The sequence below is a fragment of the Marinobacter sp. DUT-1 genome, from assembly GCF_050379415.1.
Lineage (GTDB): Bacteria > Pseudomonadota > Gammaproteobacteria > Pseudomonadales > Oleiphilaceae > Marinobacter.
In genome coordinates this window covers 455,300-510,839 of sequence record NZ_JBNRLS010000004.1, presented here as the reverse complement: position 1 = coordinate 510,839, position 55,540 = coordinate 455,300, and the positions used below count along the sequence as shown (strand labels likewise).

The window sequence follows — 55,540 nt, the reverse complement described above, 5'->3', positions numbered from 1 at the left end:
ATTTGGTGGAGGAGATGGCCGGAATCTCGCTGCCAAAGGTGTTCTTCACCGCGCCCATTTCTGCGACATCGCCCACCGGGGTGCTGGTACCGTGGGCATTGATGTACTGAACCTTGCCACGGATGGTGGCCATGGCCTGTTCCATGCAGCGCTGGGCGCCTTCACCGGAGGGGGCAACCATGTCGTAACCGTCGGAGGTGGCTCCGTACCCGGTCAGCTCAGCAAGGATATTGGCACCGCGTTTTTTCGCGTGCTCGTATTCCTCAAGCACCACCATGCCACCGCCACCGGCGATGACAAAACCGTCACGGCCGCTGTCGAACGGGCGCGAAGCGGTCTCCGGAGCGTCATTGTACTTGGTGGAGAGCGCACCCATGGCATCGAACATCATGGTGAGGCTCCAGTCCTCCTCTTCACCGCCGCCGGCGAACACGATGTCCTGCTTGCCGGACTGGATCTGCTCCATGCCGTGACCGATACAGTGGGCGCTCGTGGCGCAGGCTGAGGACATGGAGTAGTTCACACCACGGATCTTGTAGGCGGTGGCCAGGCAGGCAGAGACGGTGCTGGTCATGATGCGGGGCACCATGTATGGCCCGATGCGCTTCACACCGCGCTCACGCATCGTATCTGTGGCTTCCACCTGACTGGAGCAGGAGGCGCCGCCGGATCCTGCGATCAGGCCGGTGCGGTCATTGGAGATCTGGTCCCCGCTCAGACCGGCCTGGGCAATGGCCTGCTCCATCGCCAGATAGCTGTACATGGCGGCAGGCCCCATGAACCGGCGCACCTTGCGATCGATCACCGAGGTGTCTACGTCAACAGAGCCGGAAACCTGGCTGCGGAAACCCTTGTCTTTGTAGGTTTCATTGAAACGAATCCCGGATTTGCCGTTTTTCAGGCTGTCCAGGACCTCTTCCAGGGAATTTCCCAGGCAGGAAACGATACCCATACCAGTGACGACGACGCGTCTCATGCTCTTCCTCCTTCAGCGGCCGCCGATCAGCGAGCCAGCAAAACATTGACAATATTTGACAGTGTAGGCCCTTTGTCGCCCGGGTTATATTTGACCTTGGTACGGGGGAGCTCAAATTTTCATTTTTTCTCTGCCTTGCGGGCCTCTTCCTCGGCAGCAATCCGGGCTTCCTGTTCAACCATTTCCGGCGTTTCCAGGGAAATCCGCCCCAGGGTGCCGGAGCGGAATTCATTGAGTAACACCTCGGCCACCTTGTGCAGGTCCGGTATGCCGCCGCGGGCAAAAAACCTTCGTTTTTCGGCAATTGCGTCCATCAGGCCGATACCGTCCGCTGGTAATTCGTCGAGACCATAGCGGGTCCGGACGAGTTCCGGATAGGACTCAAGCAGGTAATCCGCCTCGAAAAGAGCAACGTCCTCGAAATCCAGTACGGCACTCCGAATGGCGCCGGTGATGGCCAGGCGATAGCCACAGGCCTCCGGCGACAGCTTGGGCCACAGAAAGCCCGGGGTGTCATACAGCAGGATGTTACCCGGCAACTTGATGGCCTGCTGGGCCCGGGTCACTGCCGGCTCGTTGCCTGTTTTCGCCACCGGTCGACCCGCCAGGGTATTGATGATGGTGGATTTGCCGACATTGGGGATGCCCAGGATCATCACTCTCAGGGCACTTTTCTGGCGATCGTGGTCCGGGGTCATTTCCTCCGCCAGCTTGAGGATGTCCAGGGCCTCGCCACGCTGGTTGTGAGTCAGGGTGATGGCACGGACGCCGCGCTCCTTCTCCAGCCACGCCTGCCAGCGCTCGGTGATCACCGGGTCTGCCAGATCCCGTTTGTTCAGGACCTTGATCAGAGGAGTATCGCCGCGCAGGGACGGAACCAGCGGGTTTTCGCTGCTGAAAGGGATGCGCGCATCCAGGACCTCGATAATGAGGTCCATCTGGGGCATGACCTTCTTGATCTCCTTGCGGGCCTTGTGCATGTGCCCTGGAAACCAGTTAATTGCCATCTTTTGTACTCCGGCCGTGTTCAATCGGCGCCATTATGAAGGGGAATGGATAAAGTTTCACATTTCATTGAGTCCGCGTGTGTGGCGGGCTGAGGGGAAGTCGGATGAGACGTGTGTATAAAAAGGGGGGATATCGGGATGAAATCCTCGGTCCGGATGTTTTAGGGTGTAACACCTGAATCGTGAAATTTACGACTGTTGGTGGTTTTCTGGTAGTGGCCACCCCAATAACGGAGATGTTTATGAAGCTTGTAAAGTTCCTGGGAACTGCCCTCGTGGCACTGACTCTCTCTGCCCCGACCTTCGCCCAGCAGGCGGCTGGTGGACAGCCGGACCAGGTAGATCAGCTGGCACAGATGGTCGGTCTGTCCGATGATCAGCAGACCGAGATCCGCGCCATTCTCGAAGATATGCAGGGTAAGATCGGTGAGTTGCGCCAGGAAGCCCAACAGATCCAGCAGCAGATGCAGGCAGAGATCAAGGCTGACTATGACGAATCAGCGATCCGTGAAAACGCCGAGGAACTGGGTGACCTGACCGGTGAGATCGCCGCACTCTCCACCCTGATGCAGGCCAAGGTGGACAGCGTGTTTACCCAGGAGCAGCGTGACGAGCTGGACAAGCGCATGCGCCAGATGCAGCAGCAGATGCAACAGCAGCGTCAGATGCAACAGCAGATGCAGCAGCAACAGCAAGGCCAGTAATCCCGGCCCAAAACCCTGGCCAGGGAGTATCCCGGCCGGGGTTAGCATAAAAAATCCCCCGTCGGAGCCGTCCGCACGGGGGATTTTTTCGTAAGGGGCGGCCGTCAGTCGACAGCTTTTACCGGAATCTGCATGGCATTGTCTGGCTTCGGGACTTCCGGTACGGCCAGGCCAAGGTTGTTCTTGTCGAAGACCTTGTCGGCGCGATAGCTGGAGCGCACCATCGGGCCGGACGGAACTTCCATGAAACCTTTTTCCAGACCGATTTCACGGTAGCGGTTGAACTCCTCGGGGGTGACGTAACGCTCCACCGGCAGATGGTTCGGGGTGGGGCGCAGGTACTGGCCGAGGGTGAGGATGTCGACACCGATCGCACGCAGGTCATCCATGGTCTCGAGAATTTCCTCTTCGGTCTCGCCCAGGCCCAGCATCAGGCTGGTCTTGGTGAGAACATCGGGCCGGTGCTTCTTGGCGTGGGCCAGCACGCTCAGGGTTTTCTCATAGCCGGCCCGCGGGTCACGCACATGGCTGGTCAGGCGTTTGACCGTTTCCACGTTCTGGGCGAATACGTCCAGCCCGGAATCCACGACCCTTTCCACGTCGCTCATCACCGCGTCGAAATCAGGGGTCAGGGCTTCCACGGCCACTTCCGGGGTGCGCTGTTTGATTGCGGCCACGCAGGCGGCGTAGTGGGCAGCACCGCCATCGTCCAGGTCATCCCGGTCGACGGAGGTCAGCACGATATAGCGCAGGCCCATCAGTTCCACCGACTTGGCGGTGTTCTCGGGTTCGTCCGGGTCCAGCCAACCTTTGGGATTGCCGGTATCCACCGCGCAGAACTTGCAGGCCCGGGTGCACACCGAGCCCATCACCATGATGGTGGCAGTACCATTGGTCCAGCATTCGCCGATGTTCGGGCAATGGGATTCCTGGCACACAGTGCTCAGCCGATGTTCGCTGACATTGCGGCGCACCGCATCATAGCGCTCGCCGCCGGGCATACGTGCCCGCAACCACTTGGGCTTGCGCTCCACCGGCTTTTCTTCCGTGCTTGCGGAGGAGGTGCGTTTGACGCCGTCCTTGATGGCGGAGAATCCATGCTCGCTGCGGAATTTGGTACCACTGGTGACGCGGGGCTTTGCGCTTTCGCTCATTGACCGGAAACTCTCATATGAAAGGTATGGAGAACTCTAAAGATTAAAGCGAGGAGGGCGCAGTTACAAGGCGGGTACGGGCAATCACGGGGTGTCCGGGCACGACATTGGTCGTACCCGGATGAGATAGATCAAGCCTGGGATTTCTCCAGGGCCTGGGTGATGTCGGCAATGATGTCATCGGCGTGTTCAATGCCAATGGACAGGCGTACCAGGTCCTCGCTGACACCCGCGCTCTTCAGCTCCTCGGGGTTCAGCTGACGGTGCGTGGTGGTGGCCGGATGACAGGCCAGGGACTTGGCATCGCCGATGTTCACCAGGCGCAGGATCATGTCCAGGGCGTCGATGAATTTCGCGCCGGCGTCACGGCCACCCTTGATGCCGAAGCTAAGGATACCGGAAGCCTTGCCCCCGCAAATCTTGTCACAAGTGGCCTTGTAGGGGCTGTTGGCCAGGCCGGCATAGTTCACCCATTCCACGGCGGGATGATCCTGCAGGAACTGTGCAACCTTCTCGGCATTCTCGCAGTGGCGTTCCATGCGCAGCGCCAGGGTCTCCAGGCCCTGCATGATCAGGAAGGCATTGAAAGGCGACAGCGCCGAACCGGTGTTGCGCAGCGGCACCACCCGGCAGCGACCGATAAAGGCAGCCTCGCCCAGCGCTTCGGTGTAGACCACGCCGTGGTAGGAAGGATCCGGTTCGTTCATCATGGGGAACTTGTCGGCACTGGCTTTCCAGTCAAACTTGCCGGAATCCACCACCACACCGGCAACCGTGGTGCCGTGGCCGCCGATGTACTTGGTCAGGGAGTGGATCACGATGTCGGCGCCGTGCTCGAACGGGCGGCACAGGAATGGGGTCGCTACGGTGTTATCCACGATCAGCGGAATACCGTGTTTGTGGGCAATCTCGGCCCACTTCTGGATGTCCACCACGTTGCCCGCCGGGTTGCCGATGGATTCGCAGAACAGGGCCCGGGTCTGGACGTCGATGGCATTCTCGACGGCCTCGAAATCGTCATGGGGCACCATCTTGCACTCGATGCCCTGGTTGGGCAGGGAGTGGGCGAACAGGTTGTAGGTGCCGCCATAGAGCTGGCTGGTGCTGACGATGTTGTTGCCGACTTTGCAGATGGTTTGCAGGGCGTAAGTGATTGCCGCCATGCCGGAGGCCACGGCGAGGGCGCCAATACCGCCTTCCAGGGCTGCCATCCGCTCTTCGAGCACCGCATTGGTGGGATTCATGATGCGGGTGTAGATGTTGCCCTGGACCTTCAGGTCAAACAGGTCGGCACCGTGCTGGGTGTCGTCGAAGGTGTAGGAGGTGGTCTGGTAGATCGGAGTGGTGGCCGCCTTGGTGGTCGGGTCGCTCTTGAAGCCTGCGTGAAGGGCGAGAGTTTCCGGTTTCATCGCAACATTCCTTGCTGGTGGATTATTCTTGATTGGATCGGGACACCGAGTATGCCATAGGTAGTGGAACCGGAGCACAGTTCCAAACCTCATATGGTTATAAGGCGAATGTGTTCGTAGGTGACAGCTGACCTCCCGGCCGATGACACCCGGAAGCTCGCGTCGATATCCGGCCTTTCTATACCAGTGCTCCATGTACCATGGCCCGGAGTTCCTGTCGGACCGAGTAGGACGACGAGGGCATCAGCTGGGTCATGAAGATCATCACCATATCCTCACACGGGTCCACGAAGAAGTTGGTACTGGCCAGGCCGCCCCAGCCAAACTCACCTTCGGAGCCGTTGCTCAGGGACTTCGCCACATCCGTTTTCACGGAGAACCCGAGCCCGAACCCGCTGCCCTCGTAGGGCGTCTCGCTGAATCCACCAATGGACAGTGCTGGAAGGTCCTGGTTGCCGGGCAGATGGTTCCGGCGCATGAACTCCAGGGTCTTGCGGCCAATAATCCGCTGGCCGCGGTATTCGCCTCCCTGGCACAAGGCCTGGGCAAAACTGTGGTAATCGTCGATGGTGGAGACCAGACCGCCACCGCCGGACAGGAACCTGGGTGGTCTGGTGAACCTGGAGCGCTCCGGGTCGTCCTGGAGTTTCATGGTGTCACCCGGCTGGTGCAGGTAGCAGGCGGCAAAGCGGTCCAGCTGATCCGGCCGGACCTGGAAGCCGGTATCCACCATGCCCAGGGGTGAAAAAATATGCTCTCGGAAGTAGTCGTCCAGCGGTTTGTCGGCCAGCAGCTGGACCAGGTAGCCCACCACATCGGTTGAAACCGAGTAGTTCCATGCCGTGCCGGGCGAAAACTCCAGTGGTAGCTCGGCCAACCGGTCCAGCAGTTTGTCGAGGGTCAGAATGGAACTGCCGTCCAGCTTGAGCTGCCGGTAGGCGGCGTCGACATTGGTCCGCTCCAGAAAGCCATAGGTCAGGCCCGACATGTGGGTCAGCAGGTCCCGGATGGTCATGGTGGTTACCGCGGATTCGGTTTCGAACTCCGGATAGGTCCCACCTTTATAGACACGCAGGTCGCGCCAGGAGGGGATGTACTTGTGCACCGGGTCATCCAGCAGGAACCTTCCTTGTTCGTACAGCTGCATCATCGCAATGGACGTGACCGGCTTGGTCATGGAATAGATCCGGAACAGGGTGTCCCGCCGGGCTGGTCTGTTGCGCTCGACATCCATCAGACCCTGGGCGTTCACCCAGACAATCTGGCCATGGCGTGCGACCAGCGTCACGGCACATGGCAGTTTGCCGGGACGAATGTAATGGTCGTCAAGGTGTTGGCTGATTCGTTCCAGGCGCTCGAGCGACAGCCCAGCGACGACATCGGATTCCCGCATGGACAGATCCTGTGACTAAAAGGGGAAGCTTAATTTATTCCCGGGGATGGGAGAAGGGCTGGTATGGGTCAGGTGCGCCAGCGTCGGTCCCGGTGCCGTCCACCCAGGTTCATGGACACGAAAATGATGGTGTAGGCAACCAGGATCGAGGCGCAAATAAACAGCGCCTGGGACGGGCGTTCGGCAATAATCAGGACTGCCGGAAAGGTGATGGTCAGAACCACGGCAAGTTCCAGGAAGATCTTTTTCATGTCGCTACAGGGATACACTGGTGGAAAGGCAGGCGATTGTACCCGGAGGTCGGCCGCAGGCCATTGAGACTTTGGAATGAGAAGGTGTCAGTCCTCCTCCTCGTTGTCACGGAGCCTGGCCTGTTCCCGAAAGTAATCCTGTATGGAGCCAGAGAAGAAGATGGCCACATACGAAAGGAAGAGACCGACCGAGATTGCCAGCATTTTTAGATCAAAACCGGAAAACACCAGGGCGGAAACGAGGATCAGAATTGTGAGAAAGGCCACCTCTGTGGGAGATGTCTTCATGCGGGCTTGGTGCTCCCATCGGCATGTTGAACTTGCTCTGCCGATGATAGGGCAATTGGCCGGAGGGGATTGTCAAAGGTTGTTTAAGGGATGTGCAATAATGCAAAAAATGGTCGTACGGTAAGGATGGGTCCCCGGAGCAGGAGGGGGGGGGCAGCCACAAAAAAAGGGTTGCGATGGTGGTCGCAACCCTTTTCGGAATACTGGTAGCAAGGGGCGGAGTCGAACCGCCGACCCCAGCATTATGAGACCTGTGCGGGACAGGCAAAGAAGTACTGAAACGTTCAAACCCGGGAGTGTACGAGAATCGAGGACTCCTAAAAAGGACTCTATTCGGCATAGCGGTAGTCACTGGGTCAACTCTCGCTTGAGGTTGTGTCTTCTAGTTCTGGGTAGAGTTCGTCTATCAAGCCGATTTCCCTATCTGATTCATTTCTATATAAAAATAAAGGGCCGCGATAATGTAATGTATAAAGGACTAGTCTATAAAATAAACCAAGGCTTATAAATGTCCTCCGAATGTCTTTTTTTCTTAAGCTTTCTCCATTCTTAGATGTTTTTGGGTGAGCTGTGGCATTTCTAAGATCAATCCAATTCTTAACGTGAAAGGAGTCCACAATCTGATGTTCGGCAAGTATATTTAGGCATTTTTTAGGGTGTAAGTTTCCCCATCGTTCCACATATTTCATTATTGATTTCAGGTGATCTTTTTTTATGTCAATTTCTTGTATTTTTTCGATAATTAATTCTTTTTCCTCTTCTAGTTTTGGGTTTGAGTAATGCTTTGACATTTCTGGTATTAATATATCATTCAATAGTCCTTCTACTGCCACCCCTAGAGTTAGCATAGGCACGCTAAATTCGTCGGATAAAAAGGAATGCCAAATTCTTTTCCAATGCAAGTATAGGCTTGAGAAGTAACTTGGGTGTTGATGGCTTAACTCTATGGCGTTTATTAAAATAGAATAGTGAAAGTCGTCAAGCATTTTCCCGTCGGAGCCTGCCACACGACCGGATACGGGAGGTGGTATTGTGATGTTTGATTTTGATTTGATTGTAGATAGTATCGTCGATTTGACTTCTTTCTTGTATATTGTTTGTTCAAAATAGGGTTGAAGGTAAGATCCAGATGTGAAGCCTAGATAAAATAAAGTCGCATTTTTTAGTAAGGTTGCATGATTTTTTGGGCTTCTTATTGATAATTCGGTATGCGACTTATGGTCTATGATATTAATTTCATAATTTTTTTGAGTTATTCGCGTTTGATTCCATGAGAACTCCTTATGACCAAGAGTTGATTCGGTCGTATTGCTTACATTTTTTGGTATGTCGCATGGCTCTCTGAAGTGAAGTTCGATATGGTATTCTTCATCAGAGGACTCATACGGGTGTTGTATGTTGTTCTCAATATTTAGCAAATCTATATGGAGTATGTAAGGAACTTTGCCCACGGTAATCGCATGATGTAGTCCAGGAGTTATTTTGAAGCCAAAAGAGGTGAGAGTGTGTCCGTCTATGGTTTTGGCTTCCAAGAAAAGTGTTTGTTTTTCATCTAACGAATCTATGGGTATTGAAGTGCCTGATAAAATGAATTCGGCCAAGGTGTTGCAGATAAACTCTAAAAGCAAGCCACCGGATTCGTTTAATTTAATGATTCCGTAGCCTTCTAGCTCTACGCCGTCGTCCAGCTTTTTTTGTGTGATATTTACTTTATGACAATGGATTGTTAGCTTTGAATCTCTTATATCCTTTAGTAAATCGCGATCAATAAGCATGGTTTTCTTTTTAGTCGGTTGGATGCTTCAGTTATAGGCAACGGTGGTGCGCCTCTGGTCGAGTTAAAGCTCTCGGGTACTGTTCTCTAGTTTTTCAGAAAATATATTCGATGTTTACCTAGAGGTGGTTATTTTAGAAGTCTTTGATGCTGATTTTCTCGCACCAGGCAGTTCCTTAGCCAAGCTTTCACCTTTTTCTACGATTTGGTGCAAAATATTTGGGAAATATTCCGCATCTTCCGTGTTTATGTTTAGTTTTACAGCTGTTCCATTTACGGGGATTGGTCTTATTATTTCTTTGCTATTTTGCCGGTGAAGAATCTTAGTATTTGAGGTTATCGAGAAATCCCCAAATTGTTTGCCAAGCTCAGATATGACATAAAGTCCAAACCCGGAGTTTTGCCATTTATCTCTGTCATTTTCGGGGGCGGTTTCTTTTGATATTCCAGGCTTTAATGAAAGTTTTATTGCTTCAGCTGCATCTTCTACTTGATGTACTTTTGATATTGTCTCAAATATTCCTACACCTTGATCGGCGATGGCTATTTCAGAGTGGCCGTTTCTCCATTTTTGGGCCATTAAAATACACTCCTCAGCTTCGGAATGTTCAAAAACGTTTCTTATTACTTCTCTTATGCAATAAGAAAGCATCTCTGCTTTCATGATTTCGGATTCCTTTCCAAATATTATTCTTGCAAGTTGAAAGCTTTTTCTGGTTATGTTTTCTTGAATAATGTCATTTTCAGATCTTAGATCTTCTTCTTTAATTGTAGTTATTGGTATGTATCTAGAGTTTCCTTCTCCGGATCCAACTTTTCGTCCTTCGTTGATCCCTATGAAGTGAAAAAAACAAAAGTGTTTGAGGTATGTGATTGCGCTGTTTTTGCTCGCTGTTCCATAGGCTGTTGTTTTTAGTCCTTTATTATTTCTTTCATGGACGAATTCACGTATGCCTATCGCAGATAAAAGTGTTCCGTAAGGGTAAACAAATTTTATTGGGTTGAAGTCTATCGCAACATGATCTTTTTCAATTTTGCTAAACAGATCTTCAAGAAATGCTGCAACATTTGAGTCTGTGAATTGCGCAGGGCATCTAACAAAAGCTGATTTTCTTGCAGAATTAATCAAGTCCATTTTTCTTAGAGTCATATTTTGGCGCTATCCTTTTCTGCGTATGGTTAGCTAATGCATTTATCTTCTAGTTTTTGCAGAACTTTAAAACCTTCGATTTTTGACGTTCGCTTTCAGCTTGCTGTCTCCAAAAATCACACATCTGGTGACTCATTCGGCTTTCTTGCGCAGCTCGCCTCCCTTCTTCCTTGGCTACTTCGACTTGCATCCTGTACTTTTGCTGTAAGCGTACGCTTTCTTGTACCGCGATACGTTTCCAACGCTCACGCTCGATACCGCTCATTTCCCAAAGGGCAGTACCTTCATGGTTTACATAGCAATTAGGGTACAGTCTTAACGCGTCAGGTCGAGAACAACGATTATTCCACATCGTTTCTACGACATTCTTGGCATACGCCTTGGAGGCGTTCGTTATAGTTTTGGAAACTGGGTCTGCTTGTGCTGTTTCCAAAAGAGAGAGCGATATTAGAAAAATCCATAGTCCTTTCATTACAGCTTCCCTTAGTCTTGCCGATCTCGGAACCATCTCTCCATTGCTTTTCGCGTTAATGCTATCCCTCGGCGTGACTGTCTAACTTTGAGTTAACTTCGTCATATTCAGGACTTGTTTGCTCTATTTCCGGTGCGATCTCTCCACTTATCAACCAGAGCCTGTACTGGGGAAACACTCTCTGTATTACCTCTAATTCCTCTGTGCTCATTCGCACCTTTTTATAAGTCACACTCAGCCATCGGCTGTGAGGGATGTCGCTCTCTCGTGCGATCGAGTCCACTCCGGCCTTCTTGATCAATGTTCTGGCTCTTTCCTGTATCGATCCCATCGCTGCCTACGAAAATACTTGACTTCAAATATTGAAGTGCTAACTTGAGTATGTGACTTCAATAAATGAAGTGAAACTGTCCAGTAATGAACGGAAATGAACTATTGACCATGATAGACGAACAACTGGCTGAACGCATTAAAGACCTCAATTGGCCACCGCTGATGGAATGGCACGAGTTCGCCGATTGGGTCCGCGTTGATCCTGGAGTCGTAGAGGGCTGGATCAAGCGCGCCTACATCCCGACCCATAAGATCGGTCGTCACCGCATGGTCAATATTGTCCGTTTGCTCGAACACATGGAGCAGGAGGACTGGCAATGATCCGCAAAGTGTCGCGCAAGCCAGGGCAGGGCATGACCCTTCCGAACCTGAATACAGCCGCTTTTGCCTTCCAGGGCCCACGTCCGTCCTCTGCGCTCACCCCCGATGCCCTGGAAGGCCTTTTTGACACCCTGGCCCAGCGCCTTGGCCAGCTGTGCGACGTCCGCACCGACCACCCGTGCGACTACCTCGCCCGCTGCAAGGCCGGGTTCACCGACGCGCTTATCAACGAACTGGAAGCCAGGAACTACCACAGCCCGGCCTTTGATCGCCTCATCCAACTGAGGGACGCCTGGGACTGCGGCCAGCTGGATCTTCCCACCGTCACGGAGACGCAACCATGAGCTACATCCCCCCAAGACAGGACCAGGTGGAGGACAAGGAACGCCGCTTCTACGTGGTGGCCCCGAGTTCCTGCTACCTGCAACTCCAGCAGGAAGCCATCCAGCGTGGCACAGACCTGTGGACCCTCTGCGGTTCGGTCCTTCGCGCCTGGTTAGAGGCTGGCTGCCCGAACTTTGGCTTCCAGGGGGATGCCCCTGAAAAGTCTTCGAGTCCGCCCCCGTCATCGTCACCACTCGCGCACGACCAGGGGGCCGGGCAGTGAGCGCTGCAAGGCTGGCGCCCCGCGCCAGGGCCGAAGGCCCCCTGGCCTTGTGGCGGTCGCTGACTGGTCCACAGTGCGCATCCGGAGTGGTGAGGGTGATGGGGGAGGACGACCGCCCCTTGATTCCGAGCCAGGAGCACAAGCAGCAAGCGCAGCTTGCCAGAGATTGGAATTAACCCGCCCGGTACCGGGCCAACACCGAAAGCACCACCCAACACCAGAGGACAGATGCAATGGAAAACTACCTGAACCTGATGATCATCGGCGCCACCCGCTACGACATCGACGGCAACAAAGGCGGCTCCCTGTGGGCTTATTCCCCGGCTGAAGCCGACGATGACAACCGCGTCGGCAACGAAGTCATGAAGATCACCTGTGACTACAAGCACATCGACCAGCTGCGCAACCACGCCGACCGCCTGCCGGCCATGTTCACCGTCAAGGCCCAGATGAAAGCCGGTGCCGGCGGCAAGATCACCTTCAAGGCCCTGGAGCTCAAGCCCCAGGACACCGTGAAGAAACCCGCTGCCTGAGGTCCGGGGTAGCACCTTATGAACGTCATCACCTGCGAAGGTGAATGGATACAAGGGACCCAGGGCATTGAATGCACCGGGACCCTGCAAAGCATTCCTTACCAGGACGTCGACGTCCTGTTTCAGGAATACCTGGCACCGGATGTCGAGATCATCGGCCTGGTGTCAGGGATCGCCCTGACTCTCTTCGTCACCGGGGTCGGTGCCGGGCGAGTCGTTCAAATCATGAGAAAAGTCTGAGGTACACGCTATGAACGAAGTTATCGAAATGGAAAAGCAGGACAACGGCAAGACCTGGGGCATGGCCCGCGCTCGCTTCGGCAAAGGACTGGCTAAGGCCGGTGCTGTGGTTGCGGCGGCTGGTACATCCCTGAGCGCCTTCGCCGTGGATCACACCGCCACCATCACCGCGGCACAGACCGATGCCACCACCAACACCACTGCTGCTGTGGCTGCCGTTATCGGTGTCGCTGCCGTGGTCTTCGGTGTCGGCATCGTGCTGCGTCTGATTAACCGGTAATGCTGACCAGCATCTTAATAGCCTGTCTCTGGACAGGCTGTTTCGTTGCAGGGTATCGCACTGTCTAGGGCCGGTTTCGACCGGCCTTTTTTCATTGAGGTCTGGCATGACTAAGTATTTATCGGTTTTTCTTTTGCTGATCCTGTCTGAGTTCGCGCAGGCGTCTCCTTTTTATGCGCCCGCCAGTGCCAATGCCTGTCCGAAGCTCCAAGACGCTTGGTTTGCGGACCTTTCTCAGCTTCAGGCGCTGACCTATTACTGCTCCTCCAGTCTTCAGAATGCTGACACTTTCGGCTCCATTGGTACGCCCCAGGCGGACGGGACTTACACCGTTACCATCGACGGCACTCAATATACGCTTCCCAGGTACAGGGTGACGGTCTATTACAACGGAGCCTCCAATCCTGGCGTCACCTATCTGGATTTTGCCGGCGTCGAAGATCCTCCGATGCCCTGCGACCCGCCCAATTGGAAAGATCCGGAAACGGGCCAATGTCTTGCCCCTAAAACGGTGGAGCAGTGCGAGGAACTGGGGCAGTTGTATAACCCGGATAATTCCCAATGCGTCACCACCTGTCCTTCGGGTGGGTCCCTGGGTAGCTATTGCCTGACCCAGCCCGATCCGGCCTGTTCGCCGTCCTCCCCGGATTATCAGGGCACGGCCGGCTGGGGCGACGATCATCGCTACGTCTGCTCCGGCGAAACCTCCTGTGGGTCCGGGCAATCCTATGCCTTCCGGGAAATGGACGACGGCTCCTGGAGTGGCGTCTGTGTCTCCGATGAATCCAACCCGCCGGTGTGCCCCGGTGGCTTTGACAGTGTTCTGGAAATTTACGACGACGGTTTTGCCTGCGGAAACCTGAACGAAGAGAAAGAAGACCCCACCCGCAACGATTCCTCCAACGGGGACAGCGACGGTGATGGTGTCGCCGATGACACCGGCATGGCCGGCCAGCTGGAGGATATTAAGGGCCTGCTCAAAGACGGCAACAACGAGCGCTCCAACATCGGCCAATCCATCAAGAAGGGCTTCGGGGATCTCAAGGACGCCATCAGCAACATTCCCGGTGGGGGAGGCGGTGACTCCGGTACCGGCAAAACCGAAATCGTCGGTGAAGACGGCAACGCGATCACCTGGAGCGGTAGCGCCATCACCATGGAAGTCCAGGACGGCCTGAACGAACTCAATGCCGTCCAGGGCGAATACGAAACCCTCATTGCCAACGTCCGTGCCGAGATGTCCGCCTTCTTCGGCTCCTTCACCGGGGCCGGGGGCCTTCAGGACAACAACATCACCCTGTTCGGCCAGACCTTCAACGCCGGCCTGTCCAAGTTCGGAGCGGATCTCTCCATGATCGGCTCGATCATCCTGTTCGCCGCCACCTTCGCCGCGCTTGGCATCATCATGGGAGCACGTGACTGATGGAATTCATCGCTGATTTCTTTACCGCCATCTGGGGCTTCTTCGAGTCCATCCCGGCCTTCCTGGATGACATCCTGGTCAAGCTCTCCGCCTGGTACGTCATCTGGGTGACCAAAGCCAAGATCTACTTCGTCGGCTTCTCCTGGCAAGTGGCCCAGGAGGTCCTCAACCAGCTGAACATCTCCGGCACCATCAATCAGTACTGGGGCACCATCGATTCTAAGGTCATGGGGGTGCTCACGTTCTTCCGGGTGCCGGATGCCCTGAACATCATCCTGAACGCCCACCTGACCCGCTACGTGATGGGAGTCTTCAAATGACCATCAACATCCACCACGGCCCGCCCGGCTCTTATAAGTCCGCCGGGGTGGTCCAGCGCTATGTGATCCCGGCCCTGATCGGGGAGGACAGCGACTATCCCGATGGCCGCTGCGTCGTCACCAACATAAGAGGCCTGGATTCCATCGAGCGAGTAGAGCAGGCCTTCGGCGTGACCTGCGGTCCGGAAGCCCGGATCATCAACCTGGAAACCGAAACCCGGGACGCCCTGGAATATGCGGCGAGATGGTTTCATTGGGCCCCCATCGGTGCCTTGATCGTCCTCGATGAAGCCCAGGCCGTTTATCCGGCAGCAAGACGCGACTTCAGGATCGAACAGCTCGATTACCCAGGGGGCAAAGAAGCGGCTCAGAGAGATAACCGGCCTGCCGACGTCCTCTTAGCCTTCGATATGCACCGCCACTACAACTGGGACTTGTTCCTGTGCACCCCGAACATCGGAAAGATCCACAGGGAAATCCGCCAAAGCGCCCAACAGGCCTTCCGGCATTGGCAGATGGGGCACATCGTGCCCTGGAAGAAAAACAAATGGAGGGAACTGGAACATGACCCTGAAAACAGCGGAAAAGCTACCTCCCATAGCATCGGTGTCCCAAAAGAGTACAAGGTCGATCTTCGGGTCTTCGAGTGCTACCAGTCCACGAAAACCGGCAAGGCCAAAGGGGTGGTCGGGGGGCATTCAATTCTTAAGGATCGCAAGTTGCAGATGGCAGTTGTGGTTGTCATCGGCAGCCTCGGCTACTTCTCATACGCTGCGGTCCAGATCATCGAGCGTGAGAAAGCGCGCCTCTCAGGTGAGCCGGTGGCTGTGCCTGAAGCTGCTCAGGCTGATGGTCGCCCTGACGCTGATGGTGCTGATGGGCGCGGCGTTCCGGCTGATAGCAAGACTGAGCGTCCTCTAAACAGCAACTCAAACAACCAGCAGCCACAGCAAGAGCATCCCTTCTCGGACGTTCACCTCCGCATCTCTGGCAGCATCAACCGCGCCTACCTGTTCAGCGGCAAGGATCAACAAGGCGAGTTTGCACTGACTCAACAGGATCTCGCCAGCTACGGCTATCGGGTCCTCTATTTGAGGGATTGCCACGGCCAGCTCTGGTGGAACGGGCAAGCCGTCCAGGATCTCTACTGCCATCGGATCCGATCGGAAGACCCAGGACCCCGGCCCATGATCGAGCCGAGCATGTATCCACCCTTATTAACCCAGGCCGACGACCCGGCGCCAGCGGAGCGCTAGCGACGATGCGCGAGGAGCAAGCGATCCGCTGGCGCCGGGGCGAAGCCCCAGAGACGTCCCTGTAACACGTCTCATAGGAACCGAAACATCGGTTCAAAAATGGACAAAAAGGAACACTACACATGATTAACGATTTTGAACGCTTCAATGTGCAGACCGGTGAGGTAGGGAAGGGCAATCTGTTCATCGGTCCGGATGGTCAGCAGGTTAACCTGGAGGACGTGAACGTGCTTTGGACCGGTGTTGATACCGTCAGGCAATTGTTCCAGGGGCGATTGAAGCCTGAAGTTCTCTCAGAGATTGCTGATGCCTACGAAAGCAGCTTTGAAGCGTCCGTCACCATCAGGGGCGTGGATTTCCGGGTGCAGACTGGTCGCCGTGGTGGCTTTAAATACCTGCTTCAAAATCGTGAGTACGGTCTGACCCTGCTCGTTCAGAACTTCTATGCCGAGCCCGATACCCTGGGAACGCACCTCAAGATTGAGACCTCCCCTCGTTGGCTCTATGAGCGTTCCAGTCAACAGATACACGATGAGCTGGCCGAGTGGGGAATGTTCTTTCTGAAGAACCTCAGCCCCGTTGGGATCGCGCTCCACCTCGCGGTCGACTTCCAGGGTTGGGAACCCCCGAAAGATTTTGCCCAACACTTCGTAACTCGCGCCAAAACCATCAGCGTGCATAACGGCCTGAGTGAACTGGTCTTCAAGGGGCTGGACGGTGCCACCATCAACGGTCGAGGGGAGACGTACACCTTCGGCAAGGCCAACAGCCTTCAGGTCTGCCTGTACGACAAATCCAAGGAAATCGACGTCTCGGACAAACGCGCCTTCATGGAATCCATCTGGGAATGCGCCACCAACGAAGAGTGCTTCCCGGATACTTGCTATGACCCTGAGAAGCCCGTTTGGCGCCTGGAAATCCGGTTCCATCATCGCATCGTGAACGAGATCTCCCAGGGCACGGCCAACATGAAGCCGATCTATACCTTCATGGATGCGGTACCGCATCTGACCGGTCTGTGGCAGTACGCCATGAAAGGCAACCGCTACGAAGTGAAGCGTGACTGGGTGCATCCCATCTGGACCAAGCTCCGGGATGACGTTGGCTTCGGTTACTCGGCCCCGGATCTGCTCTACAAACGCGCAAAAAAGGAGCCCGGTTGTGGTAACGAGAAGAACGTCTCCCTGGCCTTTGGCAACCTCCTGAGCATTTATGCCCGCAACCGGTTCAACACGCGACAAGCTTGGGATTGCCTTAAGAAGTCTGGTCTCTGGGAGGACCTCTGCAATTACTATCGAAGGCGTGAGATATACGAGAACGAGTTATACAAGCTTGTCGAGGATGGTCTGATCAAGCGTCGATTGCTGACTAAGGTAGCGGCATGATTTCGAAGACCGAGAACGGTTGGAAGGTCGATTTCTACCCGGATGGACGTGAGGGGCCAAGGGTTCGAAAGCAGGGCTTCAAGACTCGCCTCGATGCGCTCCAGTTCGTTCGCGATTATGGTCGGACGGAGAAGGCACCTGCAGAACGACTGAAAGACCTGGTGAAGAAGTGGTACGACTACCACGGCCATACGTTGAAGGATGCCAAGTACAGGCTTTCCAGGACAAACGCGATCTGTGACCGTTTGGGTAACCCGAGAGTTAAGGACTTCACGGCCACGGACTGGATGGAATATCGGGCTCAGAGAATGCAGGAAGTCACTGCTGGAACCTGCAACCATGAACAGCGGTACCTCTCTGCGGTCTTCGCTGAAATGGTCCGGCTTGGCCATCTGAAACACAACCCGATCGGGCCCGTGCGTCAGGTGAGAGTGAAGGAACGGGAGATGTCGTTCCTGACCATTGAGCAATGCCAACAGCTCCTGGACGAATGCAGGCAAAGCACGAACGAGTTTGTCTGGTCGGTGGCCATGATCTGTCTGGCGACCGGTGCCCGTTGGATTGAAGCGGAAACGCTGACCAACTCGGGGTTTGTTTCAGGCAAAGTGATCTTCCGGGACACAAAGAACGGCAAGAGCAGGGCGGTTCCCATTGATCCGAAGATCCAGGAACAGGTTCTTGAGCATGCCTTGCCGGGCCCAGGTCGTTTGTTTGGCCCTTGTCGATCTGCGTTCAGGTCGGCCTATCAGCGCTGTGGATTTTCAACCCCTCAGCAACTGACGCATATTCTCCGGCACACCTTCGCGAGTCATTACATGATGAATGGGGGAGACATTCTTACCCTTCAGCGCATTCTAGGTCACGGTAACATCACCATGACCATGAAGTATGCGCACCTTTCGCCTGATCACTTGGAGTCAGCTGTCCGGCTTTCTCCGGTTTCAGAGTTGATTTGGCCAAAGGGATCTTTATGAGTAAGGAAACAGGGCTTTTAGCAAGAATCTAGAGGGCGACTCTTGATAGAGGCATGGTTATCTCTAAGCAATCGGCTAGCCAGTAAAAAAAGAAAATGATTGAGGCAATGGTGAAGGTGGTTGCTGCCCTCCATTTGAGATTCCGTAAGCCTTGGCCATTTTCGATACGCTTGAGCTGGGTATGCTCATCAAAGTAGACCTTTTCTCTGTTTTCGTAGGCTTGAATTGTAGATGTCACGCGAATGTAGAGATTTTCCTTTTTTAATTCTTGCTTTACCTTTTCTTTCAACGCATCTCTGTCGCCCTCAACCCGAGGGTATTCTGAATGGGCTTGGGATATCACTCTATCGATCAGTGATTCGATATCCTTTGAGTGTGTGTTTGGAGTTTGTAGTCCAGGAGGGAATTTGTGTTTTTTGATTGAGTTGCAGACTTTCTCGAATATGCTCCGACTATCCTCTGCCATTGAGTACCTCAGCTACTTTGCTTCATGTTTGATTATCATACGCAGGGAGGTAAAAGGTCTCCAAATCTTCCAATTCAGAGCGGCGTGCATGGAGCAATTGAAGGCTTAATTAGTATCGGAGAAATGGCGCAACTTGAGGTGTAGGCAAGTTGTGGGCAACCAAAGAAAAAAGGGTTACGACGGAAATCGTAACCCTTTGAAATCTGGTAGCAAGGGGCGGAGTCGAACCGCCGACCCCAGCATTATGAGTGCTGTGCTCTAACCAACTGAGCTACCTTGCCATTGCTTCATCGATGGAAGCGGCGCGTATGATATGGGCGGGGGGTTAAGCTGTCAAGCATGAGTCATCCGATTCTGTCAGGTAATTTCAGGAACGTGACTCGTGAAATGCCAAAAGCGCTATAAAAACATGGTGATAGGTATTCTGAGGTGCTCAATAGCGGACTTTTTCATTGGCTTTGTATCTCGACATCGTAGAGTCCTGGAGGGCATTATGAAAACCCGTAACCGATGCCTCACTGAACATGCTTGAAGACCTTAAGCTCGCCGACATTGCAGTTATCAGAAGCTCCGACGATTTGGAGCCCGACTGTTCTGGCGAGATGATCAAGGGCATTATCCTCTCGGGGTTTCAGGCCCTGGAACACGGGGAAAGGTTCACCGGTAAGCCGGGCACGCTGATCTTCGAGCGGAACGACAGAATCGTAAAGATTCACGCCGGGGTGAATCTGGCGGAGCCTCAAGCCAGACAAAGGGGAGACTTCAGCGCCAAAAACGAGCGGAAGTTAGGGATATACCACCCATCCAAACTGTGGTTTGTCGCCAAACACAGAAATCGGTGCTGGATAGGCAATATAACGAAAACGCTCCACCCCCTTCATATGTCCCTGTTGCAGGCCGATTCATCGAGTGCGCTGCAGTTGCTGGATCAGTACTTCTCGATCTACATTCGGTTTATGAAGGAGCACGAGCGTGTGCTGGATCCGGGCCTTTCGAACTTCGGTGCCGATGAAACTGGCCACGTTTTTTACCTTGATGACGATATCTATGGTTGGGATGGGTTCTCCGGACTAACCCAGGCGGTTGGTGTCTGGTTTCGACAGTTCGTTGACTTTCCGGAAGCCTTGTTTTCCTCGCTGGGAGCAAGCCTTGGCAAATGGCTTCGATTCTATTATCCGGACTCCGAGTGGATTGACATTATTTCCGAGCAGATCCGGGGCGTCTTTACAGCTAACGACGAGCAGTCAGCACGGCGAGGTCATTTTCTGAAGGGATTTGCCCAGGCAGCCAGAGCTCAGGCCGGTATCGAGCAAGAGGCACCTTCGGTGTATGCTATCCCGGCAGATGCTCAGCACATACTGGATAGGGGAACAGGCCTCGTCGGGATCATTGCAGACATCCATGCCAATCTCCCCGCTCTGGAGCAAACACTGAAAGAGCTGCAACGAAGATCTGTTTCCCGGGTGCTGGTTCTGGGGGACCTCGTCGGATATGGGCCACATCCATCCGAATGCATTGAGCTTCTGAGTGCGGGCGACTTTCACATTATCCGGGGGAATCACGACCACGCCGCTGCCATCGGCAAAGCAGGGCAGGGCTTCTCGTCGGGTTCGCGTTGGGTAATTGACTGGACCGTAAGCCGGCTGTCACCGGCAGAGCGTCAATGGCTTGGTAGTCTGCCATTGTACCTTGACGGGGAAGGCTGGCTTGCGGTGCATGGCGCGCCTCAGGATCCCACGTTCATGAATGGCTATGTCTATCGTATGACCTATGAGGACAATTTGAAGAACATGAGGGAGCGCGGCATCCGCTACTGTTTCCACGGACACACCCACATTGCCGGTGTGTACTATGGGAGGAAGACGTTGACAGGGCATTCGGTGTCCAGCCGTTATTCCCTGGCATCGGTTGACCAGGGGTTGGTATGCCCGGGTTCTGTGGGTCAGCCGAGGGGCGGGCAGACCGGTCTGGAGTTTGCGATTCTCGATACTGGTACGTTCGGGATCGAATTCATCAACCTTGACTATGATGTTTCAAAGGTCATTGAGGACATGAACCGGCAGGAGTTTCCTGCCCAGCTGAGCAGTCGGTTGCTTCAGGGCAGATAGCAGATTCTGGCCCGGGCATAGGCCGGGCCAGGACGAGACAGCGTTGTTCAGGGGCAAAGAGGCGATACTTTCGGCAGGGCGCCACGGAGTGCCGCCCAACCCATGCCCAGGTTTGCCTTCTTGCCGGTAATCAGCACCATCAGCGCATTGGGCTTGCCCGGCACAATCGACATGAAGTGGTAAGTCTTCTCTGTTGTCATCTGGACTTCCTTCACCAACCGGTTCACCTCGGTTCCCCGTTGTGATGCGATCAATTTTTCGACCGTGTTAACGGTTTTACCCCTGAACATATCCACGGCTGCTGCGGCTACGGCATCCAGATAACTCTGGGTGAAGTAGGGGACATTGTGTGCAACGGTGAGAAGCAATCCGGATTCCAGATCCACAACTGCTGCACCCAGCGCATCACCCACTTCATGGACCATGTTTTGGCAGATTTCATTGAGGTTTGACATTAGTACCTTCTCGTCTTTAATGGTGGTTACCGTATATGCGCAGCCAGTTTCTCGGCTGCATTTCTGCTGACGCTGTGCAACATTCCAAGGTTGACCCGGGTTGTTGCGATGACACTCAGGACGAGTCTGTCCTTCAACTTCAGAGTAAGTATGTAGCCGTCGCTATTTTCGACGATGACATAACGACACTGCTGCTGTTGTGCCTCAACAGCAATGGTTTCTCCGAGGGCCAGGATAGAGCTCATCATGGCTGAGAGTTTGGAGGCGGGCATGTCTTTCCGGAAGTTCTTCGCTACGTCATGGCCGTCTACAGTGGAAATCAAAATCCCGTAAATGGCATCGGAGCTGCTCAACATCTGGGCGAATACTTCCTGACAGAATGCTTCACTTTTTTCTGAAAACTTGTACTGAGTCATGGTGTTGAATCTTTTTCTAGTGAGAAAACTCGAGTGTTGAAACCAGAGCGTCGATCAGGAGTGCAACGTCTTCCCGTTCTCTGATATCGACCTCAAACATCGGAAAGGTGCGGCCAGTGGACTCAAGACAATCATAAAAGGCGTCCAGTTCTGGCACGTTCCCTCCATCCGTCCTGGTGATACCCACCACGACGCCTGTCTTTTCAATGAAGTCTGAAAAGTTCTCCAGATACATTTTCAGGTCATCGAGAGGTTCCGGTCGGGAGCAGTCCACCAGGATGATCAAGCCAAGACCGCCTTCAACCAGAATTTTCCACATGAACTCGAATCGTTTCTGCCCAGGGGTTCCGTAAAGGAAGACTTTTTGACCGTCACCGAGTGTGATTTCTCCGAAATCCATAGCCACAGTCGTCTCCTCCTTGACGGAGGAAAGGTCATCAGTCGTTCGCGTGTCCGTGCGAACAGGCGGCGTTTCGCTGATAGCCGCAATCGCAGTTGTTTTACCTGCCCCCGGGGGACCGGTAATTATCAGTTTGACTTCAGACACAGGTTAAACCTCATTTCGGCTTTCTTTTTAGGCGGTCACGTATCTTGTCGAACAGGCCCCTGGAATGTGCGGTCTGGGCCGGAAGGTGATGCTCCCCCAGGTTGAAGGCCCGGACGGACAGAACCCCTGACAGATAGGCAGCATTGATGAATCCAACGGTCTCTTCCGGCGAAACATTGGTCTCTGACGACGCTTCCTCGATGGTCGCGCCTGACTTGCGGCTGAACAGTGCGCTGAGTGCCATGGCGCTGGGTAGCGCGCGCGGTATGTCAGAGGGGGGCCACCGCAGCAATTTAAATCGGCTTTTGCTATGCAGATTTTTGATCAGCGCTCCTTCCGAGAGGAAAATGCCCAGTTTCCATTTGATCGAGGGCGCGGTCCGCCAGTTGGTATCCAGGTCGTCCTGATGCCCCGGCGGTTCGTTCAAGGAAATTTTCTTCTCGGAATCCTGAAGCAGTTCCTCGAGGGAGAGGTCACCGGTGAGCTCATAGCGATTATTGACCAGGTCGATGAGGCATTGGCCCTGCGGTGTCTCTACTGTCAGGAACCGTAAATCGCTGTTGCCTAACAGGTCGGGTAGGCCTGAATCCCCCTTTGTTGCCGTTTTGGTTGGACTTTGGGTGTTTTGGACTTGGGCTGGCGTCGTCGCGTTCGTCGGAGTAAGGCCTGCCTCAACGGAATTGAAAACTGCAATCAGGTCCGCCGCGCGTAATGGCTTTTTTATCCGAAAGCGCGCGTTTCCGGCGTTCGCCCCCGTGGAATATTCAATCGCCACCGCATGACGAGACTCGATCTCGTCAATGACGGCTGTGGAGTTCTGCAGGTTATCGGTATCGATGATGACCGCGTCGCAGTTTTCGCTCTCAGCGTATTCCCACGTATCGTTCGTCCTGGACATCATCAGATCCACCAGGGACTTCAGAACCAACAGGTCTTTTTCTGTCAATCCTTTGCTGGAGAGTGTCTTCAAGGTGTTCCTCCAGAAGTACGTTGTCACGCGAGAGTAGTCGCAACAAAAATGCTCCGACTCTCTTTGCTACGCCCAGGAATCATGCCGATCCTGGGCGTTGTCGCTGAAGTCGCCTTGCGGGCCGTTCGTGATTTTTTGGAGACTCAGGCGCCGAGGGAGGAGAGGTCGAGCGTTTTCTCCACGTTCTTTGTGAGCATGCGAGCCATGCCAAGATTGCCGCTCGCTTTATCGAGCACGACGTAGAGGAACACCGCGTCATTGCTCTTGAGCAGCCGTATCAGGTGGTATTGGTCGTCGAGGGTGATGAGGATATCCTCAATGTTTCCCTGGATACCAAGCGCGGCCATGGTTTTCCGCTTGGCTCTGACGACTTCCGTGTTGCCGGCCGCTGCGGTGTCGAGATCAAAATTATTGCCGCCTTCCGTGCCGAGCACGAGGCCGGAATCACTGTCCACCAGGCATCCCCCAACGAAACCTTCGATCTCTCTAAGTCCTGAAATATCAGCCATTTTTTTCTCCCTGTTTTTAGGTAATAACGCTATGTCGTTATTGAATTAGAGATTAGGGTCGAACTTGATCTACATCAATGTTCTGGTCGTAAGAAAGTGTTGGCAAGCTGTAACTATAGGTTTTGTTGGAATTGAGACGTAGATCGCGAGTTTAAGGGGCTAAGGAGGTCGCTGGTTCGACAACGCAGACAGGAGGGGCTTGGGTAATTTTTTGATTTAAGGAAGGTTTCGAAGACCTGGCGGACGGGTGGCGTCAGGGGCTGGGGCAAAAAAGAAGGGGAGAGGACGTCGGGCCCTATCGCTGGATGACAGGGCCCGACTGTCGCAAGAAGTTACACGTTGAAACGAAAGTGGATAACATCGCCATCCTGAACGATGTAGTCCTTGCCTTCCAGGCGCCACTTTCCGGCATCCTTCGCGCCCTGTTCGCCGTTGTACTGGACGAAGTCGTCATAGCTCACCACCTCGGCACGGATAAAGCCGCGCTCGAAGTCGGTGTGGATCACGGCGGCGGCCTGCGGAGCGGTGGCGCCGATCTTGACGGTCCAGGCGCGCACTTCCTTCACGCCGGCAGTGAAGTAGGTCTGCAGGCCCAGGAGGTTGTAGCCCGCGCGGATGACACGGTCCAGGCCCGGCTCCTCCATGCCCATCTCCTCCAGGAACATCGCTTTCTCGTCATCTTCCAGTTCGGAAATCTCGGCTTCCAGCTTGTTGCAGATGGGGACCACGACGGCGTTTTCAGATTCGGCGATATTGCGCACGGTATCCAGATGCGGGTTGTTCTCGAAGCCGTCTTCATTCACGTTGGCAATGTACATGGTGGGCTTTACCGTGAGTAGGCACAGCTCCCGGATCAGGGCCATCTGGTCCTTGTCCAGGTTCATGCTGCGAACCGGTTTGCCCTCGTTCAGCACCGGCAGCAGCTTCTCGAACATCTCCAGCTGGGCTTTGGCTTCCTTGTCGCCACTCTTTGCGACGCGCTGCACCCGCTTGATGGCTTTCTCCACGGTTTCCAGATCGGCCAGAGCCAGTTCGGTATTGATCACTTCGATGTCGGAGGCTGGGTCTACCTTGTTGGCCACGTGAATGACATTGCCGTCTTCAAAACAGCGGACGACATGGGCGATGGCATCGGTCTGGCGGATATTGGCCAGGAACTGGTTGCCCAGGCCCTCACCCTTGGAGGCGCCTTCGACCAGACCGGCAATGTCGACGAATTCCATGGCAGTGGGTACGACGCGTTCGGGCTTCACAATCTCGGCCAGCTTGTTCAGGCGCGGGTCCGGCATGGGGACCACGCCGGCATTCGGCTCGATGGTGCAGAACGGGAAGTTTTCGGCGCCGATACCGGATTTGGTCAATGCGTTGAACAGGGTGGATTTGCCGACGTTGGGAAGGCCGACGATGCCGCAGTTAAATCCCATGGAATGCCTCTGCTGGTACTGAAAAATTTGTGGCGGATTATACCGGTGTATCGGTATGGGTGCGAGTAAGGGGTTGTGCCTTGATCAGGGCCCGGGTTTGAAGCTGTGCAGCCGGTTCATGGCTGCTGCCAGTTTGCCGTCAGCGGCGTCCGGGAGTACGCGCATGATCTCGTCAAACACGGCATTGAGCTGTTCGGTTTCCTGCTTGCCCAGCCGGCCGAGCACATAGCCGGTCACCTGGCGGCTGTCGCCGGGGTGGCCGATGCCGAGACGAAGGCGCTGGAAACTGTTGGTGCCCAGGTGGGCGATGGTGTCGCGCAGCCCGTTGTGACCACCGTGTCCGCCACCTTTCTTGAGTTTGGCGGTACCCGGGGGAAGGTCGAGCTCATCGTGGGCGACCAGGATCTTCTCGGGGGGGATCTTGAAAAAGTCCGCCAGTGCCTTGATGGCAAGGCCGCTACGGTTCATGAACGTGGAGGGATTCAGCAGATGGAGGTCGAGTCCCTGCCACTGAATGCGGGCGTAGAGCCCGTGGTACTTCTTTTCAGGGCGGAGCGTCTGGCCCGCAACGCGGGCCAGCGCTTGGACGAACAGGGCGCCGGCGTTGTGGCGGGTATTCTCGTAGTCAGGGCCGGGATTACCCAGTCCGACCACCATGACAATATCCTGTGCCATTTGCCGTTGCCCCCGGAGTGATTACTCCTCGCCGCCTTCTTCTTCGCCTTCTTCACCTTCTGCGGCTTCGTCAACCTTGGCACCGCGCGGCTTGTGGATAGCCACAACCGGCAGGTCGTGATCCTCGCCCTGGAGCAGAGCGGCGATCTTGACGCCTTCCGGCAGTTTGAGGTCGCTCAGGTGAACAACCTGATCCATGTCCACGGCAGCCATGTCGACTTCGATGAACTCAGGCAGATTCTGCGGCAGACAGATCACTTCCACTTCGTTGATCTGGTGGTTGGCAACACCGCCCTGCAGCTTGATAGCCGGGGCAGTCTCTTCGTTAACGAAGTGCAGCGGTACGTTGACATGGATCTCGTGGTCCTTGTCGACACGCAGGAAGTCGGCGTGGGTCAGGATAGGCTTGTACGGGTGGCGCTGCAGATCCTTCAGGATCACGCTCTCTTTCTTGCCGTTCAGTTCAACGGTCAGAACGTGGGAGAAGAACGCTTCGTTTTCCAGGGCCTTCTTCAGCTCGTTGTGCCAGATGGCAACCGGAGTGGCGTCTTTACCGCCACCATAGATGATGGCCGGGATTTTACGCTCCTCGCGACGCAGGCGGCGGCTCGCACCTTTCCCCTGGTCGTCACGAGGAAATGCTTCGATTACAAATTCCTGAGACATGGTTTTTACCTCACTCGTCATCTGAGCGGCCCGCGACCAGGCTCGGTACAGATGAGGTTTCTGATGAAGCCGGGGTTTTCCCCGACTGACGAAAAGAGTCGGGAGCCCAAAGGGACTCCCGACCCGAAAACTGCTTTTTTGGTCTGAGGTTACGGCGCCCGGCCGACTCAGACGTTCTCGAACATGGCGCTGATGGACTCTTCGTTGCTCACGCGACGAATAGACTCGGCGAGCAGCCCTGCCATGGGGAGGACGCGGATTCTATCACAATTCCGAGCTTTGTCATCCACCGGAATGGTGTCACAGACCACCAGTTCGTCCAGCGTGGAGGCGTTGATGTTGTCGATTGCCGGGCCGGAGAGAACAGGGTGGGTGATGTAGGCAATGACCTTCGCCGCGCCGTGTTCCTTCAGTGCGTTGGCTGCCTTGCAAAGGGTGCCCGCAGTATCGATGATGTCGTCCACCAGGATGCAGGTCTTGTCTTTAACGTCACCGATGATGTGCATGACCTGGGAGACGTTGGCTTTCGGCCGTCGCTTGTCGATGATTGCGAGGTCGGCGTCGTCCAGGCGCTTGGCCACGGCACGGGCGCGAACCACGCCGCCGACGTCCGGGGACACCACGACAAAATTCTCGAAACGTTGCTTCTCGATATCCTCGAGCATCACCGGGGTGGCGTAGATGTTGTCCACCGGGATGTCGAAGAAGCCCTGAATCTGGTCTGCGTGCAGGTCCACGGTCAGTACACGATCCACGCCGATGCTGGAGATCATGTCGGCAACAACCTTGGCGCTGATGGCAACCCGGCTGGAGCGAACGCGGCGATCCTGGCGGGCATAGCCGTAATAGGGAATAACCGCAGTGATGCGTGTGGCGGAGGCGCGACGCAGGGCGTCTGCCATCACGATCAGTTCCATCAGGTTATCGTTGGTGGGGTAGCAGGTGGGCTGGATGATGAAAACATCATGGCCCCGGACATTCTCATTGATCTCGACGGTGGTTTCCCCGTCGCTGAAGCGGCCGACGGTGGCCTGACCCATGGGAATGTGAAGTTTCTTGGCAATATCCTGGGCAAGGGCCGGGTTGGCATTGCCAGCGAAAATCATCAGTTTGGACACGACAGCATCCTTCTCAGTATCGGCGTTTGATTCAGAAGAAGCGGGAGAAAGGTGGCTGGGGTGGCAGGATTCGAACCTGCGCATGACGGGATCAAAACCCGTTGCCTTACCACTTGGCGACACCCCAGTATCGTGCTTTTTTGGCATCATTCCAGCTCTGTCAGCTTTTGGTGAAGAGGTGATGTGTTCACCCCTTTAGCTACGAACCCCGTGATGCCGGAGGGTTTGCTTTCCCAGATAATCCGGGCTGCGGATTCTGTCGGGAAACGTCCAAAAATGCAAGCCCCGGTTCCGGTTAATCTTGCAGGTCCGAATTGTGAAAGCCATTCCAGGCTCTGGTTAACCTCCGGATACAGTTTACGAACTACATCCTCACAGTCGTTTCGGTACCTCGAGGCGTCTCCCTCAAAAGCGGGCGCTATTTTGATTTTTGGGGTGTCCCTTGTCAACCCTTCTTCGGAAAAAATCTTTCCGGTGTTGATGTCGCAGGCCGGCTTGAGCACGACGAACCAGTCCTCCGGTGGGTTCACCGGCGTGAGTTTTTCACCCACGCCTTCGCCAAAGGCGGAATGGCCCCGGACGAACACCGGGACGTCTGCTCCAAGACTGAGACCAATCTCGGCCAGTTCATCCAGGCTGAGGTCCATCTGCCACAGATAATTGAGGCCCAACAGGGTAGTGGCAGCGTTGGAGCTTCCGCCGCCCAGGCCGCCTCCCATGGGCAGGCGCTTGGTCAGGCTGATGGTGGCGCCGGGTAGGGCGGTCGTGGCACGTGCTTCGAGGGCCCGGGCAGCGCGGATGATGAGGTTGTCATCGTCCGGTACGCCGGGCACCGGTTCCGCCAGCCGGACGCCGGGCTGGTCGGGCGTCAGGGTGAAGGTGATGTCATCGCCATAGTCCAGGAACTGAAAGAGGGTCTGGAGCTCGTGGTAGCCGTCAGGCCGGCGACCGACAATATGCAGGAACAGGTTGAGCTTGGCAGGCGAGGGCAGGGTAATTGAAGTGTTCATTGCTCTTTCTCGAGATCGCGCCATTGGCCAATCACCATGCGCACACGCTTCTCGCCTTTCAGGGCGGTAATCCGGGCGGGCAGTTCGGGATAGTCGGCCAGGAAGTCCTGCCAGCGATCGTAACGAATTTCCCAGCCGGCCTGGCGGATAATCGCCAGCTGGTTCTGTTCGTCGAACAGAAGTCGGAAATCACCGCCCGGTGCAGGCAGGCCGCGGATCCACCACACCAGGTTCTCGAGCGGCAGCTGCCAGCCGGTGGCTGCCTCTACCAGTTCCTCGGGTTCATTGGAGCGGTAGGTGTCACCGTTGGGCAGGGTGAGCTCAATAAAGCCGGGAACCCCTTTCAGTGAAGTGCTGCCCATGCCCAGGAAGGAGGAGGACAGCGCCAGATCGTAGGCTTCGCCATCCTGGATCCAGTGGTTGATCAGGGCCGTGCCGCTGTCCGTGGGTTGGCGAACCGCCAGCTTGCCGGAGAGTTCCCACTGGTTGAACCGGCTCAGCTGGCGCGTCCGGTCGGCCCAGCCGGGCGGTGGCTGGTCGGTCATCCCCTCCGGCAGCGGTTCCAGTTGAATGGTTGTGCAGGCTTGCAGCAGGGCCGCCAGGACCAGAGTCGGGAAGAGTCTCGCTCCCGCGGCCATTATCGGCCTCCGTTACCGGTCAGTCGCTGGATGGTTTCACGCAGGATCTCGTGTTCCGGATCCTGCTCGAGCCCTTCCTGCCAGACGATTCGGGCCTGCTCTTCCTCTCCGGCCATCCAGAGCGCCTCGCCATAGTGGGCTGCCACTTCCGGATCCGGGTAGGCTTGCCACGCCTTTTTCAGGTAATCCAGGGCGGGCTGGAGCTGTCCTTCCCGGAAGAGCACCCAGCCCATGCTGTCCAGGATGGCGGGGTTTTCCGGGTCCAGGCGCAGGGCGCGCTCGATGTAGGTGCGGGCCTCGTCCAGGCGATCTGTGCGGGTTGTCAGGATGTAACCCAGTGCATTCAGCGCAACCGCGTTTTCCGGCTCGGCTTCAATGATCCGGCGCAGATCGGTTTCGGCTTTGTCCGGCTGGTCCAGTGTGTCGTAGAGCATGGCCCGGGCATACCGTACCTGGACATTATCCGGGAATTGCTCCAAAGCCTCGGTAGCAGACGCGAGCGCTTGTTGTTGGCGGTTTTCATCCAGCAGCAGGTTGACTTCCAGCAGCCAGAAATTCTCGGCCTGTTTGGAGTGTGCCTCCCGCATGCTGCGGATATGGTCGAGGGCCTCCTTCAGGCGGCCCTCCCGGGCCAGCAGGGCGCTGGAGCGCGCCAGGGCAGGGAAGTAGTAGTTGCCCTGCTTCACACTCTGGTAGTAACCGATGGCCTGTTCGATGTTGCCGGCCTCGTCCTCGATCCGGCCCAGGTAGTAATTGGCCTCGTTGGTGTGGTGACCCTGTTCGACCAGGCGGGTCAGTTCCCTGCGTGCCAGGTCGAGCTGATCGTTTTCCAGGGCGACCAGAGCGTGGGATAACCGCAGGCCGGGAATCTCGGGATAGCGTTTGACCAGCCTGTTGAATTCATCCTGGGCCGCTTGCAGTTCACCTTCGTTGATGAGCATTCGCCCGTAAAGCGTGCCCATTTGTCGGTTGTCGGGAAAATGGCGGGTGTTCACCATCATGTAATCCAGGGCCTGGCGTTTCTCGCCAGTCTCATAAAGCAGGTCGCCCTTGAGCACGATTGCCGGTTGGAAATTCTCGTGTTTCTCCAGCAACGGCTCCAGGCGGGCCAGGGCATCCCTGGGCTGGCCAGACACCTTCATCAGCAAGGCGATGCTGTACTCCAGTTCGGGGGTGTCCGGATGGCGCTCGGCGAGCTGCCGGTAAAGGGTGAGTAGTTCCTGTTGCTGTTCCGGCGGCATGTTGCCGGCGATGACCGCCAGGCTGTCGAAGTCTGCGTCGCCCCCCTGATCCATGATGGTTTCCATATGGTCAAGGGCGGTTTTCAGATCGTTGCGTTTCACTGCCTGGATTGCGGAAACCCGGTGTGCCTGTGTGCTGTCCGGGTTCACGTCGAGCCAGAGTTCGGCCAGCTGGGTCTGCGCGTTGTCGCCGTTGAGGGATTGGGCGATGCGCATGGCCCGCTCGATGACGCCTTCATCCCGGGATTGCTTCGCTGCTTTCAGGTAATTGACCAGAGTAACGTCGTACCTGCCACGCTGGGCTGCAATTTCGCCGCTCAGCAGCAGGTAAAGCACCTCGGGCTGGAAATCATCGTATTCGATCTGCTGATCTGCCGGTTCGGTTCGGGCCGTCTCGGACTCTTGCGGGGCGACCTGCTCCTCTGATCCGGACAGGCTGGCACAGCCAGAAAGAGCAGTGAGGGTGGCGCCCATCAGACAGGTGGCCATAAACGGTGCGGATTTGTGCATGCAACTTCCCGTTACTTGTCAACGACACATCAGAACGATCCGAACTTGAGGCAGATCGGGTCCCGGCCTTTACCGAGCCCCTATAATGGCATAAGCATCTGATCTTGCCCAACCTGTCCGCACTTGCCGAAGATCGGCGGCTTTCGGGTGGCAGGTCAGGGCAGTCACAGTTAAAATGTCGGCAATATATCCTTTATAGACATGGGGTCTTTTCGCTCGAAATGGCATTGGTAACGCTGGGAATCAATCATCGCACTGCACCCGTGGACCTCCGGGAGCGGATAGCGTTCACCCCTGAGCGCATGGAAGAGGCGTTCGCCGAACTCCGTGTTGCCTCCGGGGCCAGCGAGGCGGCGATCCTCTCAACCTGCAACCGAACCGAATTGTATCTTGCCGGCGATGATGACTGCGCGCCTATGGTGCTGCGCTGGCTGGCCGGGTTCCACAACCTGGATGCGGCGGAGCTGGAGGAGGCCGTCTATGTCCATCGGGATGCGGATGCCGTTCGGCATGTCATGCGAGTTGCCGCCGGCCTGGATTCCATGGTGCTGGGCGAGCCCCAGATCTTTGGTCAGCTGAAAGACGCCTATGCACTGGCCCGCAAGCATGGCGCCAGTGGCTCGTTCCTCTCACGCATGTTCGAACAGACCTTCTCGGTTGCCAAGCGTGTGCGGACCCAGACCGCGATTGGTGAGAATCCGGTCTCTGTGGCCTATGCCGCAGTCAGTATGGCTCATCACATCTTTTCTGACCTGTCCCGCAACCGTGCGTTGCTGATCGGTGCCGGCAAGACCATCGAGCTGGTGGCCCAGCACCTCTCGGAGGCGGGCGTAAAGGACTTCGTGGTCGCCAACCGGACCCTGGAGCGTGCCCAGTCACTGGCGGAAGCCCATGGTGGCAAGGGGATTGTCCTGTCCGAGATACCGGGCTATCTCGCCGATGTGGATATCATCATTTCCTCAACGGCCAGCCCGTTACCCATCCTGGGGAAGGGTGCCGTGGAGCGGGCGCTGAAGAAACGCAAGCACCGTCCGTATTTCATGGTCGATATCGCAGTGCCCCGTGATATCGAACCCGAGGTGGCTTCTCTCGCCGATGTCTATCTTTATACGGTGGATGACCTGCGTCACGTGATCGAGGAGAATATCCGCTCCCGAGAGGGGGCTGCCCGGGAGGCCGAGAATCTGGTTACTGACGGGGTTCAGGCGTTCCTGAACCAGCTCAGGGCACTCGATGCCGTTTCCACCCTCAAGCAGTTCCGCCAACGTGCCGAGACGCTACGGGATGCGGAAACGGAAAAAGCCCTGCGGGCATTGCGCAACGGCAGTGATCCGGAAACGGTTCTTCGCAGCCTGGCCCGGGGCCTCACCAACAAACTTTTGCATGAACCTTCCGTACAGGTTCGCAAGGCCACCACCGAGGGCCGTACGGAGGTGACCGAGTGGCTGCGAGAGCTGCACCAGCTCGATGCCCTGGAAGCGGACGCCGCCACCACACCGGAAAAATTATGAAACCATCCATTCAGTCCCGCCTCGAACAGCTGGTTGACCGCTTCGAGGAGGTCAGCGCGTTGTTGAGCGATTCTTCCGTTATTGGCAATCAGGACAAGTTCCGGGACCTGTCCCGGGAGTTCGCCGAGATTGAACCGGTAGTTCATTGCTTCCAGGCCTGGCAGCAATCCCTGGAAGACATCGAAGCCGCCGAGGAGCTGGCGAACGATGGTGATGCCGACATGCGCGAGATGGCGGAAGAGGAACTGAAGAGCGCCCGCCGGAAAAGCGAGGAGCTGGACGAGGAGCTCCAGCACCTGATGCTGCCCAAGGATCCGAACGACCGGAAGAATGCCTTCCTCGAGATTCGAGCCGGTACCGGTGGTGATGAGGCGGCGATCTTTGCCGGGGACCTGTTTCGCATGTACTCTCGCTACGCTGAGCGCCGCCGCTGGCAGGTGGAGGTGCTTAGTGAGAGTGAGGGGGAACATGGCGGTTTCAAGGAGGTGATTGCCCGAGTTAGCGGCGATGGCGTCTACGGTGCACTCAAGTTCGAATCCGGTGCCCATCGGGTCCAGCGGGTGCCGGAAACCGAATCCCAGGGGCGTATCCACACCTCCGCCTGTACCGTGGCGGTGATGCCGGAGGCCGACGAGGCCGAGGCCGTCGAGATCAACAAGGGGGACCTGCGGGTGGATACCTTCCGTGCCTCTGGTGCCGGCGGCCAGCACGTCAACAAGACGGATTCGGCGATCCGGATCACGCATTTGCCCACGGGGATCGTGGTGGAGTGTCAGGAAGAGCGCTCCCAGCACAAGAACCGTGCCAAGGCCATGAGCCTGCTCGCTTCCCGCCTGCAGAACGCAGAAATCGAACGCCAGCAGAAAGCCCGGGCAGAGACGCGAAAAAGCCTGGTGGGTAGCGGCGACCGTTCCGAACGTATCCGCACCTATAACTTCCCCCAGGGGCGGGTGACCGACCACCGTATCAACCTCACTCTCTATAAGCTGGACGAGGTGATTGCCGGTGACCTTGACGCAGTGATCGTGCCGCTCCAGCAGGAACACCAGGCCGAGTTGCTGGCCGCACTTGCCGATGACCAGTAATCCCTCACTGACCTGTGAAACCCTGATTCGTGAGGCTTCAAACCGGATCACCAGCGATACTCCGCGCCTCGATGCGGAGCTCTTGCTCAGCCATGTCACCGGTCTGAGCCGGACCAGCTTTCGGGCCTGGCCGGAGCGGGTGGTTGAGCCGGCACAGGTGGAGGCTTTCGAAGCCCTGGTGACCGAGCGGGTCGCCGGCAAGCCGATTGCCTATCTGCTGGGGCATCAGGAGTTCTGGTCCCTGCCGCTGAACGTCAGTCCTTCCACACTGATCCCCCGGCCGGATACCGAGTGCCTGGTGGAGATCGCACTTTCGCTGCCATTGCCTGCCAATGCACGGGTGCTCGACCTGGGTACTGGCACCGGTGCCATTGCCCTGGCACTGGCCTCGGAGCACCGGGACTGGCAGGTCAGCGCCTGTGATACCGTGGCTGAAGCCGTCGTGTTGGCCCGCGAAAATGCCCGGACGCTGGGGTTGGCTGTCACGGTGATGCAGAGCTACTGGTTTGACGATCTGCCGCCTGGAAGCTTTGATCTGATTGTGTCCAATCCCCCCTATATAAAGGAAGGTGATCATCACCTCGCGGAAGGCGATGTGCGTTTTGAGCCGGGTTCGGCCCTGGTGTCTGGTGCAGATGGCCTGAATGATATCCGGGAAATTGTGGCACAGGCTCCGGACTGGCTGGCCCTCAATGGCTGGCTGCTGGTGGAGCACGGTTATGATCAGGCTGGAGCCGTGCAGGCGTTATTCCGGGCTCGCGGTTTCGGGTCGGTGGAAAGCCGGCAGGATTACGGCCAGCGTGACCGTATGACGCTCGGCCAATGGCCGGGCAATCCGGATAACAAATCATGACAGAAATGGGAGGCGGGTATGCTCAGTGACGAGGAGCTGCTGCGCTACAGTCGACAGATCCTGATGCCCCGGTTTGATATCGCCGGGCAGGAGAAGCTCAAATCCGCGCGGGTGCTGGTGATTGGCGCCGGCGGTCTTGGTTGTCCGGTGGCTCTTTACCTCGGAGCTGCGGGGGTTGGCCACCTGACGCTGGTGGACGACGACGATATCGAGCTGGCCAATCTCCAACGACAGATCGGCTTTGACCAGAGCCAGCTGGGGGATTCCAAGGCGGAGAGCCTGGCGGATCGGGTTCGCCGGATCAATCCGCTGGTGTCGGTGACCGCCCTGAAGGCCCGGCTTGATGGTGAAGAGCTGGCCCGGTGGGTGGAAGAAGCGAGTCTGGTGGTGGATTGCAGTGACAATTTCCACACCCGCTTTGCCCTGAACCGGGCCTGCGTTTCAGCAAAAGTACCGCTGGTGTCCGGTGCGGCCATCCGTGGTGAGGGGCAGTTGTCGGTCTATGATAGCCGTGTTGAAGGTAGCCCCTGTTATCACTGTCTGTATCCGGAGCAGGGTAATGAGGATCTGACCTGTTCCCAGGCCGGGGTGATTGCGCCACTGGTTGGGATGATTGGTTCGGCCCAGGCCATGGAGGCGATCAAGGTGATCACGGGGGTGGGCAAGCCGCTGGTCGGCCGGTTGCTGTTGCTTGATGCCTGGGAGATGCAGTGGCGCGAGATGAAGCTGGCGCGGGATCCTGATTGTCCGGTCTGTTCTGTCTAGCTTCGGTGGGTTGGCAGGGTCGGAACAGGCCTGTCCAAAACACGCTCCTGGCGGCACATCCCTGTGGCGCTTGAGCTCCGCCATCCATGGCTCCGCACAGTTTTGGACAGGCCTGTTCCGACCCTGCCCCTGGCCTGTGAGTCAGTTCTTCAGTTCCTGAAACTTTGCAATTGCTTCTTTTCTGCTTGCCTTGAGGTCAACAATCGGCCTTGGATAGCCTTTTGGAATAACCCCCCCTTTGCCCGGATCGTGGATCCGTTTATTGTCCAGTTTCGCCAGTTCCGGCACCCACTGCCGGATAAACTCGCCGTCCGGGTCGAAGCGTTCGCTCTGGGTCACCGGGTTGAAGACCCGGAAGTAGGGTGCCGCGTCAGTGCCGGTGGAGGCGCTCCACTGCCAGCCACCGTTGTTGGAGGCCAGGAAGCCGTCCACCAGTTTTGACATGAAGTAAGCCTCGCCCAGGCGCCAGTCGATGAACAGGTTCTTGGTGAGGAACATGGCGGTGATCATGCGCAGGCGGTTGTGCATCCAGCCGATTTCGTTGAGCTGTCGCATGGCGGCGTCGACGATGGGGATGCCGGTGCGTCCTTCTTTCCAGGCTTCGAAATTGTCACCGGGTGTGTTCCACTTCAGGGCTTCGGTTTCCGGCTTGAATGCCTGGTGCATGCTGACCCGCGGGTAGTGGTACAGGATGTGGATGTAGAAGTCCCGCCAGGCGATTTCGTTGGTCCAGGTGGCCAGTCCCTCCTGGTTGCCGCCCATACCCTGGGCCTGGCGTGCGGCCAGCAGGCACTGGCGGCCGGACAGTACACCATTGGCCAGGTAGGGTGACAGCTGGCTGGTGCCGCCGATGGCGGGAAAGTCGCGCTGGTCCTTGTAGGCGCCGGCCCGTTCCTGCAGGAAATTCTCGAGCCGGTCGTGGGCGGCATCTTCGCCGGTTTTCACCAGGGCGGGCGGCGCGTCCCGGAATCCTTCCGGTATGTCCTCGATCAGATCCGGTCTGATTGCATCGCCCCGGGCGGCCGGAATCGGGAACGGTTGTGGCGAGTTTTCCTCGATCCAGCTGCGCCATCGGCGGGCGAAAGGGGTGAAAACCGAGTAGGGGTCACCTTGCCCGGTGCGGATGTCGCCTACCGGGGCGACAGTCTGGTCGCGGTATTTGCACAGTTCAACGGGCAGGTCGGCGAGGCGCTGTTTCAAAGTCTTGTCCCGGCGGCGCTCGTTGATGCCGTACTCCTCGTTGAAATGGATCCGTGTGACGCCGTGTTCCCGGCAGTGGTCCAGCAGGAGGTCGAGGCTGTCATCGAACCGGCGCCCGTACAGGAAGGTCATCGGGATGCCGAGGCGTGCGAGGGTTTCGGCCAGGGCGTTGGCGTGCTCGATCACGAACCGGACCCGGGCCGGGGACCAGTCGTGTTCCCGCCATTGATCCGGTGTGAGGATATAGCAGGCGCGGACGGTGTCGTCTGTCTTGCAAACAGCGGTGAGCGCCGGGTTGTCGGCTGTTCGGAGATCGTTTCTGAACCAGACCAGTTGTGTCATTGAATTTCCTGTTGTTCCGGGACGACCTGTACGGGTAATCACGGTCCCTGTTGTAACAAAATCACTGACTTGGATATTCGCCGGGGTGGCAGGTTTGGATTATAGTTAATCCTGATTTGCCTATAGAAAAAAGGGACTTACCGGATGCCGAAAAAACCAAGTGAAGTGCGCCACGCGGTTCAGCCAACACCGGTGGATAACAGGGTCAGCCTCGGATGGCGGGAATGGGTTGCGCTGCCGGACCTGGATGTCTCCCGCATCAAGGCCAAGGTGGACACTGGTGCACGCACCTCCTGCCTGCATACGTTCCGGACCGAGCCCTATACCGAGAACGGTGAGCGTCGGGTCCGGTTCTGGGTGCATCCGGTCCAGAACGACCTGCACCATGTGGTGGAGTGCGATGCCCGCGTACTGGACGAGCGCGACGTCTCCGATTCCGGAGGCCACCGTGAACTGCGTCTGGTGATTGAAACCACAGTGGTGGTGGGTGATCAGAGTTGGCCCATTGAAATGACTCTAACCAACCGGGACTCCATGAGATTTCGCATGTTACTCGGGCGCACCGCCATGGCTGGTCGTTCGGTGGTGTTTCCTGAAGCTTCCTATCTTGCCGGTGAGCCGGTTATAAGGACCGAGAAATGAGAATAGCTGTACTGTCGCGGAACAAGAATCTCTACTCCACCCGGCGCCTGGTGGAGGAGGGTATCAATCGCGGCCATGAGGTGCGGGTCATCGACTGCCTGCATTGTTCCATGAACATCACCTCCGCCAAGCCCCAGATCAGTTACCACGAGGAAATCCTCGAGAGTTTTGATGTGGTGATTCCGCGTATCGGGGCGTCGGTGACCTTCTATGGCACGGCGGTGTTGCGCCAGTTCGAGATGATGGGCGTGTTTCCGGTCAACGAGTCGGTGGCCATCACCCGCAGTCGGGACAAGCTGCGCTCGTTGCAGTTGCTCGCACGGAAGGGTGTGGGCATGCCGGTCACCGGTTTCGCCAACAAGCCGGATAACGTGCCTGAACTGTTGAAAATGGTGGGCGGCGCGCCGGTGGTGATCAAGCTGCTGCAGGGTACCCAGGGTATCGGGGTGGTGCTGGCGGAAACCCGAAAGGCTGCGGAGAGTGTCATAGAGGCTTTCATGGGGCTGAAGGCGGACATCCTGGTCCAGGAGTTCATCAAGGAAGCCGGCGGTGCGGACATCCGCTGCTTTGTCATCGGCGACAAGGTGATTGCGGCCATGAAGCGACAGGGCGCGGAAGGGGAGTTCCGTTCCAATCTGCACCGTGGTGGCACTGCCTCACTGGTGCGCATAACACCGGAGGAGCGCCGCACGGCGATCATGGCGGCCAAGTCCATGGGGCTCAACGTGGCCGGAGTCGATCTGTTGCGCTCCAGTCGCGGTCCCCTGGTCATGGAGGTGAACTCCTCGCCGGGCCTGGAGGGTATCGAAAATGCCACCGGCAAGAATGTGGCGGGCATGATCATCAACTGGACCGAAAAGAACCAGAAGCCCTGGAAAACCAGAACCAAGGGAAGGGGCTGAATCATGGCGCGGGCACCGTTCGAGATTGCGGGCACCCAAATCAAGGCGGGGACACGGGAAACCGTCGAGGTTCCGGTCGCCAAGCTCTATACCCACACGCCGCTGCACATTCCGGTTGAGGTGGTGCACGGTCGCCGGGATGGGCCGGTGCTGATGGTTTGTGGCGCCATCCACGGCGACGAGATCAATGGTGTGGAGATCATCCGGCGGGTGCTGACCAACTCGGCATTGCGGCACCTGCGCGGTACCCTGGTGGCCGTGCCGATCGTCAATATCTTCGGTTTTGTCCAGCGCACCCGTTACCTGCCGGATCGCCGGGATCTGAACCGGTGCTTCCCGGGCAGTGAAACCGGGTCCCTGGGCGGGCGCATCGCCTATCTGCTGCGCACCCTGTTGATGGAGCGGGTCACCCATATTATTGACCTGCACACCGGCGCCATCCACCGGTTCAACCTGCCCCAGATCCGGGCGGAGCTGAAGAACCCGGAAACGGTGCGCATGGCCGAAGCCTTCGGAGCCCCGATCATCATCAATGCCAGTCTCCGGGAGGGGAGCCTGCGAGCTTACGCCGATTCCCAGGACATTCCGGTGATCACCTTCGAAGGTGGCGAGGCCCTTAGGTTTGATGACGTAGTCATCACCAGCGGCGTCAAGGGTGTAATCCGGGTCATGCGGGAGCTCGAGATGGTGCCGGCGAAGAAAGGGCCGAAGGCCCCGAGGAAGCGCTCGGAAACCGCGGCCAACTCCCAGTGGGTGCGCGCGGACATTGATGGCATCATGCGCCCGGTGGCCCGTCTCGGGCAGAAGGTTCGTAAAGGCCAGAAACTTGCCATGGTGGCCGATCCTTTCGGCGAGACCGAGGCAGCGATTACGTCACCCTGTTCCGGCATTGTGATCTGTGTGAACAACTTGCCGCTGGTGAACGAGGGGGAAGCCATTTACCACATCGCCCGCTTCGACGAACTCAGCGAAGCCGAGAAGGCCATGGACTATTTCCGCAGTTCCTTCGAAGCCGAGGTCAGTGAGGCGGTGGTGCCGGTCCATCCCTGGGACGAACTGCAGAAATAAGCCGGAACTCGGGAGTTACCATGATCTGGGATCAAACCATTATTGAACTGGCCCCGCTCCCGCGGGGCTTCCACCTGGTCACCAATGAGGTGCTGGCCCAGGCCCCGAGCCTGGCTAACTGCGAGATGGGGTTGCTGCACCTGTTTATTCAGCACACCTCGGCCTCCCTGGCGGTCAACGAGAATGCCGACCCGGACGTGCGCGGCGACCTGGAACGCCACTTCAATGTCATGGTGCCGGAGAATGCACCTCACTATGAGCATGTCATGGAGGGGCCGGACGATATGCCGGCCCATATCAAGAGCGTGCTGATCGGCCCGTCCCTGACCTTGCCGGTCTCGCGAGGCCACCTTGCCCTGGGTACCTGGCAGGGGATCTATCTCTGTGAACACCGGGACCGGGCCGGCAGCCGCCGGATTGTCGCCACGCTTCAAGGCCGGTGGTGAGGGGCCCGGTTTACGCCAACGTCCTTTCGAACCTCCTTCCAGTGTCTAAACTCAGGTATGGATATCCACCCATTGCCTCCCGGTAATGGGTGGGTTTCCACACATTCTGCAATACCTCTTTCAGTTCCTGGTTACTAAAGTGTTGTTTTATAGGTAGTTCCCGAAACTGGTCCGGTCCTTGCTGAGACAATAACTCACCGTGGCCGTTGACGGTCGCGTCAAGCACCCGACAACCAAAATGATATGGGGAGCACCCTCTATGAAGATCCAAGCCATTCTGGCAGCAGCCGTTGCCTCCGCCGCCATCGCCAGCCCGGCTATGGCCCAGGACAAATCTGACTGGCCCGAGAGCTTTACCATTGGTACAGCCAGCCAGGGCGGTACCTACTTTGCTTACGGTTCAGGCTGGGCCAACTTCATGGCCGAAAACCTGGGCATCTCGGGCGGTGCCGAGATCACCGGCGGCCCGATGCAGAACATGGCACTGGTGCATACCGGTGACCTGAACTTCGGCCTGACCACCATGGGCCCGGCCCGAGAATCAATGGAAGGCAAGAGCCCGCTGGCTCCGGGTATGGCGATGGACAACGTCTGTGCCATGTTCCCGATGTACGAGACGCCGTTCTCCATCACCACCCTGAGCAGCTCCGGCATCACCTCCATCGAGGAGATCCCGGACGGTGCCACCATTGGTTTCGGCCCGGCCGGCTCAACCTCTGATACCTACTTCCCGCGCATGATGGAAACCCTGGGCGTAGACTTCGAGCGCCGTAATGGCAGCTGGTCCGACCTGGGTGGTCAACTGCAGGATGGCCTGATCGATGTGGTGGCCTTCGCGGCCGGTATCCCAATTCCTGCAGTCAGCCAGCTGGAAGTCCAGACGGACGTCAACATCATCGGCATGACCGACGAGCAGGCCAAGACCATCACCGAGGCGTTCCCGGTCTCCGAGTTCGTGATTCCGGCCAGCACTTACCAGTCTCTGGAAGAGCCGTCCCGCGTGGTGTCCATGTGGAACTTCGCCATCGCGAACTGCGATGCACCGGAAAGCCTGGTGTATGAAATGGTCAGTCTGACCATGGAGAACAACGACAAGATGGTCTCCATCCACAAGGCAGCACGGACCACTGTTCCTGAAAACTACACCAAGAACAACGTACTGCCCTGGCATCCGGGCGCAGCACGCTGGTTCAACGAAAACGGCTACGAGATTCCGGAAAGCAAGATCGGCAAGTAACCGTTGTGTCTGAGGGGTCGCGTGGCGGCCCCCAATTTCCGGTTCTGAACCGGTCCGGCTTTTCCGATAGCAGGTTGCATCATGTCCACTGAACACGAAATCCAGCATTCGCCCCGGGTCACCGAGGACGAAGATCACATTCTCGCCCATAACGTCGACGAGGAACCCGTTGAGGCCAACCGCCGAATGTTTGAAGGCGGGCTGCTCAAGCTCGTCACACTGCTGACCATCGCCTATTCGTCATTCCATCTGTACACGCTGAATATTGCCCCATTGGAGACCTGGTCATTCCGGATCATCCACGTCGCGGGTGCCCTTTTCCTGGGGTTCATGCTGTATGCAGGGGCCCGTTTCGCCTCGGCAGAGGAAGGCGAGGCGCGCCACCGCTGGACCACCTGGATCGCCGGCGTGGCCATGCTGCCCGCCCTGTACGCGGTGTACCAGAGTTTTGCCTTCTACCAGATGCTTAACGACGGTGCGCTGCGCATCGCACCGGAACTGGAGACCTGGCACTACGGCTGGCCGCTGATTGCGGCAACGGCGGTGGGCATTGTGATGAGCTGGTTCCACCAGCGCGGTCGTGGGCGTTTCAGCCTGCCGGATCTGGTGCTGATGGTCTGTTCGGTTGCGGTCGCGGCCTATCTGCTGGTGGTGTTCAACACTCCGATCCGCATGTCTACGGGTACTCCGTTCTCGCCGGTGGGTATTTCTTTTGCGGCTGTCGCCGGTTCCGCCCTGATTCTTGAACTGACCCGCCGCGTGGCGGGTATGGCGCTGGTCATTATTGGCCTGGTGTTCCTGGCCTATGTGTTTGCCGGGCCTTATCTGCCCGGGTTCCTGGGCTACCCGGGGCTGAGCGTGAAGCGCTTCTTCAGTCAGGTATATACCGACGCCGGTATCCTCGGGCCGACGACGGCGGTTTCCTCCACCTACATTATTCTGTTCATCATCTTTGCCGCGTTCCTGCAGGCGTCCAAGGTTGGTGACTACTTCGTTAACTTCGCCTTTGCCGCGGCTGGCCGTTCCCGTGGTGGCCCCGCCAAGGTGTCGATCTTCGCTTCCGGCCTGATGGGCATGATCAACGGCACCAGTGCCGGTAACGTGGTGTCCACCGGTTCCCTGACCATTCCGCTGATGAAAAAGGTGGGCTACAAGAAGACCTCCGCCGGCGCGGTGGAAGCCGCTGCCTCCACCGGTGGCCAGATCATGCCGCCGATCATGGGCGCGGGCGCCTTCATCATGGCGGAGATCACCGGTATCCCGTACACCGAGATTGCCATTGCCGCGATTATTCCGGCGATCCTGTACTTCGCTTCCGTTTATTTTATGGTGGATTTCGAGGCCGCCAAGACCGGTATGCGCGGCATGCGTGAGGACGAGCTGCCCAAGCTCGGCCGCCTGATGAAGCAGTGTTACCTGTTTGTTCCGATTATCATCCTGGTCGTTGCCCTGTTCATGGGCTATTCGGTGATCCGGGCCGGTACCCTGGCTACCGTCTCTGCGGCGGTGGTGAGCTGGATCTCCCCGAACAAGATGGGGCTGCGTTCGATCCTGAGGGCACTGGATATCGCGTCGATCATGTCGATCCAGATCATCGTGGTCTGTGCCGCCGCCGGTATCATCGTCGGGGTGATTTCCCTGACCGGGGTTGGTGCGCGTTTCTCTGTGCTGCTGCTGGACGTAGCCGAGCACAGTAACCTGCTGGCGCTGATCTTTGCGATGTTCATCTCCATTCTGCTGGGGATGGGTATGCCGACGACCGCTGCCTACGCGGTGGCCGCGTCGGTAGTGGCACCGGGTCTGGTACAGCTGGGTATCGAGCCACTCACTGCACACTTCTTTGTGTTCTATTTTGCGGTGGTATCCGCCATCACGCCGCCGGTGGCCCTGGCTTCCTATGCCGCGGCTGGTATCTCAGGGGCCAACGCCATGGAAACCTCGGTAGCGTCCTTCCGGATCGGTATAGCCGCGTTCATCGTGCCGTTCATGTTCTTCTACAACGATGCACTGTTGATGGAAGCTGGCTGGTTCGAGATCGCCCGTGCCCTGGTTACGGCCACTTTCGGTGTTTATCTGCTCTCCGGTGGTGTCATGGGCTGGTTCGCCAAGGTGGCTGCGCCCTGGGTGACCCGGTTGTTGCTGATCGGTGCTGCTTTGCTGATGATCGAGGGTGGGCTCTGGACTGATCTTGGCGGTGTGGCCGTTGCGGTGCTGGCGTTCCTGATGCAGCGTCAGCGCCGGGCTCGGCTTGCACCGGCAGTATCCTGATGGTCTGAGCTGCATTCTGACCGGCCGGTACAGCTCCGGTTGTGCCGGTCCGGTCGGAGCGCTAGGCTAGCGCTTTTCCCGGAACTCTCTGCCATGTCTCTCCGAATCGGTGCTGTCCTGCTATTGCTGATCACTCTGGGCCTGTCCTGGGTACTGGGCGGCTGGGCCGGCTACCGGCAGGTGGAGCAGGAGAGCCTTGAGGAATCCTTCCGCTACCGGCAGCTGGTGGCCAATGAACTGAACCGTTACCTTCCGATACCGGAACTGATGGCGGAACATCCGGTCATGGAGCAGGCGCTCCTGAACCCCGATGATCCCCGGGTCATTCTCCAGGCCAATGAAGAAATGCAGAGAATGGCGACCATTGTTGGTAGTTCCGATGTTTACCTGATGGACACCTCCGGCCTGACGATCGCTGCCAACAACTATCTTCAGGAAGACAGTTTTGTTGGCAGCAATTATGCTTTCCGTCCCTATTTTTCCGAGGCCGTGGGGACCGGGGATTCGGTTATCTATTTTGCCCTGGGCCTGATGTCCGGTGTTCGGGGTCTGTACTTTTCACATCCGATTCGCAGTGACCGGGGCAGGATCCTGGGTGTGATCGCAGTGAAAGTGCTGGTACATGAGCTGGAATCGCAGTGGCACCGTCCGGCGTCGTTAAGTGAGGCGGAAATGGTGGTTCTGGATGGTTCCGGGATCAGCTTTCTGGCCAGTCAGCCAGCGTGGCTTTACCGGGACTTTTCCGGAGGTCAGCAGGGAGAGCTGCCTCTGGAAACCCGCCAACGCTATCCGGACCGCGAACTTCGGCCCATGGAGACCGAGCAGTTGGGGCTTCCCTGGGGACTATCTGAAAAGTCCGCCAAGATCCGCATCCAGTCTCCGGAAGGAGATCGCCAGGACTACCTGGCAGTCCAGACCCCGCTGCCGCGTCTGGACTGGACACTCCAGGTGATGGTTTCCACAGCGCCGGTGCTGTGGACCCGTCTGGCTTTTGTGATTGGCGGCCTTGCAATTTACCTGGGTGTACTGCTGGCGTGGTTGTATCTGAGGGAGCGCTATCGCCGCGAGGCCGAGCTGGCCCTGCGAGGCGAACAGCTGGAACGCCGGGTGGCCGAGCGTACCCGGGACCTCGAACACTCCAATCAACAGTTGCTGGAGGAGATCCGTGAGCGGGAGCGGGCCCAGAGTGAGCTTCGGGAAACCCAGCAGGAGCTGATCCAGGCAGCCAAGCTGGCGGTGCTGGGGCAGATGTCGGCGGGATTGAACCACGAAATGAACCAGCCGCTGACGGCAATCCAGACCTATGCCCGTAACAGCCGCCGCTTTCTCGAGAAGGGCGCGACGGACATGGTGGACGCCAACCTTTCGGAAATCCTCATACTGTGTGACAAGATGGCGGAGCTGACCCGGCAGTTCAAGGTGTTCGCCCGCAAGTCGGAAGGGCCGCCGTCGGTTGTAGATCTGCGCCTGTCGGTGGATGCGGCCCTGAAGATCATCAAGGCCCAGAAGAACAGTGGTGGAATCGATATCCAGTGGAATCGTCCGGAAGAGCCGGTGATGTGCCATGGCGACCTGATCCGGATCGAGCAGGTGATGGTGAACCTGCTGGCCAACGCGGCCCAGGCCGTGGAAGAGCGCGAAGCGCCGGTGATCACCATCGATGTGGAAACGGACGACGGTGACTGGCGCTGCATCGTCCGGGATAACGGTTACGGGCTGCCGGGTAATACCGAGCAGATTTTTGAACCCTTTTTTACCACCAAGGCTGTCAAGCAGGGACTGGGGCTTGGCTTGTCCATTTCACGGCAGATCGTCGATGCCCTGGGTGGCACGCTCACCGGACGTAACCGCCCGGACGGCCCCGGCGCAGAATTTGTACTGACCTTGCAACAGCGGGAGGCAATGGAATGACACAACCTTCGGTAATCTTTGTGGATGATGACCCGCACATTCTGCAGGCCATGGCCCAGACCCTGACCCTCGAGGACTTGCCGGTGGCCTGTTTCGAAGGCGCGGCCCCGGCTCTGAAAACCATCACGGCCGACTTCGAGGGCATTGTCCTGTGTGACTACAACATGCCCGGCATGGATGGCCTGCAAATGCTGGAACAGGTCCGGGCGGTGGATGACAGCATTCCGGTCATTATCCTCACCGGTCAGGGCGATATCAGTACCGCGGTCACCGCCATGCAGCAGGGGGCCTATGACTTCATCGAAAAGCCCTTCGATCATGAGGAACTGATCGAACTGTTGCGCCACGCCCTGGAAAAACGGCACCTGGCGCTGGAAAACCGGCGGCTGAAAGCCCAGTTACGGCAGATGGCCAAACCTGGGCCGCGGATTCTCGGGGATTCGCCGTCCATGCAGAAGGTGATGTCGACCATTGACCCGATCCTGGATATCTCCGCCAACATCCTGCTGCACGGCGAGACCGGTTCCGGCAAGGATGCCCTGGCCCGCTACATCCACGAAAACAGCCCGCGCAGTGCCCACAATTTCGTGGCCATCAATTGCGGTGCGGTGCCGGAAAACCTGATCGAGAGCGAGCTGTTCGGTCATGAAGCCGGTGCCTTCACCGGAGCGGAAAAACGGCGGATCGGCAAGATCGAGCACGCGCACAAGGGCACCCTGTTCCTGGACGAAGTGGAAAGCATGCCCATGCCCCTGCAGATCAAGCTGCTGCGGGTGCTGGAGGAACAGAAGGTCGAGCGCCTGGGTAGCAATCAGGTGCAGGATGTGGATGTTCGCATTATTGCCGCCACCAAGGCGGACCTGAAAAAACTCAGCGATGACGGGGAGTTCCGGGCAGATCTGTATTACCGGCTGAATGTGGTCAAGGTGGACATCCCGCCACTTCGGGAGCGCAAGGAAGACATCCCCCTGTTGTTCCACCACTTTGTGCTGATTGCCGCCGCCCGCTACGACCGCGAGAGCGTGCCCCTGGATGCCGGCCAGGCAGCCCGCCTGATGCAGAGATCCTGGCCGGGGAATGTCAGGGAATTGCGGAACCTCGCCGAACGTTATGTGCTGCTCGGCCCGGCCGCGCTGGATGAGAACGAACCGGGCGGTGAGGGTAATATTTCAGGCCGACAGACTCTGGCCGAAATGATGGACGGCTTCGAGCGCACGGCGATTGTCAGTGCCCTCAACGCCTGTCACGGCAGCATCAAGGACACCATGGTCCAGCTCGGCATTGCCCGCAAGACCCTCTACGACAAGATGAAAAAGCACGGCCTGGACAAGGCCCAGTTCAAGGATTGAGCCCGCCTGGATTGTCACGGTGTCCAAGCAGCTATAGTTAAGGGGCAGCTTGGGACAGAGGGTTACCTGAACCGTGATGAAACAGCCACTTCCCCGGGATCGTCTCGACGGCCTCCTGGGCAATCCGGCAGGCCTGGACGCCCGGGAGCGGCTGGAACGCCGAAAGCGCTACGGGGCCAATGTCATTGTCGAGTCGGCCCGGCACGGGATCTGGAGTGTTCTGGCGGACAGTCTCCGGGACCCTATGCTCTGGTTTCTCGTGGGCACGGCCGTCGTCTTTCTGCTGGTCGGTGAGTTGACCGAAGCTTTGGTGTTGCTGGTTGCGCTGGTTCCGTTTCTGGGAATGGACGCCTTCCTGCACCATCGAACCCAGGTTTCCACCTCCACACTCAGGAGCCAGCTCGCCTCGGTGGCACGGGTCCGGATTGACGGTCAGGTGACCGAGGTGCCCTCGGAGGAGGTTGTCCCCGGAGACCTGCTGGAAGTGCGAAGTGGTGAGCCCTTTCCCGCCGACGGCGTGATTGTCGACGTAGAGAATCTCCAGGTCGATGAATCGGTGATTTCCGGTGAGGCCTATCCTGTCAGAAAAGCCCGTTTTTCGGATCCGGAGGCCACGCAGACAAACGAACAGACCCGGGATAACGGCTGGGCATTCGCCGGCACCCGGGTGCTTACGGGTACCGTCCGGATACGTGTTGCCTATACCGGCCCCGAGACTCTGTACGGTGAGATAGTACGTACGGCGGTGGAGGGCACCCAGGGCCGGACGCCCCTTCAGCTCGCGGTTGCCCATCTGGTCAAGGTCCTGCTCTGGATAGCGTTGGCCATCTGCGGCCTGCTTGCCATGACCCGACTCTGGCAGGGGCATGGTTGGCTGGATGCCTTGCTCAGTGCGGTCACGCTCGCGGTCGCTGCCCTGCCCGAGGAGTTTCCCGTAGTACTGACATTCTTCCTCGGCCTGGGCGTATTTCGCCTGGCACGGCGGGACGCGTTGGTCCGGCGTGCCGTCGCGGTCGAAAATATCAGCCGGACGACCTGTATCTGCTGTGACAAGACCGGAACGCTCACGGAAGGGCGTCTGGTTCTCGCCCACTGGTATCCGGCTGACCAGGTCGAGGAATCCGTGCTTCTGGATACCGCGGCCCGGGCCAGTCGTGCTGACTCCGGTGATCCCATGGATCACGCGATTCTGGCGGTGGCGGGCGCGCTTCCGGAGAGGGCGGTAGTGGCGAGGTTTCCGTTCACCGAGCAGCGTAAGCGCGAGACCTCCTTCATTCTGCAGGGCAACAACCTCTGTGCCACAGTCAAAGGGGCGCCCGAGACGGTGCTGGCCATGTGTACGGAATCGGCGAGCGGTCAACGTTACTGGCAGGAGAAAGTAGGTGAGCTGGCTGACTCGGGGCATAAGGTTATCGCCTGTGCCCGGCAACAATTGGTCGAAGGGGCTGACCTGACCGTTGAACCCGGTTCGGGATTCCGGTTTGCCGGGCTGCTGGCGTTTGAAGACCCGGTCAGGGAGGGTGTAGCCGAGGCCCTTGCCAGTTGTGACGCATCGGGGGTTCGGGTGATCATGGTGACCGGGGACCATGCCGGCACGGCGACGGCGGTGGCCAGGCAGATTGGTCTGGGCGCTGGCAAGCCACGCGTTATGACCGGGGAGGAATTTCTGGGCAAGCTCGCAACCGGGGAAGTTCAGGTGCTGGACCAGGTGGATGTGGTGGCCCGCGCCGTGCCCTCGGTGAAACTGGAGCTGGTACAGGCCCTGCAACGACGCGGAGAGATTGTGGCGGTCACCGGGGACGGCGTGAACGATGTCCCGGCGCTCAAAGCGGCGGACATCGGCATCGCCATGGGGGAGCGTGGAACACGGAGTGCACGGGAGGTATCGGCCATCGTGCTTATGGACGACAATTTCCGAACGATCGTCCGAGCCATGGAGGAGGGCTGGCAATTGTTCCGGAATCTCCGGCTGAGCTTCCAGTACCTGCTGATGATCCACATTCCGCTGGTCCTGACTGCCTCACTGATTCCGCTACTCGGGTTTCCGGTCCTGTACCTGCCCATCCACGTCGTCTGGCTGGAGCTGATCATTCATCCGACCGCCATGCTGGTGTTCCAGAATCTTCCGGAGCATTCCAGGTTGCCGACAACACCGCCCGGCAAGCGGGTACGCCTTTTCTCCAGGACAGATACGCTGCAGATTCTGCTGGTCGGGTTTCTGACCACCGGTCTGGTGTACTGGAGCTACCTTCGGAGTCTGGGCGAACCTCAGGGCGTGGAGCACGCCCGTTCGATGGCCCTGGCGGCGCTCATTGTCGCCGGTGCCGTAATAACTGCCGGGCTAAGTCGTTTGAGGGGAAAGGTGGCTGTGGTGATTACGGCTGGCGGGGTGCTGTCAGCACTGGTACTGATCCAGATGCCCTGGACTGCGCATTGGTTACACCTCACTCCCCTGCACCTGGAGGACTGGCTACGAGCAGTGCTCACCGGCGCGCTCGTTGCCATTCCTTTCGTTACCCGAGCCCTACGGTGGGGGCGCGCCTCCGCTGTCAGTTCATAGCCTGGATTGACAGTGGTGACTGACCTCCCGGGGCCAGCAAGGGCAGGGCCACCTCTCCGGTCACCTGCACCGCCGGCACCACCGGATCCCGGGAGAAAGACCCGGCAAAGGTGGGATGCTGGCCATACAGCATCAATACCAGTTGGTCTCCAGGGTTGAGTCGTTCGGCAATACCAGTGAGCTCAACGGTGTGCTGGCCCAGCCCGCGCAGGGGGTGCACCTGTTCATCGATCAGCTCCGGCGCTACCTGGTTCTGGCGAATCACGCCGATACCGGCAAAGACAATGCTGTCGCAGGTGCCCGCGTGCAGGATCGGATCGGAACTTTCCAGACACTGGGCATCCAGCTCCGGCAGTCCAGTGCTTACATTCAGATTGGCCGTGGGAATACCGGCAACAACCGCTTCCGATTCCAGGGTTTCCAGGGGAACCACGGTGGGTGCGATCCCGGCAGCACCAATCAGTACAGACGCAGGCAACGGGTTACCCAGAGCATCGAAGCCCACCGGGAAGGTAACGCCGCCGGTGGTAATCTCCGGCGTCGAGATGGCATCGCCCGGCGCCAGGGTATAACAGATCTGCTGGCCAGTAGTGATAACGTTGTCGGCATTGCCCCGGCCAAGTAGCTTTTCATTGAACCAGGCCACCGCAGCCCGGTTCGCACTGATGTCACCGCATCTGGCGAGCGCATTCAGGTCGCCGCTGGCCAGGCTTGGCAACTCACCACCGTAGAAGGTGAGATTGGCCAGGGTTTCCTGGATCAGGCCGACGTTGGGGGCCAGGTAGTGGTGGCTGAACGGGTAGGTCAGCAAACGGACATCGCCCCCGGCGGCCTTGAGGATCCGGTAGTTTTCCGCCGCCTCGTTGAACGGGAACAGGCTGTCGCGCATGCCCTGGAACATCAGCACGTCCACCGGGTAGGGCGCACGGGGCGGTGTCTTGACAATATAGCGGCCATCGCTGGTCAACGGGAGCTGTCCGGTGACCGGCTCCAGCAGGTAGTCGTCGGTGTTGCCGTTATCCAGTAAGGCAAGTTCGCGCTCGTTCTGCCAGAAATAGCTCGGGCTGTGATAATGGAAGAAATCCAGGGCGCTGTCCGGGAAAACGCCTGTGGTAATGCCGTCGATCAGGGAGCTGCGCAGGTATGGATCCATGGATAGTCCGGTCTGGGTATCACCCATCACTGACAGGAAGGCCAGCCAGTAGTTCTTGGTAACGTTTCCTGGATTCAGGCTATAGGTCAGGTCATGCCAGGTGATGTGGGGCACCATGGCATCCATACGCTGGTCAGGATCGATGTTGTAAAGCAGGTATTGGAAGCCGCCGCCGTAGCTGCCACCGATGCCACCCAGCAGCAGGTTGTCCTGCTCGTATTTCAGGTAATCCAGGTTGACCTCGGCCCAGTCCACGATCTGTACCAGGTCCTGTCCCTCCAGGTCCGGATCCATCACCCGGATAGTACCGCCGCTTTCCCCGTGGCCGCGCTGGTCGATACTGATCACCGCATAGCCCGCATCAATCAGGGGTTCGATGGGGGCCAGCGGGTCGCTGCCCGCCTCGGTCGAGCGGGAACCGCTGAAGCCGTGTCCCTGCAGGATCAGGGGGTGCCGGGTCTCGCAGTCAAACTGGGTGGGTTCGAATACCTGGAACACGATGGCTGCGCCATCGACCCGTGAGGGCATCTGCACACGGTAGCTGCGGCCACCGCTCAGGTCGGTGCCTTGGGAGCAGGAGGCCGCCGCGAGTTCCGCGTCGCTGTCCGGCAGTGGCCGCTTGTAGTGGGTCGGGTTGGAGCTGCTGACGACGGGCTCTTTCTGTTGATTCTGGACGTCAGTTCCGTCATTCCCGGAAGAACTACCGCCACAGCCACTGAGGGCAGCCGCCGATAGCCCGGCAAGGGTGAACAGGATGAGGTTTCGCATGATATCGCCTTTGTCGTTTGTTATTACGATGTGTCACGTTTGAGATAGGGATCACATTAATTCGATAACAAACGGCCGGCGATGGCAGGATCGACCCTGGTACATGTCGCCAGGGTCAACAGGACCGCGGGTCAGAGATTGGCTTCGGCGTACTCCGCGAGAACCGAACGGGGAACGCCCTGCAGGTGCACGTGGGCGCCATGGCGGAAGCCCTTGAAACGTTCGGTCATGTAAGTAAGGCCGGAGCTGAGGGCGCTCAGGTATGGCGTATCGATCTGCGCCAGGTTGCCCAGGCAGATCACCTTGGAGCCATTGCCTGCCCGCGTGATGATGGTCTTGATCTGGTGCGGCGTCAGGTTCTGGCACTCGTCGATGATAATCAGGCTGTGCTGGAAGCTCCGTCCCCGGATGTAGTTCATCGACTTGAAGTGCAACGGGACCTTGCTGAGGATGTAGTCCACCGAGGCAGTCATATTCTCGTCGTCCTCGTGCAGCGCCTCCAGGTTGTCCACGATGGCGCCCAGCCAGGGCTCCATCTTCTCAGCTTCGGTGCCGGGCAGGAAGCCGATGTCCTCGTCGAGGCCCTGGGTGGAGCGGGTGGCAATGATGCGCTTGTAAAGTTTGCTGGCAACGGTCATCTCGATGCACGCGGCCAGGGCCAGGATGGTCTTGCCCGAGCCGGCCGAGCCGGTCAGGTTGACCATGTGGACATCCGGGTCCAGCAGCAGGTTCAGGGCGATCGCCTGGTAGATGTCCCGGGGTACCAGCCCCCAGACTTCCTCGTTCATCAGGTCGTGCTGATGCAGGTCCCGGATGATAATGCGCTCCTCATCCAGATCCACCGCCTTGCCGACAAAGCCCTGCTCGTCCAGAACAAACTCGTTGATGTTGATTTTGGCCAGAGGCCCTTCCCGGCGCAGGATATGCTCCGTGACGCCTTCCCGTTGCACGGTTTCCACCTTCTCGATGTTGTCCCAGAAGGAGTTGCTGAATTCGTGGTAGCCCTTGGGCAACAGGTCGATGTCATCAAGCAGCTGGTCGTTGTGGTAATCCTGGGCTTCGACCCCGAATCCGCGTGCCTTCAGGCGCATGTTGATGTCCTTGCTCACCAGGATGATGTCCCGGGACTTGTGGCGGTTCTGGAGCGCGGCCAGGGTGTTGATGATCTTGTTGTCGTTCAGGTGCTCGGGCAGTGAGTGGGAGTCCAGGTGCTCGGTGCTCATCAGGATCAGCAGCTTGCCCAGAGGCGCGGCTTTCTTGCCCCGCACGATCGGCACACCCTTCTCGATTTCTTTCGGGCTGGCATCGCCCAGGACCTTGTCGATGTTCCGGATGGCCTGACGGCAATCGGCGGCGACCGTCTGCTTGCCGGACTTGAGGCTGTCCAGCTCTTCCAGAACGGTCATCGGGATAATCACATCGTGTTCTTCGAAGTTGAGGAGGGCATTGGGGTCGTGGATCAGGACATTGGTGTCGAGGACGTACATCTTCTTCCGAGCTTGCGGTGCTCTTGGCATAGGGGAGGCTACCTCTCTGGTGGCTCAGTCGTTCTCGGCGCAGCGCTGCGTCAGTTCCTTGTCCGATATCAGTTTGAGCATGTCGTAGGTCGTGATGATACCGGTAATTCTTGAATCGCTGGTGACAAAGATCCGGTGCAGATGCTCACGCATCATGATATTGGCAATGTCTCGCACCGGCGTCTGCTCGTCAACGGATAAAACGATCGGAGTCATGATGTCGCGGACTTCCACGGGGACCTTGCCCATCTCCTCGAAGATGGCCATGCGCAGACGCCGAGCCTCGATTTCCTCCTCCGGGGTGAGGCGGGGACCAGTGTCCGAGCGGCTCGCATTCCAGCGGAATTCGGTAATGTCCTTGAGCGTGGCAATGCCGACGATTTCCCCGTTGTCGTCGGTCACGGGGCTGCCGGTGATTTCGTTATCGGTGAGGAAGCGGGCCAGACGGTCCATCGTCCAGTTCTGGGGTACGGCTTTGATGCTGGGGGTCATGATCTCGTGGGCGAGAACGGTCATCGGGTGAGGCCTGCCTCTTGCTGTCCTTTTTCATAAAGCTTAGCGCGTGTTTCGGGGTGCGTCACCCCTCACGAATCCGACGGCACCACATCCACCAGCTTGCCCTCATCGTCCCAAACCAGTTCGAATCCCTGGTAGCGGGGGGCGCGGGCGACGTCCTCGAGGGCCTGTATGGAGCGAACCGGAATGTCCACCAGCAGGGAATTGACCAGCCACCCGGGCAAGGCGCCGTTGGGATCGGTGTGCTGGACCCAGATCATCCGGGTGCGGTCGCCCTCTGGAATGAACCGGTACAGGGTATCCGAGCGGTCAACCCGGATTCGGTTGTTGCTTTCGGCCCGCAGATCGGGGGTAGCGTTCAGGTCCATGGTGACCTCGCCACTGGCACGGTCGCCCCGGGTGCGGATTCGCAGTACGTAATCACGGTCCGCTACTGGCCAGGGCATGTCGTTCACCGAGTAGGCGAACCGGTCGTGGAAGTCGCCCTCTCCGAAGGCATAGGATTCGCTGCAGTTGTGGACCCACTCGGTACAGGAGACCGGATTGATCATTACCGCCATCAGATTCTCGATCGGGACATCGAGCGTCGCAACTGCCTTGAAGGCCTTGAATTTGGAACCGGGCTGCCCGGTGGTGTAGATGCGGATATTGTCGGTTTCCGTACGCAGCTCCCAGTCGGCGCTCTGCTCATCGGGCAGTTCCGCCGCCATCGCAGTGCCGGTCACGGCGGCGAGCATCCAGGTGCAGGCCATCCCTGCCAGGACAATGCCCCGGCCTGCAAACCCATGGGCTCTTGGACTTCTCATAGAGTACACTTCCTTGAACACGATGCCGCCGAGTCTAGCATGGGGTAAGGGCCGGCAAAGGCACGAACACAGGGGATTGTGAACCAGGTAACTTCACTGGCTGATGGTTCCGCAAATTGGCCCGATCTGACGACTGCCATGACCATGAAAAAGCTGATTGACGACAGGGGACGACTCCCTGCCGGGGTGCTCCGCGAACCGGTAGATTCCATCAACTACCTGGACTATGACCTGCGCTCGGTCATGGACCGGCCCCGCTCGCGTCTGGCGCGCCGGTGGCGGTTCAACCAGTTCCAGTTCGTCAGTGCCATGGCCCCCGGCTGGGTGTTCGGTATGGCCCTGGTGGATCTGAAGCTGCTCGGAAACGGTTTTTTCTACCTGTACGACTTCGAGTCCGGAACCATGCTGGAGCGGTCATTCCTGCAACCGCTGGCGAAGGGGACACATCTCGAACCATACCCCGAGCATGGTCTGGCGCGCTTCCAGAAAGGAGAGGTTGACCTTCACATCGCGCCGGCGACCGGCGGGCGCAATGTGTCGGTGTCGGCACCGGGTGGGATCCGAATCGATCTGGAGCTACGGGACGATCACGATCCGCTGCGCCTGGTATGCCCGGCGGGCTATAGCGGCTGGGTGTTCACCCGCAAATCCGCCGGCCTGAAAGTGGAAGGTGAAGTCCGCTGGGATCACCAGATCTGGCGTTGCGATGACAAGGTCCGGGGTTCCATTGACTGGAGTTGCGGCTTCATGCGCCGGGAAACCGCCTGGAACTGGGCAGCCATTGCGGGTGTGCTGGAGGATGGCCGGTCATTCGGGCTGAACCTGGCCGCCGGTGTCAACGAAACCGGAGTCACGGAAAACGCCCTCTGGCTGGATGGTGTCTGCTCGAAGCTGGACGTGGCAAGGTTCTGCTTCGACCGCTACCGGCCAGGAAGTGACTGGCATGTAACGACCGCGGATGGCCGGGTGGATCTGCATTTTGTGCCGGCCGGGGTGCGCAAGGAGAAGCTCAACGCGGGCATCCTGGCCTCGAATTTCCGCCAGTACGTGGGCACCTTCAACGGCACGATCATTGACAAGACGGGAACGAAAATCCCCGTAGCAGGACTACGGGGATTGATGGAGGATCATTTCGCCCGCTGGTAGCGGGGCCGGGCTACTTTTCCGGTAGCGTGACGTTGAGCTCCAGTACCGAACACCGTTCATTGCGGTCCACTTCGACCTGCACCATGTCATCGGAAATCTGCACATATTTGCGGATGACCTCCAGCAGCTCCTGCTGGAGCTGTGGCAGGTAGTCCGGCTGCTCCCGCTGTCCCCGCTCATGGGCCACAATAATCTGCAGACGCTCCTTGGCGACACTGGCGCTGGCGTTCTTCTTGCTCCTGAAGTAATCGAGGAAACTCATCCCTTAGCCTCCCTTGAACATCCGCGTGAAAAACCCTTTCTTCTGGGCGGTCATGAAGCGGTGCTCGCGCTCCTCCCCCAACAGGCGCGCTACGGCATCCTCATAGGCCTGGCCGGCATCGCTGTCTTCTTCAAGGATGACGGGCAAGCCCTGGTTGGAGGCATTGAGCACCACCTGGCTTTCGGGAATCACGCCCAGCAACGGGATGGCGAGGATTTCTTCCACATCAC

Annotated in this window: 57 protein-coding genes and 2 tRNA genes (2 of these 59 cut by a window edge); 27 read left to right on the top strand and 32 right to left on the bottom strand. The window is 57.8% G+C overall.

Features of this window, described 5'->3' with window-relative positions:
* Both fabB and ylqF read right to left on the bottom strand, forming a co-directional pair.
* Positions 1 to 976, bottom strand: the 5' portion of a protein-coding gene (fabB, locus tag ACQUTG_RS15605; protein WP_428920288.1) for a beta-ketoacyl-ACP synthase I. It extends 233 nt beyond the left edge of the window; 976 of the gene's 1,209 nt are visible here — the first part of the coding sequence; it begins with the start codon at positions 974 to 976; its stop codon lies off the left edge, out of view.
* 119 nt (positions 977 to 1,095) lie between these two features.
* A complete protein-coding gene (gene ylqF, locus ACQUTG_RS15600; protein WP_428920287.1) occupies positions 1,096 to 1,983 on the bottom strand; it encodes a ribosome biogenesis GTPase YlqF in 888 nt (295 codons plus the stop codon).
* A gap of 242 nt (positions 1,984 to 2,225) precedes the next feature.
* Here ylqF and ACQUTG_RS15595 point away from each other — a divergent pair, with 242 nt between their 5' ends.
* Positions 2,226 to 2,687 (top strand): Spy/CpxP family protein refolding chaperone, encoded by a 462-nt coding sequence (locus tag ACQUTG_RS15595; protein ID WP_428920286.1) that lies wholly within the window; start codon positions 2,226 to 2,228, stop codon positions 2,685 to 2,687.
* A 104-nt stretch (positions 2,688 to 2,791) separates the two neighbouring features.
* Here the strand turns inward: ACQUTG_RS15595 and lipA are convergent, their stop codons facing one another.
* The 8 genes from lipA to ACQUTG_RS15555 form a co-directional block, all read right to left on the bottom strand.
* A complete protein-coding gene (lipA, locus tag ACQUTG_RS15590) occupies positions 2,792 to 3,841 on the bottom strand; it encodes a lipoyl synthase (RefSeq protein ID WP_428920285.1) in 1,050 nt (349 codons plus the stop codon).
* A 131-nt stretch (positions 3,842 to 3,972) separates the two neighbouring features.
* A complete protein-coding gene (locus tag ACQUTG_RS15585) occupies positions 3,973 to 5,250 on the bottom strand; it encodes an O-acetylhomoserine aminocarboxypropyltransferase/cysteine synthase family protein (RefSeq protein WP_428920284.1) in 1,278 nt (425 codons plus the stop codon).
* A 178-nt stretch (positions 5,251 to 5,428) separates the two neighbouring features.
* Complete coding sequence (locus tag ACQUTG_RS15580) at positions 5,429 to 6,643, bottom strand: serine hydrolase domain-containing protein (RefSeq protein ID WP_428920283.1); 1,215 nt, start codon at positions 6,641 to 6,643, stop codon at positions 5,429 to 5,431.
* Positions 6,644 to 6,711: 68 nt separating this feature from the next.
* The gene (locus ACQUTG_RS15575) at positions 6,712 to 6,894 is read right to left on the bottom strand and encodes a hypothetical protein (RefSeq protein ID WP_428920282.1); all 183 of its coding nucleotides are present in this window, start codon (positions 6,892 to 6,894) and stop codon (positions 6,712 to 6,714) included.
* An 87-nt stretch (positions 6,895 to 6,981) separates the two neighbouring features.
* The gene (locus ACQUTG_RS15570) at positions 6,982 to 7,182 is read right to left on the bottom strand and encodes a hypothetical protein (RefSeq protein WP_428920281.1); all 201 of its coding nucleotides are present in this window, start codon (positions 7,180 to 7,182) and stop codon (positions 6,982 to 6,984) included.
* 356 nt (positions 7,183 to 7,538) lie between these two features.
* Positions 7,539 to 8,957: a hypothetical protein gene (locus ACQUTG_RS15565; RefSeq protein ID WP_428920280.1), complete on the bottom strand. Its 1,419-nt coding sequence runs from the start codon at positions 8,955 to 8,957 to the stop codon at positions 7,539 to 7,541.
* A 114-nt stretch (positions 8,958 to 9,071) separates the two neighbouring features.
* Positions 9,072 to 10,106, bottom strand: a complete 1,035-nt coding sequence (locus ACQUTG_RS15560; protein ID WP_428920279.1) for a hypothetical protein — start codon at positions 10,104 to 10,106, stop codon at positions 9,072 to 9,074.
* A 49-nt stretch (positions 10,107 to 10,155) separates the two neighbouring features.
* Entirely contained in the window at positions 10,156 to 10,578 is a 423-nt protein-coding gene (locus ACQUTG_RS15555) for a hypothetical protein (protein WP_428920278.1), read from the bottom strand.
* Between the two features lie 441 nt (positions 10,579 to 11,019).
* Here ACQUTG_RS15555 and ACQUTG_RS15550 point away from each other — a divergent pair, with 441 nt between their 5' ends.
* The 11 genes from ACQUTG_RS15550 (at position 11,020) to ACQUTG_RS15500 (ending at position 18,250) form a co-directional block, all read left to right on the top strand.
* Entirely contained in the window at positions 11,020 to 11,232 is a 213-nt protein-coding gene (locus ACQUTG_RS15550) for a DNA-binding protein (RefSeq protein WP_428920277.1), read from the top strand.
* On the top strand, positions 11,229 to 11,576 hold the full coding sequence (locus ACQUTG_RS15545; protein WP_428920276.1) for a hypothetical protein: 348 nt from the start codon (positions 11,229 to 11,231) through the stop codon (positions 11,574 to 11,576). The genes ACQUTG_RS15550 and ACQUTG_RS15545 overlap by 4 nt, the downstream gene beginning before the upstream one ends.
* The gene (locus ACQUTG_RS15540; RefSeq protein WP_239038424.1) at positions 11,573 to 11,839 is read left to right on the top strand and encodes a hypothetical protein; all 267 of its coding nucleotides are present in this window, start codon (positions 11,573 to 11,575) and stop codon (positions 11,837 to 11,839) included. Before ACQUTG_RS15545 ends, ACQUTG_RS15540 begins: the two co-directional genes overlap by 4 nt.
* Positions 11,840 to 12,072: 233 nt before the next feature.
* On the top strand, positions 12,073 to 12,372 hold the full coding sequence (locus ACQUTG_RS15535; protein WP_428920275.1) for a hypothetical protein: 300 nt from the start codon (positions 12,073 to 12,075) through the stop codon (positions 12,370 to 12,372).
* A gap of 18 nt (positions 12,373 to 12,390) precedes the next feature.
* Entirely contained in the window at positions 12,391 to 12,612 is a 222-nt protein-coding gene (locus ACQUTG_RS15530) for a hypothetical protein (RefSeq protein ID WP_219867977.1), read from the top strand.
* Between the two features lie 10 nt (positions 12,613 to 12,622).
* Positions 12,623 to 12,892, top strand: coding sequence for a hypothetical protein (locus ACQUTG_RS15525; RefSeq protein WP_428919276.1), 270 nt, complete (start codon positions 12,623 to 12,625; stop codon positions 12,890 to 12,892).
* A gap of 106 nt (positions 12,893 to 12,998) precedes the next feature.
* Positions 12,999 to 14,315: a hypothetical protein gene (locus ACQUTG_RS15520; protein WP_428920274.1), complete on the top strand. Its 1,317-nt coding sequence runs from the start codon at positions 12,999 to 13,001 to the stop codon at positions 14,313 to 14,315.
* Complete coding sequence (locus tag ACQUTG_RS15515; protein ID WP_428920273.1) at positions 14,315 to 14,635, top strand: DUF2523 family protein; 321 nt, start codon at positions 14,315 to 14,317, stop codon at positions 14,633 to 14,635. The genes ACQUTG_RS15520 and ACQUTG_RS15515 overlap by 1 nt, the downstream gene beginning before the upstream one ends.
* Positions 14,632 to 15,891: a zonular occludens toxin family protein gene (locus ACQUTG_RS15510; protein WP_428920272.1), complete on the top strand. Its 1,260-nt coding sequence runs from the start codon at positions 14,632 to 14,634 to the stop codon at positions 15,889 to 15,891. Before ACQUTG_RS15515 ends, ACQUTG_RS15510 begins: the two co-directional genes overlap by 4 nt.
* Positions 15,892 to 16,013: 122 nt before the next feature.
* A complete protein-coding gene (locus ACQUTG_RS15505) occupies positions 16,014 to 17,276 on the top strand; it encodes a hypothetical protein (protein WP_428920271.1) in 1,263 nt (420 codons plus the stop codon).
* Positions 17,273 to 18,250, top strand: a complete 978-nt coding sequence (locus ACQUTG_RS15500) for a phage integrase (protein ID WP_428920270.1) — start codon at positions 17,273 to 17,275, stop codon at positions 18,248 to 18,250. The genes ACQUTG_RS15505 and ACQUTG_RS15500 overlap by 4 nt, the downstream gene beginning before the upstream one ends.
* Positions 18,251 to 18,278: 28 nt before the next feature.
* Here ACQUTG_RS15500 and ACQUTG_RS15495 read toward each other — a convergent pair whose 3' ends face one another.
* Positions 18,279 to 18,716, bottom strand: coding sequence for a hypothetical protein (locus tag ACQUTG_RS15495; protein ID WP_428920269.1), 438 nt, complete (start codon positions 18,714 to 18,716; stop codon positions 18,279 to 18,281).
* Between the two features lie 204 nt (positions 18,717 to 18,920).
* Positions 18,921 to 18,997 (bottom strand) — tRNA-Met (locus ACQUTG_RS15490).
* A gap of 243 nt (positions 18,998 to 19,240) precedes the next feature.
* On the opposite strand from ACQUTG_RS15490, the gene ACQUTG_RS15485 reads away from it, so the two are divergent.
* The gene (locus ACQUTG_RS15485; RefSeq protein WP_428920268.1) at positions 19,241 to 20,824 is read left to right on the top strand and encodes a metallophosphoesterase family protein; all 1,584 of its coding nucleotides are present in this window, start codon (positions 19,241 to 19,243) and stop codon (positions 20,822 to 20,824) included.
* A 47-nt stretch (positions 20,825 to 20,871) separates the two neighbouring features.
* Here the strand turns inward: ACQUTG_RS15485 and ACQUTG_RS15480 are convergent, their stop codons facing one another.
* The 13 genes from ACQUTG_RS15480 to ACQUTG_RS15420 form a co-directional block, all read right to left on the bottom strand.
* Positions 20,872 to 21,279 (bottom strand): hypothetical protein, encoded by a 408-nt coding sequence (locus ACQUTG_RS15480; protein ID WP_428920267.1) that lies wholly within the window; start codon positions 21,277 to 21,279, stop codon positions 20,872 to 20,874.
* A 26-nt stretch (positions 21,280 to 21,305) separates the two neighbouring features.
* Positions 21,306 to 21,695 carry a roadblock/LC7 domain-containing protein gene (locus tag ACQUTG_RS15475; RefSeq protein ID WP_428920266.1) on the bottom strand — a complete coding sequence of 130 codons (390 nt, stop codon included), beginning with the start codon at positions 21,693 to 21,695 and terminating at the stop codon, positions 21,306 to 21,308.
* Between the two features lie 16 nt (positions 21,696 to 21,711).
* The gene (locus ACQUTG_RS15470) at positions 21,712 to 22,242 is read right to left on the bottom strand and encodes a GTP-binding protein (protein ID WP_428920265.1); all 531 of its coding nucleotides are present in this window, start codon (positions 22,240 to 22,242) and stop codon (positions 21,712 to 21,714) included.
* A 10-nt stretch (positions 22,243 to 22,252) separates the two neighbouring features.
* Positions 22,253 to 23,212, bottom strand: a complete 960-nt coding sequence (locus ACQUTG_RS15465; protein WP_428920264.1) for a hypothetical protein — start codon at positions 23,210 to 23,212, stop codon at positions 22,253 to 22,255.
* 143 nt (positions 23,213 to 23,355) lie between these two features.
* Positions 23,356 to 23,721 (bottom strand): hypothetical protein, encoded by a 366-nt coding sequence (locus ACQUTG_RS15460; RefSeq protein ID WP_428920263.1) that lies wholly within the window; start codon positions 23,719 to 23,721, stop codon positions 23,356 to 23,358.
* A 332-nt stretch (positions 23,722 to 24,053) separates the two neighbouring features.
* Positions 24,054 to 25,145, bottom strand: coding sequence for a redox-regulated ATPase YchF (ychF, locus tag ACQUTG_RS15455; protein WP_428920262.1), 1,092 nt, complete (start codon positions 25,143 to 25,145; stop codon positions 24,054 to 24,056).
* 84 nt (positions 25,146 to 25,229) lie between these two features.
* On the bottom strand, positions 25,230 to 25,820 hold the full coding sequence (pth, locus tag ACQUTG_RS15450) for an aminoacyl-tRNA hydrolase (protein ID WP_428920261.1): 591 nt from the start codon (positions 25,818 to 25,820) through the stop codon (positions 25,230 to 25,232).
* A 21-nt stretch (positions 25,821 to 25,841) separates the two neighbouring features.
* Positions 25,842 to 26,486 (bottom strand): 50S ribosomal protein L25/general stress protein Ctc, encoded by a 645-nt coding sequence (locus ACQUTG_RS15445; protein ID WP_428920260.1) that lies wholly within the window; start codon positions 26,484 to 26,486, stop codon positions 25,842 to 25,844.
* Between the two features lie 167 nt (positions 26,487 to 26,653).
* On the bottom strand, positions 26,654 to 27,604 hold the full coding sequence (locus ACQUTG_RS15440; RefSeq protein WP_428920259.1) for a ribose-phosphate diphosphokinase: 951 nt from the start codon (positions 27,602 to 27,604) through the stop codon (positions 26,654 to 26,656).
* A gap of 52 nt (positions 27,605 to 27,656) precedes the next feature.
* A tRNA-Gln gene (locus ACQUTG_RS15435) sits at positions 27,657 to 27,731 on the bottom strand.
* Positions 27,732 to 27,750: 19 nt separating this feature from the next.
* Positions 27,751 to 28,614 carry a 4-(cytidine 5'-diphospho)-2-C-methyl-D-erythritol kinase gene (gene ispE / locus ACQUTG_RS15430; RefSeq protein ID WP_428920258.1) on the bottom strand — a complete coding sequence of 288 codons (864 nt, stop codon included), beginning with the start codon at positions 28,612 to 28,614 and terminating at the stop codon, positions 27,751 to 27,753.
* Complete coding sequence (gene lolB, locus ACQUTG_RS15425) at positions 28,611 to 29,252, bottom strand: lipoprotein insertase outer membrane protein LolB (protein WP_428920257.1); 642 nt, start codon at positions 29,250 to 29,252, stop codon at positions 28,611 to 28,613. Before lolB ends, ispE begins: the two co-directional genes overlap by 4 nt.
* Complete coding sequence (locus ACQUTG_RS15420; RefSeq protein ID WP_428920256.1) at positions 29,252 to 31,003, bottom strand: tetratricopeptide repeat protein; 1,752 nt, start codon at positions 31,001 to 31,003, stop codon at positions 29,252 to 29,254. Before ACQUTG_RS15420 ends, lolB begins: the two co-directional genes overlap by 1 nt.
* 221 nt (positions 31,004 to 31,224) lie before the next feature.
* Between ACQUTG_RS15420 and hemA the strand changes: the two genes are divergently transcribed.
* From hemA to ACQUTG_RS15400, 4 genes are read left to right on the top strand one after another with little or no spacing between them, the layout of a single operon-like run.
* Positions 31,225 to 32,514 (top strand): glutamyl-tRNA reductase, encoded by a 1,290-nt coding sequence (gene hemA, locus ACQUTG_RS15415; protein ID WP_428920255.1) that lies wholly within the window; start codon positions 31,225 to 31,227, stop codon positions 32,512 to 32,514.
* Positions 32,511 to 33,599 carry a peptide chain release factor 1 gene (gene prfA, locus ACQUTG_RS15410; RefSeq protein ID WP_428920254.1) on the top strand — a complete coding sequence of 363 codons (1,089 nt, stop codon included), beginning with the start codon at positions 32,511 to 32,513 and terminating at the stop codon, positions 33,597 to 33,599. Before hemA ends, prfA begins: the two co-directional genes overlap by 4 nt.
* On the top strand, positions 33,589 to 34,452 hold the full coding sequence (prmC, locus tag ACQUTG_RS15405; RefSeq protein WP_428920253.1) for a peptide chain release factor N(5)-glutamine methyltransferase: 864 nt from the start codon (positions 33,589 to 33,591) through the stop codon (positions 34,450 to 34,452). Before prfA ends, prmC begins: the two co-directional genes overlap by 11 nt.
* Positions 34,453 to 34,470: 18 nt before the next feature.
* A complete protein-coding gene (locus ACQUTG_RS15400; protein ID WP_428920252.1) occupies positions 34,471 to 35,217 on the top strand; it encodes a HesA/MoeB/ThiF family protein in 747 nt (248 codons plus the stop codon).
* 141 nt (positions 35,218 to 35,358) lie between these two features.
* Here the strand turns inward: ACQUTG_RS15400 and phrB are convergent, their stop codons facing one another.
* Entirely contained in the window at positions 35,359 to 36,759 is a 1,401-nt protein-coding gene (gene phrB, locus ACQUTG_RS15395; RefSeq protein WP_428920251.1) for a deoxyribodipyrimidine photo-lyase, read from the bottom strand.
* A 144-nt stretch (positions 36,760 to 36,903) separates the two neighbouring features.
* Between phrB and ACQUTG_RS15390 the strand changes: the two genes are divergently transcribed.
* The 9 genes from ACQUTG_RS15390 (at position 36,904) to ACQUTG_RS15350 (ending at position 49,142) form a co-directional block, all read left to right on the top strand.
* Complete coding sequence (locus ACQUTG_RS15390) at positions 36,904 to 37,401, top strand: ATP-dependent zinc protease family protein (protein WP_428920250.1); 498 nt, start codon at positions 36,904 to 36,906, stop codon at positions 37,399 to 37,401.
* Positions 37,398 to 38,303 (top strand): 30S ribosomal protein S6--L-glutamate ligase, encoded by a 906-nt coding sequence (gene rimK, locus ACQUTG_RS15385; RefSeq protein WP_428920249.1) that lies wholly within the window; start codon positions 37,398 to 37,400, stop codon positions 38,301 to 38,303. The genes ACQUTG_RS15390 and rimK overlap by 4 nt, the downstream gene beginning before the upstream one ends.
* 3 nt (positions 38,304 to 38,306) lie before the next feature.
* Positions 38,307 to 39,371: a succinylglutamate desuccinylase/aspartoacylase family protein gene (locus ACQUTG_RS15380; RefSeq protein WP_428920248.1), complete on the top strand. Its 1,065-nt coding sequence runs from the start codon at positions 38,307 to 38,309 to the stop codon at positions 39,369 to 39,371.
* Between the two features lie 20 nt (positions 39,372 to 39,391).
* The gene (locus tag ACQUTG_RS15375) at positions 39,392 to 39,817 is read left to right on the top strand and encodes a secondary thiamine-phosphate synthase enzyme YjbQ (RefSeq protein WP_428920247.1); all 426 of its coding nucleotides are present in this window, start codon (positions 39,392 to 39,394) and stop codon (positions 39,815 to 39,817) included.
* A 259-nt stretch (positions 39,818 to 40,076) separates the two neighbouring features.
* Entirely contained in the window at positions 40,077 to 41,054 is a 978-nt protein-coding gene (locus ACQUTG_RS15370) for a TAXI family TRAP transporter solute-binding subunit (protein WP_428920246.1), read from the top strand.
* Between the two features lie 81 nt (positions 41,055 to 41,135).
* Positions 41,136 to 43,322, top strand: a complete 2,187-nt coding sequence (locus tag ACQUTG_RS15365) for a TRAP transporter permease (RefSeq protein WP_428920245.1) — start codon at positions 41,136 to 41,138, stop codon at positions 43,320 to 43,322.
* Between the two features lie 93 nt (positions 43,323 to 43,415).
* Positions 43,416 to 45,233, top strand: a complete 1,818-nt coding sequence (locus ACQUTG_RS15360; protein WP_428920244.1) for a sensor histidine kinase — start codon at positions 43,416 to 43,418, stop codon at positions 45,231 to 45,233.
* Positions 45,230 to 46,582: a sigma-54-dependent transcriptional regulator gene (locus tag ACQUTG_RS15355; protein WP_428920243.1), complete on the top strand. Its 1,353-nt coding sequence runs from the start codon at positions 45,230 to 45,232 to the stop codon at positions 46,580 to 46,582. The genes ACQUTG_RS15360 and ACQUTG_RS15355 overlap by 4 nt, the downstream gene beginning before the upstream one ends.
* 76 nt (positions 46,583 to 46,658) lie before the next feature.
* Positions 46,659 to 49,142: a cation-translocating P-type ATPase gene (locus tag ACQUTG_RS15350; RefSeq protein ID WP_428920242.1), complete on the top strand. Its 2,484-nt coding sequence runs from the start codon at positions 46,659 to 46,661 to the stop codon at positions 49,140 to 49,142.
* On the opposite strand, the gene ACQUTG_RS15345 is transcribed toward ACQUTG_RS15350, so the two are convergent.
* The 4 genes from ACQUTG_RS15345 to ACQUTG_RS15330 form a co-directional block, all read right to left on the bottom strand.
* Complete coding sequence (locus ACQUTG_RS15345) at positions 49,132 to 51,063, bottom strand: CocE/NonD family hydrolase (RefSeq protein ID WP_428920241.1); 1,932 nt, start codon at positions 51,061 to 51,063, stop codon at positions 49,132 to 49,134. The two genes, ACQUTG_RS15350 and ACQUTG_RS15345, sit on opposite strands and share 11 nt — an antisense overlap.
* Positions 51,064 to 51,194: 131 nt before the next feature.
* Positions 51,195 to 52,550, bottom strand: coding sequence for a PhoH family protein (locus ACQUTG_RS15340; protein WP_092004976.1), 1,356 nt, complete (start codon positions 52,548 to 52,550; stop codon positions 51,195 to 51,197).
* Positions 52,551 to 52,604: 54 nt separating this feature from the next.
* The gene (locus ACQUTG_RS15335) at positions 52,605 to 53,096 is read right to left on the bottom strand and encodes a CBS domain-containing protein (RefSeq protein ID WP_092004973.1); all 492 of its coding nucleotides are present in this window, start codon (positions 53,094 to 53,096) and stop codon (positions 52,605 to 52,607) included.
* 68 nt (positions 53,097 to 53,164) lie between these two features.
* The gene (locus tag ACQUTG_RS15330) at positions 53,165 to 53,902 is read right to left on the bottom strand and encodes an START domain-containing protein (protein WP_428920240.1); all 738 of its coding nucleotides are present in this window, start codon (positions 53,900 to 53,902) and stop codon (positions 53,165 to 53,167) included.
* A 138-nt stretch (positions 53,903 to 54,040) separates the two neighbouring features.
* Between ACQUTG_RS15330 and ACQUTG_RS15325 the strand changes: the two genes are divergently transcribed.
* On the top strand, positions 54,041 to 55,048 hold the full coding sequence (locus ACQUTG_RS15325; RefSeq protein ID WP_428920239.1) for a DUF2804 domain-containing protein: 1,008 nt from the start codon (positions 54,041 to 54,043) through the stop codon (positions 55,046 to 55,048).
* A 10-nt stretch (positions 55,049 to 55,058) separates the two neighbouring features.
* Here ACQUTG_RS15325 and minE read toward each other — a convergent pair whose 3' ends face one another.
* Both minE and minD read right to left on the bottom strand, forming a co-directional pair.
* Positions 55,059 to 55,310, bottom strand: a complete 252-nt coding sequence (gene minE, locus ACQUTG_RS15320) for a cell division topological specificity factor MinE (RefSeq protein WP_092004968.1) — start codon at positions 55,308 to 55,310, stop codon at positions 55,059 to 55,061.
* Positions 55,311 to 55,313: 3 nt separating this feature from the next.
* Positions 55,314 to 55,540 carry the 3' portion of a septum site-determining protein MinD gene (minD, locus tag ACQUTG_RS15315; protein WP_428920238.1) on the bottom strand. Its footprint extends 586 nt past the window's final position, so only the last 227 of its 813 coding nucleotides appear in the window; the start codon falls outside the window, past its right edge — the gene reads right to left on this strand; the stop codon is at positions 55,314 to 55,316.

Bases quoted from the DNA above. Each gene is read 5' to 3' on its own strand.
- ylqF (WP_428920287.1), bottom strand. From the start codon at position 1,983: ATGGCAATTAACTGGTTTCCAGGGCACATGCACAAGGCCCGCAAGGAG.
- ACQUTG_RS15595 (WP_428920286.1), top strand. From the start codon at position 2,226: ATGAAGCTTGTAAAGTTCCTGGGAACTGCCCTCGTGGCACTGACTCTC.
- lipA (WP_428920285.1), bottom strand. From the start codon at position 3,841: ATGAGCGAAAGCGCAAAGCCCCGCGTCACCAGTGGTACCAAATTCCGC.
- ACQUTG_RS15585 (WP_428920284.1), bottom strand. From the start codon at position 5,250: ATGAAACCGGAAACTCTCGCCCTTCACGCAGGCTTCAAGAGCGACCCG.
- ACQUTG_RS15580 (WP_428920283.1), bottom strand. From the start codon at position 6,643: ATGCGGGAATCCGATGTCGTCGCTGGGCTGTCGCTCGAGCGCCTGGAA.
- ACQUTG_RS15575 (WP_428920282.1), bottom strand. From the start codon at position 6,894: ATGAAAAAGATCTTCCTGGAACTTGCCGTGGTTCTGACCATCACCTTT.
- ACQUTG_RS15570 (WP_428920281.1), bottom strand. From the start codon at position 7,182: ATGAAGACATCTCCCACAGAGGTGGCCTTTCTCACAATTCTGATCCTC.
- ACQUTG_RS15565 (WP_428920280.1), bottom strand. From the start codon at position 8,957: ATGCTTATTGATCGCGATTTACTAAAGGATATAAGAGATTCAAAGCTA.
- ACQUTG_RS15560 (WP_428920279.1), bottom strand. From the start codon at position 10,106: ATGACTCTAAGAAAAATGGACTTGATTAATTCTGCAAGAAAATCAGCT.
- ACQUTG_RS15555 (WP_428920278.1), bottom strand. From the start codon at position 10,578: ATGAAAGGACTATGGATTTTTCTAATATCGCTCTCTCTTTTGGAAACA.
- ACQUTG_RS15550 (WP_428920277.1), top strand. From the start codon at position 11,020: ATGATAGACGAACAACTGGCTGAACGCATTAAAGACCTCAATTGGCCA.
- ACQUTG_RS15545 (WP_428920276.1), top strand. From the start codon at position 11,229: ATGATCCGCAAAGTGTCGCGCAAGCCAGGGCAGGGCATGACCCTTCCG.
- ACQUTG_RS15540 (WP_239038424.1), top strand. From the start codon at position 11,573: ATGAGCTACATCCCCCCAAGACAGGACCAGGTGGAGGACAAGGAACGC.
- ACQUTG_RS15535 (WP_428920275.1), top strand. From the start codon at position 12,073: ATGGAAAACTACCTGAACCTGATGATCATCGGCGCCACCCGCTACGAC.
- ACQUTG_RS15530 (WP_219867977.1), top strand. From the start codon at position 12,391: ATGAACGTCATCACCTGCGAAGGTGAATGGATACAAGGGACCCAGGGC.
- ACQUTG_RS15525 (WP_428919276.1), top strand. From the start codon at position 12,623: ATGAACGAAGTTATCGAAATGGAAAAGCAGGACAACGGCAAGACCTGG.
- ACQUTG_RS15520 (WP_428920274.1), top strand. From the start codon at position 12,999: ATGACTAAGTATTTATCGGTTTTTCTTTTGCTGATCCTGTCTGAGTTC.
- ACQUTG_RS15515 (WP_428920273.1), top strand. From the start codon at position 14,315: ATGGAATTCATCGCTGATTTCTTTACCGCCATCTGGGGCTTCTTCGAG.
- ACQUTG_RS15510 (WP_428920272.1), top strand. From the start codon at position 14,632: ATGACCATCAACATCCACCACGGCCCGCCCGGCTCTTATAAGTCCGCC.
- ACQUTG_RS15505 (WP_428920271.1), top strand. From the start codon at position 16,014: ATGATTAACGATTTTGAACGCTTCAATGTGCAGACCGGTGAGGTAGGG.
- ACQUTG_RS15500 (WP_428920270.1), top strand. From the start codon at position 17,273: ATGATTTCGAAGACCGAGAACGGTTGGAAGGTCGATTTCTACCCGGAT.
- ACQUTG_RS15495 (WP_428920269.1), bottom strand. From the start codon at position 18,716: ATGGCAGAGGATAGTCGGAGCATATTCGAGAAAGTCTGCAACTCAATC.
- ACQUTG_RS15485 (WP_428920268.1), top strand. From the start codon at position 19,241: ATGCTTGAAGACCTTAAGCTCGCCGACATTGCAGTTATCAGAAGCTCC.
- ACQUTG_RS15480 (WP_428920267.1), bottom strand. From the start codon at position 21,279: ATGTCAAACCTCAATGAAATCTGCCAAAACATGGTCCATGAAGTGGGT.
- ACQUTG_RS15475 (WP_428920266.1), bottom strand. From the start codon at position 21,695: ATGACTCAGTACAAGTTTTCAGAAAAAAGTGAAGCATTCTGTCAGGAA.
- ACQUTG_RS15460 (WP_428920263.1), bottom strand. From the start codon at position 23,721: ATGGCTGATATTTCAGGACTTAGAGAGATCGAAGGTTTCGTTGGGGGA.
- ychF (WP_428920262.1), bottom strand. From the start codon at position 25,145: ATGGGATTTAACTGCGGCATCGTCGGCCTTCCCAACGTCGGCAAATCC.
- pth (WP_428920261.1), bottom strand. From the start codon at position 25,820: ATGGCACAGGATATTGTCATGGTGGTCGGACTGGGTAATCCCGGCCCT.
- ACQUTG_RS15445 (WP_428920260.1), bottom strand. From the start codon at position 26,486: ATGTCTCAGGAATTTGTAATCGAAGCATTTCCTCGTGACGACCAGGGG.
- ispE (WP_428920258.1), bottom strand. From the start codon at position 28,614: ATGAACACTTCAATTACCCTGCCCTCGCCTGCCAAGCTCAACCTGTTC.
- lolB (WP_428920257.1), bottom strand. From the start codon at position 29,252: ATGGCCGCGGGAGCGAGACTCTTCCCGACTCTGGTCCTGGCGGCCCTG.
- ACQUTG_RS15420 (WP_428920256.1), bottom strand. From the start codon at position 31,003: ATGCACAAATCCGCACCGTTTATGGCCACCTGTCTGATGGGCGCCACC.
- hemA (WP_428920255.1), top strand. From the start codon at position 31,225: ATGGCATTGGTAACGCTGGGAATCAATCATCGCACTGCACCCGTGGAC.
- prfA (WP_428920254.1), top strand. From the start codon at position 32,511: ATGAAACCATCCATTCAGTCCCGCCTCGAACAGCTGGTTGACCGCTTC.
- prmC (WP_428920253.1), top strand. From the start codon at position 33,589: ATGACCAGTAATCCCTCACTGACCTGTGAAACCCTGATTCGTGAGGCT.
- ACQUTG_RS15400 (WP_428920252.1), top strand. From the start codon at position 34,471: ATGCTCAGTGACGAGGAGCTGCTGCGCTACAGTCGACAGATCCTGATG.
- phrB (WP_428920251.1), bottom strand. From the start codon at position 36,759: ATGACACAACTGGTCTGGTTCAGAAACGATCTCCGAACAGCCGACAAC.
- ACQUTG_RS15390 (WP_428920250.1), top strand. From the start codon at position 36,904: ATGCCGAAAAAACCAAGTGAAGTGCGCCACGCGGTTCAGCCAACACCG.
- rimK (WP_428920249.1), top strand. From the start codon at position 37,398: ATGAGAATAGCTGTACTGTCGCGGAACAAGAATCTCTACTCCACCCGG.
- ACQUTG_RS15380 (WP_428920248.1), top strand. From the start codon at position 38,307: ATGGCGCGGGCACCGTTCGAGATTGCGGGCACCCAAATCAAGGCGGGG.
- ACQUTG_RS15375 (WP_428920247.1), top strand. From the start codon at position 39,392: ATGATCTGGGATCAAACCATTATTGAACTGGCCCCGCTCCCGCGGGGC.
- ACQUTG_RS15370 (WP_428920246.1), top strand. From the start codon at position 40,077: ATGAAGATCCAAGCCATTCTGGCAGCAGCCGTTGCCTCCGCCGCCATC.
- ACQUTG_RS15365 (WP_428920245.1), top strand. From the start codon at position 41,136: ATGTCCACTGAACACGAAATCCAGCATTCGCCCCGGGTCACCGAGGAC.
- ACQUTG_RS15360 (WP_428920244.1), top strand. From the start codon at position 43,416: ATGTCTCTCCGAATCGGTGCTGTCCTGCTATTGCTGATCACTCTGGGC.
- ACQUTG_RS15355 (WP_428920243.1), top strand. From the start codon at position 45,230: ATGACACAACCTTCGGTAATCTTTGTGGATGATGACCCGCACATTCTG.
- ACQUTG_RS15350 (WP_428920242.1), top strand. From the start codon at position 46,659: ATGAAACAGCCACTTCCCCGGGATCGTCTCGACGGCCTCCTGGGCAAT.
- ACQUTG_RS15345 (WP_428920241.1), bottom strand. From the start codon at position 51,063: ATGCGAAACCTCATCCTGTTCACCCTTGCCGGGCTATCGGCGGCTGCC.
- ACQUTG_RS15340 (WP_092004976.1), bottom strand. From the start codon at position 52,550: ATGTACGTCCTCGACACCAATGTCCTGATCCACGACCCCAATGCCCTC.
- ACQUTG_RS15335 (WP_092004973.1), bottom strand. From the start codon at position 53,096: ATGACCGTTCTCGCCCACGAGATCATGACCCCCAGCATCAAAGCCGTA.
- ACQUTG_RS15330 (WP_428920240.1), bottom strand. From the start codon at position 53,902: ATGAGAAGTCCAAGAGCCCATGGGTTTGCAGGCCGGGGCATTGTCCTG.
- ACQUTG_RS15325 (WP_428920239.1), top strand. From the start codon at position 54,041: ATGACCATGAAAAAGCTGATTGACGACAGGGGACGACTCCCTGCCGGG.
- minE (WP_092004968.1), bottom strand. From the start codon at position 55,310: ATGAGTTTCCTCGATTACTTCAGGAGCAAGAAGAACGCCAGCGCCAGT.